Annotated in this window: 51 protein-coding genes, 2 rRNA genes and 2 pseudogenes (2 of these 55 only partly in view); 25 read left to right on the top strand and 30 right to left on the bottom strand. The window is 69.2% G+C overall.

Annotation, left to right across the window (positions count from 1 at the left end; translation table 11 throughout):
- The 3 genes from M4V62_RS32565 to M4V62_RS32555 form a co-directional block, all read right to left on the bottom strand.
- Positions 1-2745: ribosomal RNA gene (locus M4V62_RS32565) — 23S ribosomal RNA — on the bottom strand (it extends 378 nt beyond the left edge of the window).
- Between the two features lie 297 nt (positions 2746-3042).
- Positions 3043-4568, bottom strand: a 16S ribosomal RNA gene (locus M4V62_RS32560).
- Together the 16S and 23S rRNA genes form the textbook arrangement of a ribosomal RNA operon.
- Positions 4569-5099: 531 nt before the next feature.
- The gene (locus M4V62_RS32555) at positions 5100-5741 is read right to left on the bottom strand and encodes a DNA-3-methyladenine glycosylase (RefSeq protein WP_249590772.1); all 642 of its coding nucleotides are present in this window, start codon (positions 5739-5741) and stop codon (positions 5100-5102) included.
- A gap of 165 nt (positions 5742-5906) precedes the next feature.
- Between M4V62_RS32555 and M4V62_RS32550 the strand changes: the two genes are divergently transcribed.
- The 3 genes from M4V62_RS32550 to M4V62_RS32540 all read left to right on the top strand — a co-directional run bounded on the left by M4V62_RS32550 (position 5907) and on the right by M4V62_RS32540 (position 7943).
- Complete coding sequence (locus tag M4V62_RS32550; RefSeq protein ID WP_249590771.1) at positions 5907-6689, top strand: sporulation protein; 783 nt, start codon at positions 5907-5909, stop codon at positions 6687-6689.
- Positions 6690-6749: 60 nt separating this feature from the next.
- Positions 6750-7289: a YbhB/YbcL family Raf kinase inhibitor-like protein gene (locus M4V62_RS32545; protein ID WP_249590770.1), complete on the top strand. Its 540-nt coding sequence runs from the start codon at positions 6750-6752 to the stop codon at positions 7287-7289.
- A gap of 147 nt (positions 7290-7436) precedes the next feature.
- Positions 7437-7943 (top strand): HNH endonuclease, encoded by a 507-nt coding sequence (locus M4V62_RS32540; protein WP_249590769.1) that lies wholly within the window; start codon positions 7437-7439, stop codon positions 7941-7943.
- 55 nt (positions 7944-7998) lie between these two features.
- On the opposite strand, the gene M4V62_RS32535 is transcribed toward M4V62_RS32540, so the two are convergent.
- From M4V62_RS32535 to M4V62_RS32525, 3 genes and pseudogenes are all read right to left on the bottom strand, one after another.
- Positions 7999-8931 carry an SPFH domain-containing protein gene (locus M4V62_RS32535; RefSeq protein ID WP_249590768.1) on the bottom strand — a complete coding sequence of 311 codons (933 nt, stop codon included), beginning with the start codon at positions 8929-8931 and terminating at the stop codon, positions 7999-8001.
- 135 nt (positions 8932-9066) lie between these two features.
- On the bottom strand, positions 9067-9495 hold the full coding sequence (locus M4V62_RS32530) for an NfeD family protein (protein WP_249590767.1): 429 nt from the start codon (positions 9493-9495) through the stop codon (positions 9067-9069).
- 350 nt (positions 9496-9845) lie between these two features.
- Positions 9846-10376: pseudogene (locus M4V62_RS32525) on the bottom strand (ABC transporter ATP-binding protein); the annotation flags it as partial.
- Positions 10377-10499: 123 nt separating this feature from the next.
- On the opposite strand from M4V62_RS32525, the gene M4V62_RS32520 reads away from it, so the two are divergent.
- Positions 10500-11282, top strand: coding sequence for a hypothetical protein (locus M4V62_RS32520; RefSeq protein WP_249590765.1), 783 nt, complete (start codon positions 10500-10502; stop codon positions 11280-11282).
- Between the two features lie 208 nt (positions 11283-11490).
- On the opposite strand, the gene M4V62_RS32515 is transcribed toward M4V62_RS32520, so the two are convergent.
- The 3 genes from M4V62_RS32515 to M4V62_RS32505 form a co-directional block, all read right to left on the bottom strand.
- Positions 11491-11736, bottom strand: a complete 246-nt coding sequence (locus M4V62_RS32515; protein WP_249590764.1) for a chaplin — start codon at positions 11734-11736, stop codon at positions 11491-11493.
- A gap of 170 nt (positions 11737-11906) precedes the next feature.
- On the bottom strand, positions 11907-12569 hold the full coding sequence (locus tag M4V62_RS32510) for a response regulator (protein ID WP_283779120.1): 663 nt from the start codon (positions 12567-12569) through the stop codon (positions 11907-11909).
- Positions 12562-13743, bottom strand: a complete 1182-nt coding sequence (locus M4V62_RS32505; protein WP_249590763.1) for a GAF domain-containing sensor histidine kinase — start codon at positions 13741-13743, stop codon at positions 12562-12564. The genes M4V62_RS32510 and M4V62_RS32505 overlap by 8 nt, the downstream gene beginning before the upstream one ends.
- A gap of 193 nt (positions 13744-13936) precedes the next feature.
- Here M4V62_RS32505 and M4V62_RS32500 point away from each other — a divergent pair, with 193 nt between their 5' ends.
- From M4V62_RS32500 to M4V62_RS32490, 3 genes are all read left to right on the top strand, one after another.
- Positions 13937-14647: an SDR family NAD(P)-dependent oxidoreductase gene (locus M4V62_RS32500; RefSeq protein WP_249590762.1), complete on the top strand. Its 711-nt coding sequence runs from the start codon at positions 13937-13939 to the stop codon at positions 14645-14647.
- A complete protein-coding gene (locus tag M4V62_RS32495) occupies positions 14644-15726 on the top strand; it encodes an S-adenosylmethionine:tRNA ribosyltransferase-isomerase (RefSeq protein ID WP_249590761.1) in 1083 nt (360 codons plus the stop codon). Before M4V62_RS32500 ends, M4V62_RS32495 begins: the two co-directional genes overlap by 4 nt.
- Before the next feature lie 295 nt (positions 15727-16021).
- Positions 16022-16741 (top strand): transglycosylase SLT domain-containing protein, encoded by a 720-nt coding sequence (locus M4V62_RS32490; protein ID WP_249590760.1) that lies wholly within the window; start codon positions 16022-16024, stop codon positions 16739-16741.
- Between the two features lie 118 nt (positions 16742-16859).
- Here the strand turns inward: M4V62_RS32490 and M4V62_RS32485 are convergent, their stop codons facing one another.
- Positions 16860-19478: an ABC transporter ATP-binding protein/permease gene (locus M4V62_RS32485; protein WP_249590759.1), complete on the bottom strand. Its 2619-nt coding sequence runs from the start codon at positions 19476-19478 to the stop codon at positions 16860-16862.
- Between the two features lie 263 nt (positions 19479-19741).
- Between M4V62_RS32485 and M4V62_RS32480 the strand changes: the two are divergent.
- Positions 19742-21441: pseudogene (locus M4V62_RS32480) on the top strand (streptophobe family protein).
- A gap of 705 nt (positions 21442-22146) precedes the next feature.
- On the top strand, positions 22147-23361 hold the full coding sequence (gene serB, locus M4V62_RS32475; protein ID WP_249590758.1) for a phosphoserine phosphatase SerB: 1215 nt from the start codon (positions 22147-22149) through the stop codon (positions 23359-23361).
- An 88-nt stretch (positions 23362-23449) separates the two neighbouring features.
- Here serB and M4V62_RS32470 read toward each other — a convergent pair whose 3' ends face one another.
- The 4 genes from M4V62_RS32470 to M4V62_RS32460 all read right to left on the bottom strand — a co-directional run bounded on the left by M4V62_RS32470 (position 23450) and on the right by M4V62_RS32460 (position 26005).
- Positions 23450-23968, bottom strand: coding sequence for a SixA phosphatase family protein (locus tag M4V62_RS32470; protein WP_249590757.1), 519 nt, complete (start codon positions 23966-23968; stop codon positions 23450-23452).
- 88 nt (positions 23969-24056) lie between these two features.
- Positions 24057-24281, bottom strand: a complete 225-nt coding sequence (locus tag M4V62_RS32465) for a hypothetical protein (protein WP_249590756.1) — start codon at positions 24279-24281, stop codon at positions 24057-24059.
- A 168-nt stretch (positions 24282-24449) separates the two neighbouring features.
- Positions 24450-24566 (bottom strand): SGM_5486 family transporter-associated protein, encoded by a 117-nt coding sequence (locus M4V62_RS43635; protein WP_283779119.1) that lies wholly within the window; start codon positions 24564-24566, stop codon positions 24450-24452.
- Positions 24567-24700: 134 nt separating this feature from the next.
- Positions 24701-26005, bottom strand: a complete 1305-nt coding sequence (locus M4V62_RS32460) for a CynX/NimT family MFS transporter (protein WP_249590755.1) — start codon at positions 26003-26005, stop codon at positions 24701-24703.
- Between the two features lie 136 nt (positions 26006-26141).
- Here M4V62_RS32460 and M4V62_RS32455 point away from each other — a divergent pair, with 136 nt between their 5' ends.
- Complete coding sequence (locus M4V62_RS32455; protein WP_249590754.1) at positions 26142-26828, top strand: FadR/GntR family transcriptional regulator; 687 nt, start codon at positions 26142-26144, stop codon at positions 26826-26828.
- Here M4V62_RS32455 and M4V62_RS32450 read toward each other — a convergent pair.
- The 3 genes from M4V62_RS32450 to fabG all read right to left on the bottom strand — a co-directional run bounded on the left by M4V62_RS32450 (position 26812) and on the right by fabG (position 28769).
- A complete protein-coding gene (locus tag M4V62_RS32450) occupies positions 26812-27147 on the bottom strand; it encodes a hypothetical protein (RefSeq protein WP_249590753.1) in 336 nt (111 codons plus the stop codon). The two genes, M4V62_RS32455 and M4V62_RS32450, sit on opposite strands and share 17 nt — an antisense overlap.
- A 135-nt stretch (positions 27148-27282) precedes the next feature.
- Entirely contained in the window at positions 27283-28044 is a 762-nt protein-coding gene (gene fabI / locus M4V62_RS32445) for an enoyl-ACP reductase FabI (RefSeq protein ID WP_249590752.1), read from the bottom strand.
- A 5-nt stretch (positions 28045-28049) separates the two neighbouring features.
- Positions 28050-28769, bottom strand: a complete 720-nt coding sequence (gene fabG / locus M4V62_RS32440) for a 3-oxoacyl-[acyl-carrier-protein] reductase (protein ID WP_249590751.1) — start codon at positions 28767-28769, stop codon at positions 28050-28052.
- 185 nt (positions 28770-28954) lie between these two features.
- On the opposite strand from fabG, the gene M4V62_RS32435 reads away from it, so the two are divergent.
- A complete protein-coding gene (locus M4V62_RS32435) occupies positions 28955-30481 on the top strand; it encodes a TldD/PmbA family protein (RefSeq protein ID WP_249590750.1) in 1527 nt (508 codons plus the stop codon).
- Positions 30482-30535: 54 nt separating this feature from the next.
- Here M4V62_RS32435 and M4V62_RS32430 read toward each other — a convergent pair whose 3' ends face one another.
- Both M4V62_RS32430 and M4V62_RS32425 read right to left on the bottom strand, forming a co-directional pair.
- A complete protein-coding gene (locus tag M4V62_RS32430) occupies positions 30536-31264 on the bottom strand; it encodes an ANTAR domain-containing protein (protein WP_249590749.1) in 729 nt (242 codons plus the stop codon).
- A gap of 73 nt (positions 31265-31337) precedes the next feature.
- Complete coding sequence (locus M4V62_RS32425) at positions 31338-32072, bottom strand: ANTAR domain-containing protein (RefSeq protein ID WP_425575103.1); 735 nt, start codon at positions 32070-32072, stop codon at positions 31338-31340.
- A gap of 606 nt (positions 32073-32678) precedes the next feature.
- Between M4V62_RS32425 and M4V62_RS32420 the strand changes: the two genes are divergently transcribed.
- Both M4V62_RS32420 and tyrS read left to right on the top strand, forming a co-directional pair.
- A complete protein-coding gene (locus M4V62_RS32420) occupies positions 32679-34091 on the top strand; it encodes a metallopeptidase TldD-related protein (RefSeq protein ID WP_249590747.1) in 1413 nt (470 codons plus the stop codon).
- A 75-nt stretch (positions 34092-34166) separates the two neighbouring features.
- A complete protein-coding gene (gene tyrS, locus M4V62_RS32415; protein WP_249590746.1) occupies positions 34167-35435 on the top strand; it encodes a tyrosine--tRNA ligase in 1269 nt (422 codons plus the stop codon).
- Between the two features lie 75 nt (positions 35436-35510).
- Here the strand turns inward: tyrS and M4V62_RS32410 are convergent, their stop codons facing one another.
- Positions 35511-35786: a GlsB/YeaQ/YmgE family stress response membrane protein gene (locus M4V62_RS32410; RefSeq protein ID WP_249590745.1), complete on the bottom strand. Its 276-nt coding sequence runs from the start codon at positions 35784-35786 to the stop codon at positions 35511-35513.
- A gap of 215 nt (positions 35787-36001) precedes the next feature.
- Between M4V62_RS32410 and M4V62_RS32405 the strand changes: the two genes are divergently transcribed.
- Together M4V62_RS32405 and M4V62_RS32400 are read left to right on the top strand one after the other, a co-directional pair.
- Positions 36002-36391, top strand: a complete 390-nt coding sequence (locus tag M4V62_RS32405) for a DUF3099 domain-containing protein (RefSeq protein WP_249590744.1) — start codon at positions 36002-36004, stop codon at positions 36389-36391.
- Between the two features lie 189 nt (positions 36392-36580).
- Complete coding sequence (locus tag M4V62_RS32400; protein ID WP_249590743.1) at positions 36581-36796, top strand: hypothetical protein; 216 nt, start codon at positions 36581-36583, stop codon at positions 36794-36796.
- Here the strand turns inward: M4V62_RS32400 and moaA are convergent.
- The 3 genes from moaA to M4V62_RS32385 all read right to left on the bottom strand — a co-directional run bounded on the left by moaA (position 36793) and on the right by M4V62_RS32385 (position 39970).
- Positions 36793-37800, bottom strand: a complete 1008-nt coding sequence (gene moaA, locus M4V62_RS32395) for a GTP 3',8-cyclase MoaA (RefSeq protein ID WP_249590742.1) — start codon at positions 37798-37800, stop codon at positions 36793-36795. The two genes, M4V62_RS32400 and moaA, sit on opposite strands and share 4 nt — an antisense overlap.
- 170 nt (positions 37801-37970) lie before the next feature.
- Entirely contained in the window at positions 37971-39605 is a 1635-nt protein-coding gene (locus M4V62_RS32390; protein ID WP_249590741.1) for a solute symporter family protein, read from the bottom strand.
- The gene (locus tag M4V62_RS32385; RefSeq protein WP_249590740.1) at positions 39602-39970 is read right to left on the bottom strand and encodes a DUF485 domain-containing protein; all 369 of its coding nucleotides are present in this window, start codon (positions 39968-39970) and stop codon (positions 39602-39604) included. Before M4V62_RS32385 ends, M4V62_RS32390 begins: the two co-directional genes overlap by 4 nt.
- Before the next feature lie 328 nt (positions 39971-40298).
- Between M4V62_RS32385 and M4V62_RS32380 the strand changes: the two genes are divergently transcribed.
- The 5 genes from M4V62_RS32380 (at position 40299) to M4V62_RS32360 (ending at position 46613) form a co-directional block, all read left to right on the top strand.
- Positions 40299-41831 (top strand): S8 family serine peptidase, encoded by a 1533-nt coding sequence (locus M4V62_RS32380; RefSeq protein ID WP_249590739.1) that lies wholly within the window; start codon positions 40299-40301, stop codon positions 41829-41831.
- Between the two features lie 14 nt (positions 41832-41845).
- On the top strand, positions 41846-43432 hold the full coding sequence (locus tag M4V62_RS32375) for a S8 family peptidase (RefSeq protein ID WP_249590738.1): 1587 nt from the start codon (positions 41846-41848) through the stop codon (positions 43430-43432).
- An 83-nt stretch (positions 43433-43515) separates the two neighbouring features.
- The gene (locus M4V62_RS32370) at positions 43516-44073 is read left to right on the top strand and encodes a hypothetical protein (RefSeq protein ID WP_249590737.1); all 558 of its coding nucleotides are present in this window, start codon (positions 43516-43518) and stop codon (positions 44071-44073) included.
- A 5-nt stretch (positions 44074-44078) separates the two neighbouring features.
- Positions 44079-45470 carry a CoA transferase gene (locus tag M4V62_RS32365; protein ID WP_249590736.1) on the top strand — a complete coding sequence of 464 codons (1392 nt, stop codon included), beginning with the start codon at positions 44079-44081 and terminating at the stop codon, positions 45468-45470.
- Positions 45471-45554: 84 nt separating this feature from the next.
- Positions 45555-46613 (top strand): CopD family protein, encoded by a 1059-nt coding sequence (locus M4V62_RS32360; protein WP_425575094.1) that lies wholly within the window; start codon positions 45555-45557, stop codon positions 46611-46613.
- Here M4V62_RS32360 and M4V62_RS32355 read toward each other — a convergent pair.
- The 7 genes from M4V62_RS32355 to M4V62_RS32325 form a co-directional block, all read right to left on the bottom strand.
- Positions 46543-47268 carry a lysoplasmalogenase gene (locus tag M4V62_RS32355; RefSeq protein ID WP_249590735.1) on the bottom strand — a complete coding sequence of 242 codons (726 nt, stop codon included), beginning with the start codon at positions 47266-47268 and terminating at the stop codon, positions 46543-46545. The genes M4V62_RS32360 and M4V62_RS32355 overlap by 71 nt on opposite strands.
- Entirely contained in the window at positions 47265-48152 is an 888-nt protein-coding gene (locus tag M4V62_RS32350; RefSeq protein WP_249590734.1) for a sterol desaturase family protein, read from the bottom strand. The genes M4V62_RS32355 and M4V62_RS32350 overlap by 4 nt, the downstream gene beginning before the upstream one ends.
- A gap of 161 nt (positions 48153-48313) precedes the next feature.
- On the bottom strand, positions 48314-49030 hold the full coding sequence (locus M4V62_RS32345) for a VIT1/CCC1 transporter family protein (protein ID WP_249590733.1): 717 nt from the start codon (positions 49028-49030) through the stop codon (positions 48314-48316).
- Positions 49031-49079: 49 nt separating this feature from the next.
- On the bottom strand, positions 49080-50333 hold the full coding sequence (locus M4V62_RS32340) for an amidohydrolase family protein (protein WP_425575095.1): 1254 nt from the start codon (positions 50331-50333) through the stop codon (positions 49080-49082).
- Positions 50330-51655: an amidohydrolase family protein gene (locus M4V62_RS32335; protein ID WP_249590732.1), complete on the bottom strand. Its 1326-nt coding sequence runs from the start codon at positions 51653-51655 to the stop codon at positions 50330-50332. Before M4V62_RS32335 ends, M4V62_RS32340 begins: the two co-directional genes overlap by 4 nt.
- Positions 51656-51669: 14 nt before the next feature.
- Positions 51670-52554: an SDR family NAD(P)-dependent oxidoreductase gene (locus tag M4V62_RS32330; protein WP_249590731.1), complete on the bottom strand. Its 885-nt coding sequence runs from the start codon at positions 52552-52554 to the stop codon at positions 51670-51672.
- A gap of 1 nt (position 52555) precedes the next feature.
- The gene (locus tag M4V62_RS32325; RefSeq protein WP_249590730.1) at positions 52556-53353 is read right to left on the bottom strand and encodes an acetoacetate decarboxylase family protein; all 798 of its coding nucleotides are present in this window, start codon (positions 53351-53353) and stop codon (positions 52556-52558) included.
- Positions 53354-53424: 71 nt separating this feature from the next.
- Between M4V62_RS32325 and M4V62_RS32320 the strand changes: the two genes are divergently transcribed.
- The 5 genes from M4V62_RS32320 to M4V62_RS32300 all read left to right on the top strand — a co-directional run.
- Positions 53425-54147 (top strand): TetR/AcrR family transcriptional regulator, encoded by a 723-nt coding sequence (locus M4V62_RS32320; RefSeq protein WP_249590729.1) that lies wholly within the window; start codon positions 53425-53427, stop codon positions 54145-54147.
- A gap of 31 nt (positions 54148-54178) precedes the next feature.
- Positions 54179-55195 (top strand): DEDDh family exonuclease, encoded by a 1017-nt coding sequence (locus M4V62_RS32315; RefSeq protein WP_249590728.1) that lies wholly within the window; start codon positions 54179-54181, stop codon positions 55193-55195.
- Between the two features lie 90 nt (positions 55196-55285).
- Entirely contained in the window at positions 55286-55519 is a 234-nt protein-coding gene (locus M4V62_RS32310; RefSeq protein ID WP_249590727.1) for a hypothetical protein, read from the top strand.
- Between the two features lie 48 nt (positions 55520-55567).
- Positions 55568-56362, top strand: coding sequence for an SURF1 family cytochrome oxidase biogenesis protein (locus M4V62_RS32305; RefSeq protein WP_249590726.1), 795 nt, complete (start codon positions 55568-55570; stop codon positions 56360-56362).
- 42 nt (positions 56363-56404) lie between these two features.
- A protein-coding gene (locus tag M4V62_RS32300) for an SDR family oxidoreductase (protein WP_249590725.1) crosses the window boundary here: on the top strand, positions 56405-56681 show its 5' end (the start). Its footprint extends 479 nt past the window's final position; the window shows 277 of its 756 coding nt (coding positions 1-277); the start codon lies at positions 56405-56407; the stop codon falls past the right edge of the window.

The raw sequence follows: 56681 nt of genomic DNA, 5'->3' as shown, positions 1-56681 counted from the left end.
CAGGATGCGACGAGCCGACATCGAGGTGCCAAACCATCCCGTCGATATGGACTCTTGGGGAAGATCAGCCTGTTATCCCCGGGGTACCTTTTATCCGTTGAGCGACGGCGCTTCCACAAGCCACCGCCGGATCACTAGTCCCGACTTTCGTCCCTGCTCGACCCGTCGGTCTCACAGTCAAGCTCCCTTGTGCACTTACACTCAACACCTGATTACCAACCAGGCTGAGGGAACCTTTGGGCGCCTCCGTTACTCTTTAGGAGGCAACCGCCCCAGTTAAACTACCCATCAGACACTGTCCCTGATCCGGATCACGGACCCAGGTTAGACATCCAGCACGACCAGAGTGGTATTTCAACGTTGACTCCACGAACACTGGCGTGCCCGCTTCAAAGTCTCCCACCTATCCTACACAAGCCGAACCGAACACCAATATCAAACTGTAGTAAAGGTCCCGGGGTCTTTCCGTCCTGCTGCGCGAAACGAGCATCTTTACTCGTAGTGCAATTTCACCGGGCCTATGGTTGAGACAGTCGAGAAGTCGTTACGCCATTCGTGCAGGTCGGAACTTACCCGACAAGGAATTTCGCTACCTTAGGATGGTTATAGTTACCACCGCCGTTTACTGGCGCTTAAGTTCTCAGCTTCGCACACCCGAAAGTGCACTAACCGGTCCCCTTAACGTTCCAGCACCGGGCAGGCGTCAGTCCGTATACATCGCCTTACGGCTTCGCACGGACCTGTGTTTTTAGTAAACAGTCGCTTCTCGCTGGTCTCTGCGGCCACCCCCAGCTCACGGAGTAAATCCGATCACCAAAGATGGCCCCCCTTCTCCCGAAGTTACGGGGGCATTTTGCCGAGTTCCTTAACCATAGTTCACCCGAACGCCTCGGTATTCTCTACCTGACCACCTGAGTCGGTTTAGGGTACGGGCCGCCATGAAACTCGCTAGAGGCTTTTCTCGACAGCATAGGATCATCCACTTCACCACAATCGGCTCGGCATCAGGTCTCACCCACATGTCATCCGGATTTACCTAGATGACGGGCTACACCCTTACCCCGGGACTACCACCGCCCGGGCTGGACTACCTTCCTGCGTCACCCCATCACTCACCTACTACCACCTTGGGTCGGCGGCTCCACCACTTCCCTTTGCCCGAAGGCTCCAGGACGGCTTCACGGCCTTAGCATTAATGGGCTCGATGTTTGACGCTTCACAGCGGGTACCGGAATATCAACCGGTTATCCATCGACTACGCCTGTCGGCCTCGCCTTAGGTCCCGACTTACCCTGGGCAGATCAGCTTGACCCAGGAACCCTTAGTCAATCGGCGCACACGTTTCTCACGTATGTATCGCTACTCATGCCTGCATTCTCACTCGTGAACCGTCCACCACTAGCTTCCGCTGCAGCTTCACCCGGCACACGACGCTCCCTACCCATCCCAGCAGGCGTTGGCCCTATACGCTGGAATGACACGACTTCGGCGGTACGCTTGAGCCCCGCTACATTGTCGGCGCGGAATCACTTGACCAGTGAGCTATTACGCACTCTTTCAAGGGTGGCTGCTTCTAAGCCAACCTCCTGGTTGTCTCTGCGACTCCACATCCTTTCCCACTTAGCGTACGCTTAGGGGCCTTAGTCGATGCTCTGGGCTGTTTCCCTCTCGACCATGGAGCTTATCCCCCACAGTCTCACTGCCGCGCTCTCACTTACCGGCATTCGGAGTTTGGCTAAGGTCAGTAACCCGGTAGGGCCCATCGCCTATCCAGTGCTCTACCTCCGGCAAGAAACACACGACGCTGCACCTAAATGCATTTCGGGGAGAACCAGCTATCACGGAGTTTGATTGGCCTTTCACCCCTAACCACAGGTCATCCCCCAGGTTTTCAACCCTGGTGGGTTCGGTCCTCCACGACCTCTTACAGCCGCTTCAACCTGCCCATGGCTAGATCACTCCGCTTCGGGTCTTGAGCGCGCTACTAAATCGCCCTATTCGGACTCGCTTTCGCTACGGCTTCCCCACACGGGTTAACCTCGCAACGCACCGCAAACTCGCAGGCTCATTCTTCAAAAGGCACGCAGTCACGACGCATTGAGTAAACTCAATGCGCGACGCTCCCACGGCTTGTAGGCACACGGTTTCAGGTACTATTTCACTCCGCTCCCGCGGTACTTTTCACCATTCCCTCACGGTACTATCCGCTATCGGTCACCAGGGAATATTTAGGCTTAACGGGTGGTCCCGCCAGATTCACACGGGATTTCTCGGGCCCCGTGCTACTTGGGTGTCTCTCAAACGAGCCGTTGATGTTTCGACTACGGGGGTCTTACCCTCTACGCCGGACCTTTCGCATGTCCTTCGCCTACACCAACGGTTTCTGACTCGTCTCACAGCCGGCAGACTGTGAAAGAGAGATCCCACAACCCTGCACACGCAACCCCTGCCGGGTCTCACACGTATACGGTTTGGCCTCATCCGGTTTCGCTCGCCACTACTCCCGGAATCACGGTTGTTTTCTCTTCCTGCGGGTACTGAGATGTTTCACTTCCCCGCGTTCCCTCCACACTGCCTATGTGTTCAGCAGCGGGTGACAGCCCATGACGACTGCCGGGTTTCCCCATTCGGAAACCCCCGGATCAAAGCCTGGTTGACGACTCCCCGGGGACTATCGTGGCCTCCCACGTCCTTCATCGGTTCCTGGTGCCAAGGCATCCACCGTGCGCCCTTAAAAACTTGGCCACAGATGCTCGCGTCCACTGTGCAGTTCTCAAACAACGACCAACCACCCGTCACCCCACTGGGAACCAGTGAGTACACCGGGGTCGGCAGTGAAGGCAGCCTTACGGCCATACCTTCAGATACCCAACAGCGTGCCCGGCCCGACCAATCAAGAATCTGTTTTCCACGCCGAAGCAGTACTTACAGTCCCTCACCGATCGTGCCGAATAGTCAACGTTCCACCCATGAGCTAACCACCGTCGAACATTTGCCGACGTAGTGGCTCTGGATTCCTTGCGGAATCTAGATGCTCCTTAGAAAGGAGGTGATCCAGCCGCACCTTCCGGTACGGCTACCTTGTTACGACTTCGTCCCAATCGCCAGTCCCACCTTCGACAGCTCCCTCCCACAAGGGGTTGGGCCACCGGCTTCGGGTGTTACCGACTTTCGTGACGTGACGGGCGGTGTGTACAAGGCCCGGGAACGTATTCACCGCAGCAATGCTGATCTGCGATTACTAGCAACTCCGACTTCATGGGGTCGAGTTGCAGACCCCAATCCGAACTGAGACAGGCTTTTTGAGATTCGCTCCGCCTCGCGGCTTCGCAGCTCATTGTACCTGCCATTGTAGCACGTGTGCAGCCCAAGACATAAGGGGCATGATGACTTGACGTCGTCCCCACCTTCCTCCGAGTTGACCCCGGCAGTCTCCTGTGAGTCCCCATCACCCCGAAGGGCATGCTGGCAACACAGAACAAGGGTTGCGCTCGTTGCGGGACTTAACCCAACATCTCACGACACGAGCTGACGACAGCCATGCACCACCTGTATACCGACCACAAGGGGGGCACCATCTCTGATGCTTTCCGGTATATGTCAAGCCTTGGTAAGGTTCTTCGCGTTGCGTCGAATTAAGCCACATGCTCCGCTGCTTGTGCGGGCCCCCGTCAATTCCTTTGAGTTTTAGCCTTGCGGCCGTACTCCCCAGGCGGGGAACTTAATGCGTTAGCTGCGGCACCGACGACGTGGAATGTCGCCAACACCTAGTTCCCACCGTTTACGGCGTGGACTACCAGGGTATCTAATCCTGTTCGCTCCCCACGCTTTCGCTCCTCAGCGTCAGTAATGGCCCAGAGATCCGCCTTCGCCACCGGTGTTCCTCCTGATATCTGCGCATTTCACCGCTACACCAGGAATTCCGATCTCCCCTACCACACTCTAGCCTGCCCGTATCGACTGCAGACCCGGGGTTAAGCCCCGGGCTTTCACAACCGACGTGACAAGCCGCCTACGAGCTCTTTACGCCCAATAATTCCGGACAACGCTTGCGCCCTACGTATTACCGCGGCTGCTGGCACGTAGTTAGCCGGCGCTTCTTCTGCAGGTACCGTCACTTTCGCTTCTTCCCTGCTGAAAGAGGTTTACAACCCGAAGGCCGTCATCCCTCACGCGGCGTCGCTGCATCAGGCTTTCGCCCATTGTGCAATATTCCCCACTGCTGCCTCCCGTAGGAGTCTGGGCCGTGTCTCAGTCCCAGTGTGGCCGGTCGCCCTCTCAGGCCGGCTACCCGTCGTCGCCTTGGTGAGCTTCTACCTCACCAACTAGCTGATAGGCCGCGGGCTCATCCTGCACCGCCGGAGCTTTCAACCCCCTCCCATGCGAGAGGGGATATCATCCGGTATTAGACCCCGTTTCCAGGGCTTGTCCCAGAGTGCAGGGCAGATTGCCCACGTGTTACTCACCCGTTCGCCACTAATCCACCCCGAAGGGCTTCATCGTTCGACTTGCATGTGTTAAGCACGCCGCCAGCGTTCGTCCTGAGCCAGGATCAAACTCTCCGTGAATGTTTACCCGTAATCGGGTGCACATCCGCGTTGAGCGGAACCAGGAAGAGGAATAATCTTCCGGTTCACAGCGTCCTCGCTGATGTTTTCTTCAAAGGAACCTCGTCCCGACCATGACGGCCGGAGACGGGGTATCAACATATCTGGCGTTGACTTTTGGCACGCTGTTGAGTTCTCAAGGAACGGACGCTTCCTTTGTACTCACCCTCTCGGGCTTTCCTCCGGGCGCTTCCCTTCGGTATTTCGTGTTTCCAACCTTACCAGATCCGTTTTCCGTTCCGTTTCCGGTTCGGATTTCATTTCCGGTGGCCGTTGGAGGGCCTTTGCCTTTCGGCGTGTTCACTACGTTAGCGGATTCCCTCGGCAACTCATAATCGAGTTCCGCGAGTTCGAATTCAGGCATGCGAGCACGCCAAATTCGCCCCCGCTGAGGGGAAGTCGTAGGTAGTGGTTGGCCGCTTCCGGCTGCTGGCAGATTGCCGTACCCGGGTCAAGCGGCTCGGGCCACATTACGGTCCGCCATGGGCCGCGTCAAGTTCGGCGGCGTCGGGGCGTATGGGCCCGATAAGGGCTCACCGTCGGGTCGTTGGGGGTCCAGAAGCGCCAGGGGTGGACGGCTCCGTCGCCGCCGACTCCCGTGCGGGGACCGTTGCTGACCTGGTCGGAGCGGACGGGGGTGCCCGTAAGGAGGGTGAGAGGAGCGTCCTGGCCCGCGCAGAGGTCGGTGCCGTTCAGGCTTCGGTCCACGTCAAGGGCTGTGGCCAGGCGGGCCGGGCCTTTGGCCAGTTCCCTGTCGTTGCGGGCCGAGAGTCGACGTTTGCGGGCGATCTCGGCGCCGGTCGTGATCTCACCGGCCCTCAGCAGGACTCCGCTCGCCTTGCCCTCCGGGCCGCACACCACGTTGAGGCAGTGCCACATGCCGTAGGTGAAGTAGACGTACGCGTGTCCGGGCGGACCGAACATCACGCTGTTGCGGGCGGTGGGGCCGCGATAGGCATGTGATCCGGGATCGGCCTCGCCCGCGTACGCCTCCACCTCTGTCAGGCGCAGCTCGATCGGACCGTCCGGTGAGGTGCGGACGAGAACGCGGCCCAACAGATCCGGGGCCACGTCGAGGACAGGGCGCTCGAAGAAGTCACGTGTGAGGGGCGTACGGTCAAGGGCCTCGATCATGGCGTCCGAGCCTAATGGAGACGCTCTGTACGGGTGGGTGGTCACCGGCCGTACCGATTGCCAGGGTGAGGACGCGGAACCGGACGTGGGTTCACCGCGTTTGTATGGATCAAGGATTCAAGTCGAGTCGAGTCGAACCACAGGCGGGGCCTGGGGAGGAGAGTCATGGGGTTCAAGAAGCTGCTTGCGAGTCTGGGGGCCGGCGGTGCCTCGGTGGAGACGGTGCTGACCGAGGTCAATGTCGTACCCGGTGGTGTCGTCCAGGGTGAGGTGCGGATCCAGGGCGGATCCGTGGACCAGGAGATCGAGGGTCTGTCCGTCGGTCTTCAGGCGCGGGTCGAGGTCGAGGGCAACGACCAGGAGACGAAGCAGGACATCGAGTTCACGAAGCTGCGCCTCGGTGGGGCCTTCACGCTCCAGGCGGGCCAGGTGCACGCGGTGCCGTTCGGCCTCGAGATCCCCTGGGAGACGCCGATCACCTCCATCGACGGGCAGCAGCTGCGCGGGATGAACATCGGTGTGACCACCGAGCTCGAGATCGCGCGGGCCGTGGACTCCGGTGACCTGGACCCGGTCAACGTGCACCCGCTGCCGGCGCAGCAGGCCATCCTGGACGCCTTCATCCAGCTGGGCTTCCGCTTCAAGAGCGCCGACATGGAGCGCGGGCACATCCGCGGCACGCGTCAGAAGCTGCCGTTCTACCAGGAGATCGAGTTCTTCCCGCCGCAGCAGTACCGCGGCCTGAACCAGGTCGAGTTGAGCTTCGTGGCCGACGACCGCGAGATGGACGTCATCCTGGAGATGGACAAGAAGCCGGGTCTCTTCAGTGAGGGCAGCGACTCGTTCCGGTCGTTCAAGGTCGGGCTCAATGACTTCCAGGGCACTGACTGGGCGGCTTACCTCAACGAGTGGCTGTCCCAGGTCGGCAGCAAGCGCAACTGGTTCTAGGCTCGGTACGGAAGAGCTGCAGAGCTACCGCCGATCAGGAACCAACCAGGAGGTGCCGACGTGACCGAGCTCAAGAGGCCGCCGCTTCCCCATGACTTCCATCCGCCCGTGGCGTCGTTCACGGTCGTGAGCGAGGACTTCGAGCCGGGGGCGGTCCTTAAGGACGCTCAGGTCCATGCGGCCGGGAACACCTCGCCGCACCTGCGGTGGGAGGGCTTCCCGCCGGAGACCAAGAGCTTCGCCGTGACCTGCTTCGACCCGGACGCGCCCACGGGCAGCGGGTTCTGGCACTGGTCCGTCATCGACATCCCGGTGTCGGTGACCGAGCTGCCCACCGGTGCGGGCAGCGGCAAGTTCGAGGGACTGCCCGAGGGCGCGGTGCAGGTGCGGAACGACTACGGGACGAAGGAGTTCGGGGGCGCGGCGCCGCCGCCCGGCGACCCGGCGCACCGTTATGTGTTCACCGTGTACGCGGTGGACCAGGAGAAGCTCGGGCCGGACTCCGACGCTTCGCCCGCCGTCATCGGATTCAATCTCCGGTTCCACACGCTCGGGCGCGCGCAGGTGCTCGCCGAGTACGCGGCTCCCGCCGGTAGCTGAGCGTTCACTGAACGTTTGCCCGCCCCTGGTCATGGAAGTGATCAGGGGCGGGCATTTTTTATTGCGTTGTCCATCTCGGCGTGCCCGGCCAGAGTTGATCCCAGCCCGCCAGGGGGTGGGTCGGTGTGCATACGGGAGGTGGGCGAAATGCGGGACACGCTGGTGCTGAACGCGAGCTTCGAGCCGCTGTCGACGGTGACGCTGAACCGTGCCGTCGTGCTGGTCCTCAGCGACAAGGCCGTCGTGGAGCAGGCCCACCCCGGACTCCGTGTGCGCGCGGCGGCGGTCGACATACCGGTGCCGCGGGTGATCAGGCTCTCCAGGTATGTACGGGTGCCGTTCCGAAGACAGGCTCCGTGGTCGCGGCGCGGTGTTCTCGTGAGGGACCAGCACCGGTGCGCGTACTGCGGGAGGCGGGCGACGACCGTGGACCACGTGGTGCCGCGAGCGCAGGGCGGCAGGGACTCCTGGCTGAACACGGTCGCTTCGTGCGCGGCGGACAATCACCGCAAGGCTGACCGCACCCCCGAGGAGGCCGGGATGCCGTTGTTGCGGCAGCCCTTTGAGCCGACTCCCGCGGATGCGATGTTGCTGGCGCTCGGCCGGGACGGGTTGGCGACGCTGCCGGGTTGGCTGGCGACGTCTGCCGCGTAGCCGCGTGCGGGTTGTTCTTGGCTGAGCGCGCAGTTCCCGCGCCCCTTCGGGGCTCTCAGTCGATCGGCGGTTGTTCGCGGCGCTCCTTGGGGGCGCCGCCCGAGCCGCCGCCCATGGGATTGAAGTTGCCGAGCGCGCCGCCGAGGCCCTTGAGGGCGTCGCCGATCTCGCTGGGGACGATCCAGAGCTTGTTCGCGTCGCCCTCGGCGATCTTCGGGAGCATCTGGAGGTACTGGTAGGAGAGGAGCTTCTGGTCCGGGTCTCCCGCGTGGATGGACTCGAAGACCGTGCGGATCGCCTGGGCCTCGCCCTCGGCGCGCAGGGCCGCGGCCTTGGCCTCACCTTCGGCGCGCAGGATCGCGGACTGCTTCTCACCTTCGGCGCGCAGGATCTCCGACTGCCGGACACCTTCTGCCTGGAGGATCGCGGCGCGCTTGTCTCGGTCGGCGCGCATCTGCTTCTCCATCGAGTCCTGGATGGAGGTCGGCGGCTCGATCGCCTTGAGCTCGACGCGGTTGACGCGGATGCCCCACTTGCCGGTGGCCTCGTCGAGGACACCGCGCAGCGCCGCGTTGATCTCCTCACGGGAGGTCAGGGTCCGCTCCAGGTCCATGCCACCGATGATGTTGCGCAGGGTGGTGACGGTGAGCTGCTCGATCGCCTGGATGTAGCTGGCGACTTCGTACGTCGCGGCGCGGGCGTCGGTCACCTGGTAGTAGATGACGGTGTCGATGTTCACCACGAGGTTGTCCTGGGTGATCACCGGCTGGGGCGGGAAGGGGACGACCTGTTCACGGAGGTCGATGCGGTTGCGGATCGAGTCGATGAACGGGACGACGATGTTCAGGCCCGCGTTCAGTGTGCGTGTGTAGCGGCCGAAGCGCTCGACGATCGCCGCGCTGGCCTGCGGGATCACCTGGATCGTCTTGATCAGGGCGATGAATACCAGCACCACCAGAATGATCAGGACGATGATGATTGGTTGCATCGTTGTTCCCCGTACCCCTCTTGCTCGGTGTTCCCGGAAGATCCGCGGAGCCTGCACCCGCCCCCGTGAAGATCTTGCTGGTCGAGTCTGTCAGACCGTCGCACACCCCGTGGTGCATTCACCTGACGACGGCCGTCACATGACGACGGCGGTCGCTCCGTCGATCTCGACGACATCCACCTCGCGTCCCGCCTCGTAGCTCTGCGAGGTGTCGAGCGAGCGGGCCGACCAGATCTCGCCGGCGAGCTTGATCCGGCCCCCTGAGGCGTCGACCCGTTCCAGGACGACGGCCGTCCTGCCCCTCAACGCGTCCACTCCCGTGGCCAGTTCGGGCCGTTGGGAGCGGTGGCGCGCCGCCACGGGGCGTACGACCGCGATGAGCGCGACCGACACCGCGGCGAAGACGATGACTTGGAGTACGGTGCCGCCGCCGAGGCCCGCGGTCACGGCGCCCGCGACGGCGCCCACGGAGAGCATGCCGAACTCCGGCATCGCGGTCAGTACGAGCGGGATTCCGAGCGCGGCGGCGCCGATCAGCCACCACACCCATGCGTCGATGTCCACATGGTCATGGTAGGACCGCGGGACCTTCCCGCACAGGGCACGTGATCCATCGGCCGGAGCGGGCCCGGCCGTTCGCGCCGGTGTCAGCCGAGCGGGAGACCCTGCGCACTCCAGCGCTCGCCCCGCTCCTCGACCACCAGGGGCAGTCCGAAGCAGAGGGAGAGATTGCGGGAGGTCAGTTCGAGCTCCAGCGGGCCCGCGGCCATGATCTTGCCCTGGCGGATCATGAGGACGTGGGTGAAGCCGGGGGCGATCTCCTCGACGTGGTGCGTGACCATGATCATCGAGGGGGCGATCGGGTCGCGGGCGAGGCGGCCGAGGCGGCGTACGAGGTCTTCGCGGCCGCCGAGGTCGAGGCCCGCGGCGGGCTCGTCGAGGAGGAGCAGCTCGGGGTCCGTCATCAGGGCGCGCGCGATCAGGGTGCGCTTGCGCTCGCCCTCGGAGAGGGTGCCGAACTTGCGGTCCAGGTAGTCGGTCATGCCGAGGCGGTCGAGGAAGGCGCGGGCGCGCTGCTCGTCGACGTCCTCGTAGTCCTCGTGCCAGCCGGCCGTCATGCCGTACGCCGCCGTGAGCACCGTCTGGAGCACGGTCTGGCCCTTGGGTAGCTTCTCGGCCATCGCGATGCCGGCGACGCCGATGCGCGGGCGGAGCTCGAAGACGTCCGTGCCGGGCTTCCCGAGGGTCTCGCCGAGGATGGTGGCGGTGCCGGTGCTCGGGTAGAGGTAGCTGGACGCGACGTTCAGGAGGGTGGTCTTGCCCGCGCCGTTCGGCCCGAGGATGACCCATCGCTCACCCTCCTTGACCGACCAGGAGACCTGGTCCACCAGAGCCCGGCCCTCGCGGACCACGGATACGTCCTCCAGCTCCAGTACATCGCTCATGAGCGCGTTGTCTCCCATTGCAGTCTCGGCTGTCGCTTGCGTCTGTGGACGCAGTCCCCTGGGAGAAAACCTACGCCACCGGCCGAGCGCTCCAGCCCTTAGCCCGGTCCTTAGGCTGTACGCATGCTCTCGGAACCACGCTCAGGACGCTTGGCAGCATGGGGAAATGCCCTTCTTGCCGGACTTGTCTCGCCGGACGACGCGGTGCTCGCGATGGTCGGCGACGACGCCGTGCACCGGGTCGAAGGTCTCCCCGGCGAGTCGGGGCCCGTCGGTCTCACGCTCGCCCTCGGACGATTGCGCACGCTGGGGGTGACCGGGCTGCGGCTCGCGCTGCCCGCGCCGGGCCATCCGCTCGGCCTGAGCGGGCCGCCCGCCTTCAACGCGCGAGCCCTTGAGGCGGAGGAGGCCGTCGTCGCCTACGGGGCGCCGTACGGTTTCGTGCCCGAGGTGTCCGAGGCGGGGCCCGCCGGTGATGTGCACGTGGAGGTCCTCTGGCACTGCCTGCCGGTACGGGAGGCGCCGCCCGCCGATGTGCCCTCGCTGGGCGAGGCGGAGCGTGAGCTCGCCGAGGCGCTGCGGGAGGCGACGGAGGTGCTCTCGAAGCTCGACGTCGCGGGCTCGGGTCCGGTCGCCGAAGCGGCGGTGGACGCGTACCGGGCGCGGGCCGAGCGGGGACGTGAGGCTCTCGCGCCGGGATACCCGCCGCGTGCGGTACGGGTGTTGGAGCTGGCCCAGCGGGTCGGCCTGCTGGTCTCGGTTGCGTTCGAGAACGGCCATGGCGGGGCCGTGAGCGCCTCGGAGATGGCTGCGCGGGGGGCGGCGCTCCGTCCGGTCGAACGGACGGCTCGGCGGGCCCAGGTGGCCGCCTATAACGCTTACGTGGAGGAGCAGACGCGGGGCTGAGCCCCGCTGCCCGGGGTCGGCCGGAGCTCCGGGGCCGTGTGCTCTGGAGAGACTGTCGACTGCGGGAGCGTCGTGGCTTGTCGCGCTCACGCGGCGGAGCCGCACATCGATACAGCCCCGCGCCCCTTACGGGGCACAGCCACAGCAGACCGGCCCCCCGGGGAAGCACCCGGGAGGCCGGTAGTCACTGCTGCGCCTGGGGCGTGCCTCAGGTGTTGAGGCCGTTGTTCGCGAAGGCCGGGTTGAGGGCACCGATGACCGACACGGTGTTGCCCACGGCGTTCACGGGGATGTGCACCGGCGCCTGGACGAGGTTGCCCGAGCCGACGCCCGGCGACTTCACGGCCTTGCCGTCCGCGTGCGCGCCGCCCGTGGCGGAGGCGAGACCGGCACCGGCGACGACGAGGCCACCCGCCACCATCGTGACAGCAGCGGCCTTCTTCAGGTTCTTCACTTCTGGACCCTCCTTGCGATCGCTGCGGCCAGCCGCCGCAGCACGCACTGGAGAACGGCCGGGCGGCTCACAGGTTGCGCCAAACGAGGGACATCCACACGACGGTATGAATCTCAGCCCGGAACACGACGTTCCGTTCTGCCGGTTGACGGTGTGCGCCGGAGCGTGGATCAGCCGGTCACACCATGTCGTACGGCCCACAGGGCGGCCTGGGTGCGGTCGGCGAGGTCCAGCTTCATCAGGATGTTCGAGACGTGGGTCTTGACGGTCTTCTCGGAGAGCACGAGCGCACGCGCGATCTCGCGGTTCGAGCGGCCGTCGGCGATCAGCCCCAGGACCTCGCGCTCCCGCTCGGTGAGCGAACCGCCCCTCCCCTGCCCGGTGCTGGCCTCCTCCTGGGACAGCAGCGCTCCCGCCACCTCGGGCTGGAGCAGCACATGCCCCGCGTGCACGGAGCGGATGGCGCCCGCCAGGGCCTCCGGGTCGACGTCCTTGTAGACATACCCTGCGGCGCCCGCGCGCAGGGCCGGGACGACCGTGCGCTGCTCGGTGAAGCTGGTGACGATGAGCACGCGCGCGGGGTTGGCCAGTTCGCGGAGCTTGCGCAGCGCCTCGACGCCGTCCATGCCCGGCATCTTGACGTCCATGAGGACGACGTCCGGTTTCAACTTCTCGGCCTGCTCGACTCCTTCGGCGCCGTCCGACGCCTCGCCCACGACCTCGATGTCGTCCTGCACCTCCAAGAACGTACGCAGACCGCGGCGGACCACCTGGTGGTCGTCGACCAGCAGCACCCGGATCCCTGTCTTCGGATTGAGCACAGCGTCAGCCACCGGGAACCTCCATCTCGATCGTCGTGCCCTTCCCGGGCTCCGATTCCACGGTCAGCTGTCCGCCGACCCCACCGGCCCGGTCCCGCATGGAGACCAGGCCCAAGTGCCGCCCCGCGCGGCGGATCGCGCGCGGGTCGAAGCCGCTGCCGTCGTCGGTGACGCGCAGCACGGCTCCCGCTCCGCGACGCACCAGGGTCACGCAGACGCGTTCCGCGCCGGAGTGGCGCAAGGCATTGTGCAGGGCCTCCTGGGCGACCCGCAGCATCGCCTCCTCCTGGGATGCCGGCAGGGCGCGGATGCCGCCGCTCTCGAAGGTGACTTCGGCCGAGTGCGCGCGGTCCAGGACCTGTGTGTGCGTGCGCAAGGTGGCGACCAGGCCGTCCTCGTCCAGGGCCGCGGGGCGCAACTCCACGACGGCAGCGCGCAGTTCGTCGGCGGCCTCGGCCGCGAGCACGGCCACCTGCTGGAGTTCGCCCTTGGCGCGCGAGGGATCCCGGTCCACCAGGGCCGCGGCGGCCTGGGCCGTCAGGCGCAGCGAGAACAGCTTCTGGCTGACGGCATCGTGCAGTTCGTGCGCGAGGCGTGAGCGCTCCTCGGCGATGGTCAGCTCGCGGCTGCGTTCGTAGAGCCGGGCGTTCGTGAGGGCGATCGCGGCGTGCTGGGCGAGGAGCGAGAGAAGCTCCTCGTCCTCTGCGGTGAAGCCGCAACCGCCATTCGGTTTTGCGGGCCTTCGGGGGTCTGGGGGTCGCCCCCCAGAAGATCGCAGCTTGTTGGCGAGGAAGAGCGCGCCGAGTGTCTCGTCCCCGTACCGGATCGGCAGGCCCAGGAAGTCGGACATGTCCGGGTGCGCGGACGGCCAGCCCTCGAAGCGCGGGTCCGTGCGCACGTCGGCGAGGCGCTCGGGCTCGGCCTTGTGCAGCATCGCGGCGAGGATGCCGTGCTGACGGGGCAGCGGGCCGATGGCGCGCCACTGCTCGTCGCTGACGCCGTCGACGACGAACTGGGCGAACCCTCCGTGGTCGTCCGGGACACCGAGCGCCGCATACTCCGCGTCGAGCAGTTCGCGGGCCGAGGCGACGATCGTCTTGAGGACGTCACGCACCTCCAGCTGCCTGCTCATGGCGAGAAGCGCGGAGCTCACCGCGTTCAGGCCGGACCGGTGACCTTGACTCATGGCCTCACCGTACCGGCGGGGTGTGACAGCGCGTATCGGACCTGTGGCGGCCGGAGCCTAGGGCCGTGGGCGTAGGCCGAAGGGCCCTGAGCCGATGCGGCCCGCGCACGAGGCGCCGGGGACGGGTCCGTTCCTACCGTGGGGTCATCCGCTGGAGAAGCGGCTGCCAGGGCGACCCGAGGGGACGGATGTCATGCCGGTAGCGATCATCACGGGGGCTTCGAAGGGACTGGGGCGTGCGCTGGGGGCGGCGCTCGCCGGGCGGGGCTGGGATCTGGTGCTCGACGCGAGAACGGCCGCCGCGCTCGATGACTCCGCGGCGTCCGCACGGGACCTGGCGGGACGCGGCACGCGCGTGGAGGCCGTCGCGGGGGATGTCACGGATGCCGGGCACCGGGCGGATCTGCTGGCCGCCGCGCACCAGCTGGGCGGTCTCGATCTGCTGGTGAACAACGCGAGCGCGCTGGGTGCGGAGCCGCTCGTGCGCCTTGAGGAGCTCACGCTCGACGGGCTGCGGCAGGCGCTGGAGACCAATGTGGTGGCGGCCCTGGGGCTGATCCAGGAGGCGCTGCCCTTGCTGCGGGCCTCGGGGGCGGGGGCGGTGGTCGACGTCAGCTCCGACGCGGCCGTCGAGGCGTACGAGACGTGGGGCGGGTACGGAGCGTCCAAGGCCGCGCTCGATCATCTGTCGGCGGTCCTTGCCGTGGAGGAGCCGGGGATCAGGGTGTGGGCGGTCGATCCCGGTGACATGCGGACCGATCTCTACGAGGCTGCCGTTCCGGACGACGAGGACGCCTCGGGCCGCCCGTCGCCCGAGACGGTGGTGCCCTCCTTCCTGCGGCTGCTCGACGAGCGCCCGCCGAGCGGTCGCTACGCCGCTCCCTCTCTTCTGGACGCGCGATGACGCTGGCCGTGCGGGTGCCCGACGAGCTGTCGGCCCGTGTGCCCGCCGAGCAGCGGGGTCAGGGGCTCAGCAGGGACGCGGTGCGGCTGCTCGTGTCGCGCGGGACGGAGGTCTCGCACCACGCGTTCGCCGACCTGCCCGAGCTGCTGCGGGCCGGGGACCTGCTGATCGTGAACACCTCACGGACTCTGCCCGCGGCGGTCGACGGAACCGTCGGGCACGCGCGCGTGGTGGTGCATTTCTCGACCCGGGGCGACGACGGACGGTGGGCCGTCGAGTTGCGGGATCCGGACGGCCGGGGCACCACGCGGGCGCGCGCGGGCGGGCCCGCGAATTCAGTCGTGCGGCTCCCCGGGGACGTACGCCTGGTCCTCGACGAGCCGCTGGCCCCGGGGAGCGGGCGGTTGTGGTGGGCCCGGGTGTCGGCCGATGTGCCCTCGCTGCTGCGGCGGCACGGGCGTCCCATCCGTTACGCCTATACGGAGAGGGACCAGCCGCTCTCCGCCCACCAGACCGTGTTCGCGCTGCCGTCGGCCGACGGGACGGGCAGCGCGGAGATGCCGAGTGCGGCGCGGCCGTTCACCGCGGGCCTCGTGGCACGCCTGGTGAGCCGGGGTGTGCAGTTCGCGCCGGTCGTCCTGCATACGGGGGTGGCGTCGCCCGAGGCGCACGAGCCGCCGTATCCCGAGCTCTTCGAGGTGCCGGAGACGTCGGCACGGCTGGTCAATGCGGCGAGGGCGGGCGGCGGGCGGGTCATCGCGGTGGGTACGACGGCCGTGCGCGCCGTCGAGTCCGCCACGGGGCCCGACGGGGTGGTGCGGGCAGCGGCGGGCCGTACGGAGCTCGTGGTGACGCCCGAGCGGGGTGTGCGTGTGGTGGACGGGCTGCTCACGGGGCTGCACGAGCCGCAGGCCTCGCATCTGCTGATGCTGGAGGCGGTCGCGGGCCGGGCCGCCGTGGACCGGGGTTATGCCGAGGCGGTACGCCGTCTCTACCTGTGGCACGAGTTCGGCGACGTGCATCTCCTCCTTCCGGAGGAGTTTCCTCACGCAGAGAATTGCAGCGGCAACTGTTGGTGAGGTTGTTACGTGGTCGATGTGAGCCCGCGCATAGGACCCACGTCACGTACGAAGTCCCCTAGTGGATGAGATATCCCTTTATCCGCAGGGAGCGCAATGCCGTCAAAGCGTACGCCGCACCCCCTGATCCACTATCCGGCTTCGTACGTCACTGCTTTGCCACAGAATTTTGCGCCCGCTAAGAATTGCTCCCGTCGCTCGGCGCCGCGGTCTCGCACCGCGGCGTTTGTGCCGGAGAAGCAAATGTCCCCCACCGGCCAGAGCGACCTCCGCGATTCGAAGAGGTCCATCAGCCATGTCCCAGCACAGCACCCCTGGTCATAGTCGCCCCGCGCCGACCAAGACCCAGAAGTTCACGATCGCCGGTGTCGCCACGCTCGGCGCCGCCGCCCTCGCGTTCTCCCTCGTGCCGGGCAGCGCCGATGCGGGAACGCAGACGCAGAGCCTCGAAGCCGCCCCGGTGGCCTTCAAGCAGAACGTCGACGCCCAGCAGGCCGTCCACGCCGGTGTCATCAAGCAGCAGAACACCGCCGACAAGCAGGCCAAGGACGCAGCCGCCGCGAAGGCGAAGGCCGAGGCCGACGCCGCCGCGAAGAAGCGGGCCGACGAGGAGGCCGCGGCCAAGAAGAAGGCCGAGGACGAGCGCAAGGCCAAGGAAGCCGCGAGCCGTGCCGCCGCGCGCAAGCCGGTCTACGCCAACAACCTCGACGGCTGGATCCGCCAGTCCCTGGACATCATGAAGGCCAAGGGCATCCCCGGCTCCTACGAGGGCCTGCACCGCAACATCATCCGTGAGTCCGCGGGCGACCCGAACGCCAAGAACGGCTGGGACATCAACGCCATCAACGGCACCCCGTCGGTCGGCCTGCTCCAGGTCATCCAGCCCACGTTCAACGCGTACCACGTCGAGGGCACGTCCACGAACATCTACGACCCGGTCGCCAACATCACGGCCGCGGCCAACTACGCGGCCGACAGGTACGGCTCGATGGACAACGTGAACGGCGCCTACTGAGCCTGATCTCCTGATCAACGGACCTCTTCGCCGAGGCTCCTCAGACGCCGAAGGGCGGCACCCCACAGGGGGTGCCGCCCTTCTCGTCTGCCCTGCCCGTGTCCATGGGCGGACATGACTACTTGCGCATGACCTCCGGCTCGTGGCGGCGCAGCAGTCGCGCGACCGCGAAGCCGCAGATGACGCCGATCGCGAGCAGGATCGTGATGTTCATGCCCCACTGTCCTGCCGAGTGCTCCCACAGCGGGTCGAGGTCGCCCGGCTTCTTCGGGTCCCACGGCGGCATGAGGTGCGCCAGGTCCAGCGTGGCGCCGGCGCCGGCGATGGCCCAGCGCGAGGGCATCAGCCAGGCGAACTGCTCAAGGCCGGGCGAGCCGTAGACCTGGAAGAGCACACCGGTGAAGACGACCTGGACGATCGCGAACATCACCAGGAGCGGCATGGTCTTCTCGGAGGTCTTCACCAGCGAGGAGATGACAAGGCCGAACATCATCGAGGTGAAGCCCAGGGCGATGATGACCAGGCAGATCTCGACGGCCGGGGGCATGATCAGGCCCTCTTCCGGCATGTCGCGGGTCGCGAAGCCGATGCCGCAGATGATGACGCCCTGGAAGGCCGTGATCACGCCGAGGACGATGACCTTGGACATCAGGTACGCCGAGCGGGAAAGGCCGGTGGCCCGCTCCCGTTCGTAGATGACCCGTTCCTTGATCAGCTCACGTACGGAGTTGGCCGCGCCCGAGAAGCACATGCCGACCGCGAGGATCAGCATGATCGTGCCCGCGTCGCCGTTGAACTTCGACGGCGGCTTGGGCGGGCCGAGCCCGAAGTCGGCCGGGATGACGACGCTGACGATGCCGAGGACCGCGGGCAGGATCACCATCAGGCCAAGGAAGCCCTTGTCCGAGGCGATCACCGAGGTGTAGCGGCGGATCAGGGTCCACAGCTGCGAGCCCCAGCCCTGCGGCTTGGGCGGCCTGATCGACTGCGGCGGCGGCATGTGGACCGACTGCGCGGCCACGGCGTCGATGTCGGCGGCGTACATCTGGTAGTGCTGCGAGCCCTTCCAGCGGCCCGCCCAGTCGTAGTCGCGGTAGTTCTCGAACGCCGAGAAGACATCCGCCCACGTCTGGTAGCCGAAGAAGTTGAGCGCTTCCTCCGGCGGACCGAAGTACGCGACCGAGCCGCCCGGCGCCATCACCAGGAGCTTGTCGCAGATCGCCAGCTCGGCGACCGAGTGCGTGACGACCAGGACCGTACGGCCGTCGTCGGCGAGGCCGCGCAGGAGCTGCATGACGTCGCGGTCCATGCCCGGGTCGAGGCCGGAGGTCGGCTCGTCCAGGAAGATCAGCGACGGCTTGGTGAGCAGCTCGAGGGCCACCGACACACGCTTGCGCTGGCCACCGGAGAGGGAGGTGACCTTCTTCTCCTTGTGGATGTCCAGCTTGAGCTCGCGCAGGACCTCGTCGATGCGCTGCTCGCGCTCCTGCTCGCTGGTGTCCGAGGGGAAGCGCAGCTTGGCGGCGTATTTGAGGGCCTTCTTGACGGTCAGTTCCTTGTGCAGGATGTCGTCCTGCGGGACCAGACCGATGCGCTGGCGCAGCTCGGCGAACTGCTTGTAGAGGTTCCGGTTGTCGTAGAGGACGTCACCCTTGTTGGCGGGCCGGTAGCCGGTGAGCGCCTTGAGCAGGGTGGACTTTCCGGAGCCCGAGGGGCCGATGACCGCGATGAGCGACTTCTCCGGGACGCCGAAGGAGACGTCCTTGAGGATGTCCTTGCCGCCGTCGACCGTCACCGTGAGGTGGCGGGCGGAGAAGGAGATCTCACCGGTGTCGACGAACTCCTCGAGCCGGTCGCCGACGAGCCGGAACGTCGAGTGGCCGACGCTGACGATGTCGTTCGGGCCGATGAGGGCCGTGCCCGACTTCGCGACCGGCTGACCGTTGATGTACGTGCCGTTGTGCGAGCCGAGATCGTGGATCTCGAAGCGGCCGTCCGGGGTGGCCGTGAACTCGGCGTGGTGCCGCGAGACCTGGAGGTCGGAGACGACCAGTTCGTTCTCCAGGGCACGGCCGATGCGCATCTTGCGGCCGAGCGAGAGCTGGTGGAACGTCGTCGGGCTGCGGTCTCCGTAGACCGGCGGGGCCCCCGCGACACCGCCGGAACCCGCACCGGGGCCCTGCTGCTGCGGGACCTGAGGCTGCTGAGGCTGCTGAGGCTGCTGGTGATGAGCTTGCTGCTGGGGCTGCTGCTGCCAGCCCTGCTGCTGGGGCATCTGCTGCTGCGCCGGGTACTGCGGCGCCTGCTGCTGGGATGCCTTGGCGGCCCAGCCGGGTCCGCCCTGCTGCTGCGCGTGGTGCTGCGGTGCCTGGTGTTGCGGCGCCTGCTGGGCCGGTGCCTGCTGAGCGGCCTGCTGCGGCGCGGACACGGCGGCGGCGCCCGCCGCGCTGCCGGACACATTCAGCCGCGGACCGTCGGTCGCGTTGCCAAGGTTCACGGCCGAGCCGGGGCCGATTTCCATCTGGTGGATCCGCTGGCCCTGCACAAAGGTGCCGTTGGTGCTGCCGTGGTCCTCGATGACCCAACTGCGGCCGCTCCAGCTGATCGTGGCGTGACGCCAGGACACCCTGGCGTCGTCAAGCGCGAGATCTCCCTGCGGATCACGTCCGAGGGTGTATGACCTGGACGGATCGAGCGTCCAGGTCCTTCCATTCAATTCCAGTACGAGTTCCGGCACTCCAGCCCCACTGAGTTGTCCCCCGAGCTAGCCCCCATATGGGGAGTCTAGGGATGTCGAACATCGGGAGGAACTATTTCAGGCGGAGGCCTCTGACCGAAAGTCGGGCCTTGTGAAGACTGCGTACGGGCCTCCGCGACCGCCCCGTTGACGGGGCAGAAACCGCCCCGGAGAGTAGTAACCGCCCACGAGTGCATACGGATCATGCGCATTGCGCACATCTCGCATGAATAGGGCGACGCGGCGGAAGTCGGGGGGTCCTCATGGAGACCGGCGGGAAACAGGCCGAAGGCCGGGGCGTGCGGTGGGGCGATGTGCTGCTCTCCGCGATCGCCGCCGTGAGCTGGGCTCTTGTCGGCATGGCCGGTACGGCCGCGCTCGGCCTGCATCTGCTCGGCGCGGACGCGGTGGGGTCACTGGGGCCGATGACGGCGGCTGTGGTGGCGCTCGGCGTGGGCGGCTCGGTCACCCCGTCCGGTGACGTCTCGGCGTTCGGGCTCGAAGGGGCCGAGGCGACCACCGCCATCGACATCGCGCCGCTGGGCGTCGGGCTCGCGGGGGCGGTACTGCTGGCGTATTTCTTCCTACGTTCCTTGCGCGCGGCGGGAGTTGTGATCACACCCGCCGAACTGGCCGCGCGCGCGGGCGCGGTGATCGTCCTCTTTGTGGCGATGCTCGGCGGGTTGGCATGGGCGGGTCACGACATCATCACGATCGACGGCGACCAGCTGGGGATCGACAAGGGCATCGGCGAGGGGATCGACCAGCTCCCGGACGACATCACGGACAAACTCCCCGACGGGCTCGGTGACGTCGGCGGCCTGCTGCCCGACCGGCTCGGCGACCTCGCACAGGCGAAGGCGGCGGTCGGCTTCACCGTGGACACGGGTCCGACGCTGCTCGGGGGCGCGGTGTGGGTCATCGGCGTCCTGCTGATCGCGCTGCTCGCCTCACGCCGTACGCCGCTGCCGCGGGGGTGGGACGCCGTGCACCGCGTGGTGCGGCCCGCCGCCTCCGGTCTCGTCGCGGTGGCGCTCGTGGCGGTGCTCGCCGGGCTCGCGGCGGCGCTGTACGCGATGATCGGCGACGCCCATCCCCAGCGCATCGCGGGGGCCGCGCTGCTCGGGGCGCCGAACGGGGTGTGGCTCGGGGTGCCGATCGGGCTCTTCGTGCCGTGGGACGGCGAGGCGACGGGGGAGCTGGCGAAGCTGCTCCCGGATCCGCTGGACGACCTCCTGACGGGGGCGGGCGGCTCGGGGAACGAGGCGGTGACGCTGGGGCGGCTCGCGGAACTCGACAGCCGGGTCTGGCTCCTCGGCGTCGCGGCGGCGCTGATGATCCTGTTCGCCGGGGTGCTCACCGCTGTCCGCACTCCCTACTTACGTGGCCGGACGGGGGCCCTGAAGTTCGCGGGGCAGTGCGCGGTGATGCTCGGTGCGGTGACCGCGCTCGCGCTGCCGTTGATGGTGTGGCTGACGGGGGTGTCCGCGGACGCCTCGCTCTCGGTGCTCGGCTTCGACGCGTTCGGGGCGGGGATCGAGCTGCACGGTCAGCTGGGGATGGCGTTCCTGCTTGGTGCGGCGTGGGGTGCCGGTGCGGGGGCGGTGGGGGCGTTGCTCGCGGTGGCGAGTGGGGCCGCGGGGGCCGGGTTGCGCCGCTTGCCCTTGGCGAGGGGGCGCATGGGGTGGCGCCGCCTGCCGGTGGGACGGCGGGTGGGTCGCGGGCTCCCGTTCCGGGGCCGTACAGCCCCGGCGATCCGTACCGGCCCGCGAACCCCGACACCAACCCGTACCTCCGGCCGCCGCGGGACGTCTCCGGGGCGCCGACGGTGGTGGGGCCGGTTGCTCCGCCCCCGCCCTCGCGGCCGAAGCCGCGCCCCCCTCGCTCCTCGGGCAACGGCGACTGGCCGCCGCCACCGCCTCCTCCGCCACCGCCACCGCCTCCGGGCGGCAGGGGGCGGTGACTTCGCGTTCCCCTCCGGGGAGGGTGGGGTGTGCCTGTGCCGCCGCGCCGCCGCCCCCTCCGGGGGCGGGGTGTGCCTGTGCCGCCGCTTCGCGGCGGATCCTTTCCCGCCCACCCACCCGAGCACCCCGCGGTGGATAGGGGGGTGGGCGTCGCTGGGTAAAGGGTGGGCGGGCGGGGGAAAGTCCGCCGGGGGCAAACGGATGGGCGGGCGGAGAAGAACCGCTGCGGGCCAGACGGCGGGTGGGTGGGAGAGGAACCACCGCAGGGCAACGGGTAGGCGGGCGGGGGGACCGCTGCGGGGAAATCGGGCGGGCGGGTGGGAAAAGAACCGTCGCAAGACAAACACGCAGGCCAGCGGGAGAAGGCCACCGCAGGGCAAGCAGGCGGGCGGGCGAAAGACCACCGCAGGGTAATCGGGCGGGCGGGTGGGAAAAGAACCGTCGCAGGACAAACACGCAGGCCAGCGGGAGAAGGCCACCGCAGGGCAAACGGGCGGGTGGGCGAAAGACCACCGCAGGGTAATCGGGCGGGCGGGTGGGAGAAGAACCGTCGCGGGACAAACACGCAGGCCAGCGGGAGAGGGCCGCGGCGGTCGAAGGTGCCCCGCCTGTCGGCGGGTGAAGACGCGGCCCAGCCCACGCCGTGTCCGGCACGCGGACCACCCCGGCGGCCGAGCCGCGCCGCCGGATACGGTGGGATCACCATGAGCGCTTCGCAGCCCCCGCAGCCCGCCGACGTCCCCACGCTCCTCGTCAAGATCTTCGGCAAGGACCGCCCCGGAATCACCGCAGGCCTCTTCGACACCCTCGCCGCCTACTCCGTCGACGTGGTCGACATCGAGCAGGTCGTCACCCGTGGCCGCATAGTGCTGTGCGCGCTCGTGACCGCGCCGCCGGCCGGCCTGGAGGGCGACCTGCGGTCCACCGTGCACAGCTGGGCCGATTCCCTGAGGATGCAGGCCGAGATCATCTCGGGCATCGGTGACAACCGCCCCCGCGGCCTCGGCCGTTCCCACGTCACCGTGCTCGGCCACCCCCTGACCGCCGAGTCGACGGCCGCGATCGCCGCCCGCATCACCGATACCGGCGGCAACATCGACCGCATCTTCCGCCTCGCCAAGTACCCGGTCACCGCAGTCGAGTTCGCCGTCTCCGGCACGGAGACCGAGCCGCTGCGCACCGCTCTCGCCCTGGAGGCCGCGAGGCTCGGCGTGGACGTCGCCGTCGTCGCCGCGGGCCTGCACCGACGCGCCCAGCGGCTCATCGTGATGGACGTCGACTCGACCCTGATCCAGGACGAGGTGATCGAACTCTTCGCGGCGCACGCCGGCTGCGAGGACAAGGTCGCCGAGGTGACCGCCGCCGCGATGGCCGGAGAGCTGGACTTCGAGCAGTCGCTGCACGCCCGCGTGCAGCTGCTCGCCGGGCTCGACGCCTCGGTCGTCGACAAGGTCCGTTCCGAGGTCCGCCTCACCCCCGGCGCCCGCACCCTCATCCGCACCCTCAAGCGCCTCGGCTACCAAGTGGGCGTCGTGTCGGGCGGATTCACTCAGGTCACCGATGATCTGAAGGAACGTCTCGGCCTCGACTTCGCGCAGGCCAACACCCTGGAGATCGTCGACGGCAAGCTCACCGGCAAGGTGACCGGCGAGATCGTGGACCGCGCGGGCAAGGCCCGCCTCCTTCGCCGCTTCGCCGATGAGGCCGGGGTCCCGCTGGAGCAGACCGTCGCGATCGGCGACGGCGCCAACGACCTCGACATGCTGAACGCGGCCGGTCTCGGTGTCGCCTTCAACGCCAAGCCCGTCGTCCGCGAGGCCGCGCACACCGCGGTGAACGTCCCCTTCCTCGACACCGTCCTCTACCTCCTCGGCGTCACCCGCGAAGAGGTCGAGGCGGCGGACACGCACACCGACTGACGTCGGACCCACTCCCCCATCACGCCGTACGCCGATGGGCCCCGGAACCGCTGCGGTTCCGGGGCCCATCGGCGTACGCGCATCGGGGCTACTCGGACGGCGCCCAGTAGTCGGCGAGCGTGCCGACTCCCGGCTCAAGGGCCTTCCACGATCCGGAGTACGTCAGGACGGCGAAGGCCGAGGTCGGGAAGCCGCGGCGGTCCATCCGAGTACGGGCGTCGCCCTCGGCGTCGCCCGCGAGGATGTCGGCGAGCCCCTGCACTCCGGGGTTGTGGCCGATCAGTACGACGTTCTGCACGTCGTCCTGGGTTTCGTTGAGCACGGCGATCAGCTCGCCCGGAGAGGCCTCGTACAGCCGCTCCTCGTAGACGGTCTTGGGCCTGTGCGGCAGCTCATGGACGGCGAGCTTCCATGTCTCGCGGGTCCTGGCGGCGGTCGAACACAGGGCCAGGTCGAAGGGGATGCCGCTGTCGGCCAGCTTGCGCCCGGCGACGGGGGCATCCTTGCGGCCGCGCTCCGCGAGCGGGCGCTCGTGGTCGGACACCTGCGGCCAGTCGGCCTTCGCATGCCGGAAAAGGACAATCCTGCGGGGTTCTGCGACGCTCATGCGTCCCAGCTTCGCATGAAAGGCGCCAGCAGGCGCAAGGAGTTGGCGTGCTCCCCCGGCACGGGTGACGGCGTCCACCCGGGGCAGGTCACGGGGCCGTACGGAACACCGTCTCCTGGATGCGCTCGAGCACGTGCGTGACGACCGGCTCGCCGCTCGCCGCGTGTGCGTCGGCAGGGTTCAGTATCAGCAGGAGCAGGGCCGCGAAGGCGATGGCGGGAAGGGCGATCGCCCACCACGGAAGCTGGATCTCGACGCTCGCAGAGTCCTTGGGGGCTCCCGGGTCGCGAAGGATGTGCGAACGGGCCGACATGCCGCCTCCGTGGTCTTCGAGTCCTCCGTGCCGCGTCCTCGCGGCCACATCTCGAAGGTACGGATCCGGCGACCCTCAGCACATCCGGTGATCCACCCACTTGACCCTGACACTGGCCCCCTAGGGGATGGTGGTGCTAGCCCCACCATCCGCCCGGCCGGGGGCAGTTCACGGCGAGGCGATGGAGGCGATGACGCCGATGATCACGGTGATGGCCAGCATCGTGCCGAGCACGATGAGCAGCTTCTTCTGGCCGTTCTGGGGGTTCGGGTCGAGCACTGGCATGGGGTGAGTCTCGCACCCTTTGTCCGAGGGGTCGCCGCCGGGGTCACGCGAACGGCTCCCCTCAGGCTGCGGAACGGCCGCCCCCAGGCCGCGGAACGGCCGCCCCCGGGTTGCGGGAGCGGCCGGCGCCTACGTCAGGCAGCCGCGGCGACCTCGTCCTCGACGGTGCGGTTGCGGCCCGCCAGGATGCCCACCACGATCTGCGGCACCATCAGCCCCGCCATGAGCGCGATCGGCAGCCCCCAGCCGCCACTGTGCTGATAGAGCACGCCCACCAGGAGCGGCCCCGGGATCGAGATCAGGTAGCCCGTGCTCTGCGCGAAGGCCGAGAGCTTGGCGACACCCACACTGCTCTTGGCCCGCATGCCGACCATGGTCAGGGCCAGCGGGAAGGCGCAGTTGGAGACGCCGAGCAGCAGGGCCCACGCCCAGGCGCCGCCCTCAGGGGCGAGGTAAAGGCCCGCGTATCCGGCGAGGCCGCAGGCGCCGAGCACGACCACCACGGGGCCCTGGTTCGGCAGCCGTGTGGCGACCCGCGGGATGACGAAGGCCAGCGGCACACCCATCGCCATGGTGACGGCGAGCAGCACACCGGCCTCCCCCGCCGGGACTCCCGCGTCACGGAAGATCTGCGGCATCCAGCCCATGGTGATGTACGCGGCGGTGGCCTGGAGCCCGAAGAAGCAGGCCAGCGCCCATGCCGTACGGCTGCGCGTGATGCGCAGCCCGGCGTCTTCCTTGCGCACCTCGGAGCTGACGTGCTCCGGGGCCGCGGACGCCGCGCTCTTGTCCCGCACGAGCGGCACCCACGGCACGACGGCGACGACGGCGAGCGCCGCCCACACCGCGAGCCCGGACTGCCAACTGCCGCCCATGGCGTCGGTCATGGGCACCGTGATGGCGGCCGCCATCGACGTGCCGAGCGCGAGCGCCATCGAGTAGAGACCGGTCATCGAGCCGACCCGGTCCGGGAACCAGCGCTTGACGATCACCGGCATCAGGACGTTGCTGACCGCGATGCCCATGAGGGCGAGCGCGCTCGCGGCGAGGAAGCCCGCGGTGCCGCCCAGGAAGGGGCGGATCACCAGGCCCGTGGCGATCGCGACCATGCCCGCGCAGACCACGGCGCTGGGGCCGAACCGGCGGGCGAGCCGCGGCGCCATGACCCCGAAGAGCGCGAAGCACAGCGGCGGGACGGAGGTGAGAAGACCGGCGAGCGTGCCGCTCATGCCGAGCCCGTCGCGCACCTCTTCGAGGAGGGAGCCGAGGCTGGTGATGGCCGGGCGGAGGTTGAGGGCGGCGAGGACGATGCCGACCATGACCAGACGCGTCGTCCACGCGCGCGTGGGGGGCTGTTTCTCCGCTGCCCCGTCCGCCGCGGCGGTACGTATCGGTGTCGTCTGTGCCGGTGTCATCGTCGAGGTTTCCTCACTAGCCATGGGGCCATCATAGAATCATGGGATGATTGGCTGTCCAATCTATAGTCTCTGTTCTCGTCACAGTGCTCGCTCAGTTCTCGTCACACCGCTGGCACTGTTGCCTCTGTCTCCGTCACATCGCGCACGAAGGAACGTCATGCCGCTGACCACCCCTCACCGCTCGGCGCTCTCCGAACAGGTCATCGCCGAGCTGCGTAACCAGATCTCCTCGGGAGAGTGGCCGGTCGGCTCCCGCATTCCCACCGAGCCCGAGCTGGTCGAGCAGCTGGGCGTGGCGCGCAACACCGTCCGGGAGGCGGTCCGCGCCCTCGCGCACAACGGCCTCCTCGACATCCGCCAGGGCTCCGGCACGTATGTCGTCGCGGAGAGCGAACTGGCCGGCGTGATGCAGCGCAGGTTCGCCGACGCGGATCCGCGGCACATCGCGGAGCTGCGCAGCGCCCTGGAGTCGAGCGCGGCGAAGCTGGCCGCGCAGCGGCGCACCGAGCGCGACCTCAAGCAGCTCGACGCCCTGCTGGAGCGCCGCGAGGAGGCCTGGGCCACCGGTGACGCCGAGGCCTTCGTGGCGGCCGACGCGACCTTCCACCTGGCCGTCGTGGCCGCGTCCCACAACGACGTGATGACGGCGATGTACGCGGACCTCGGCGAGGTCATGCGCGACTGGCTGCGCGAGGACGTCGGCGAGAAACTGACCCCCGAGAGCCACATGGACCACGCCCGGCTCGTCGACGCGATCCGCGAGAACGACGCGGAGGCGGCCGCCAAGGAAGCCGCCGCCTACCCGTTCATGTGCCGCCCGGAGCTGTTCACTTCTGGTGGCTGACCCACACCGACCGGATCTCCTTCCAGCACCGTCCGGCGAGCCGCACGGTCTCGGCGGGCCCGGCCTCCACAAAGACTCCGTCGCTGTCGATGTCCCACCACTGCTCGCACTCCACGTGCAGCCGGACCCGGTCGGTCTCGGGGTACGGGTTGTGGCAGTAAACGACCGCTTCCGACCCCTCGACGGCGGTGCGGCACTCCGAGCCGAACGGCCGCGGTTCGACGGCCTCCACGCGCGTGCGTGGAGGCTTCGCCTCTCCGACGGCATGCGACGCGGCGCCGTACGGCAGGGCGATCAGCAGGGTGAGAGCGGCGAGCACCGCAGGAGGTGACGGGCGCACACCTCAGGGTGCGCGCCTGTGCCCCGGCCCCGCCTGGCCGGTGGACCGAACGGGTGACGCCCCGCCGCCCGCTCATCGCGGGGACGGGGCGTCAGAAACGTACGTAATGCCTGCTCAGGCACCCATCATGTGCACGCCGCCGTCGACGTGGATGATCTCGCCCGTGGTCTTCGGGAAGAAGTCCGAGAGCAGCGCGACGATGCCGCGGCCCGCGGGCTCCGGGTCGGCCATGTCCCAGTCCAGCGGGGAACGGGTGTTCCACACGTCGGCAAGGTCGGCGAAGCCCGGGATGGACTTGGCCGCCATGGAGCCGATCGGGCCCGCGGAGATCATGTTGCAGCGGATGTTCTCCTTGCCCAGGTCGCGGGCGAGGTAGCGCGAGGTGGCCTCGAGGGCGGCCTTGGCCGGGCCCATCCAGTCGTACTTCGGCCAGGCGAACTGCGCGTCGAAGGTCAGCCCCACGACGGAGCCGCCGTTCGGCATCAGCGGGCGGCAGGCCATGGTGAGCGACTTCAGGGAGAACGCCGAGACGTGCATCGCCGTCGCGACGTCCTCGAAGGTCGCCTCGAGGAAGTTGAAGGCACCCTGCGGAGCGAAGCCGATGGAGTGCACGATGCCGTCGAGGCCGCCGAGCTCGTCCTTGACCAGGCCCGCGAGCCGGTCCAGGTGCTCCTGGTTGGTCACGTCGAGCTCGATGACCTTGGCGGGCTTGGGCAGCTTCCTGGCGATGCGCTCGGTGAGCGTGGGGCGCGGGAAGGCGGTGAGGATGATCTCGGCGCCCTGCTCCTGCGCGACCTTGGCCGCGTGGAACGCGATGGAGGACTCCATCAGAACGCCCGTGATCAAAATCTTCTTGCCGTCGAGAATTCCGCTCATGGTGATCAGTGACCCATGCCCAATCCGCCGTCAACCGGGATGACGGCTCCAGTGATGTACGAGGCGTCGTCCGAGGCGAGGAACTTCACCGCGGCAGCGATCTCCTCGGGCTGCGCGTAACGGCCGAGCGGCACCTGCGCCATGATGTTCGACCGCTGGTCGTCGGTGAGCGCCTTGGTCATGTCGGTGTCGACGAAACCGGGCGCCACGACGTTGAAGGTGAGATTGCGCGACCCGAGTTCCCGGGCGAGCGAGCGCGCGAAGCCGACCAGGCCCGCCTTGGAGGCGGCGTAGTTCGCCTGCCCCGGGCCGCCCATCAGGCCGACGACGGAGGAGATCAGCACGACGCGGCCCTTCTTGGCGCGCAGCATGCCGCGGTTGGCGCGCTTCACGACACGGAAGGTGCCGGTGAGGTTGGTGTCGAGGACGGACGTGAAGTCCTCCTCGGACATCCGCATGAGGAGCTGGTCCTTGGTGATCCCGGCGTTTGCCACCAGGACCTCCACCGGACCGTGCTTCTCCTCGATCTCCTTGTAGGCCTGCTCCACCTGCTCGGTGTCGGTGATGTCGCACTTGACGGCGAGGACTCCGAGGTCGGTGAGGGCCTGGGGCGGTTCACCCGAGCGGTAGGTGATCGCGACCTTGTCGCCGGCGTCGGCGAAGACGTGGGCGATGGCGAGGCCGATGCCCCGGTTTCCTCCGGTGACGAGAACCGAGCGGCTCAACGGATCACCCTTTCGATAGCGGTCTGGTACCTCGAAAACCTATCGGTACGGTGCTCCATACGGAGAATCGGCGACCGACAGTGGCTTACCGGACTCGCTGTCGGGTCCCTACAGAAAACTCTGGCCGCCGGGCCCTCACGCGCGACATGATCTGACCGACCGGTGCCGACAGCAGGGAGACATCCGTGCCTCATTCCATCGATGAAGCCTTCACGGCGCTGCCGCTCAGGGCTCTCGCCGACGCCGCGCTGGCCCGCGCGCGTGCCCTGGGCGCCGACCACGCGGACTTCCGCTTCGAGCGCGTGCGCAGCGCGTCCTGGCGGCTGCGGGACGCCAAGCCGTCCGGTACGTCGGACACCACGGACCTCGGCTACGCGGTCCGTGTCGTGCACGGCGGGACCTGGGGGTTCGCATCGGGCGTGGATCTGACGATGGACGCGGCGGCGAAGGTCGCGTCCCAGGCCGTGGCGATGGCGAAGCTCTCGGCCAAGGTCATCAAGGCGGCGGGGTCGAAGGAGCGGGTCGAGCTCGCCGATGAGCCCGTGCACGCGGACAAGACGTGGATCTCCTCGTACGAGATCGACCCCTTCTCCGTGCCGGACGAGGAGAAGAGCGGGCTGCTCGCCGAGTGGAGCTCCCGTCTCCTGGCCGCCGACGGCGTCTCGCACGTCGACGCCTCACTGCTGACCGTGCACGAGAACAAGTTCTACGCGGACACGGCGGGGACGGTGACCACGCAGCAGCGGGTCCGGCTCCACCCGCAGCTCACCGCGGTCGCGGTCGACGAGACGAGCGGTGAGTTCGACTCGATGCGGACGATCGCGCCGCCGGTCGGGCGCGGCTGGGAGTACCTCACCGGCACCGGCTGGGACTGGGACGCCGAGCTGGCCCGTATCCCCGAGCACCTCGCCGAGAAGATGCGGGCGCCGAGCGTGCAGGCCGGTTCGTACGACCTGGTCGTCGACCCCTCGAACCTCTGGCTGACCATCCACGAGTCCATCGGCCACGCCACCGAGCTCGACCGCGCGCTCGGTTACGAAGCGGCGTACGCGGGGACGTCGTTCGCCACCTTCGACCAGCTCGGCAAGCTCGCGTACGGCTCGTCGATCATGAATGTGACGGGCGACAGGACGGCCGAGCACGGCCTGTCGACCATCGGGTACGACGACGAGGGCGTGGCCGCGCAGTCCTGGGACCTGGTGAAGGACGGCACCCTCGTCGGCTACCAGCTGGACCGGCGGATCGCGAGGCTCACCGGCTTCGAGCGCTCCAACGGCTGCGCGTACGCGGACTCCCCCGGGCACGTGCCGGTGCAGCGGATGGCGAACGTGTCGCTCCAGCCGGACCCCGGCGGGCTCTCCACGGAGGACCTGATCGGGGGCGTGGACCGCGGCATCTATGTGGTGGGCGACCGGTCCTGGTCGATCGACATGCAGAGGTACAACTTCCAGTTCACACAGCAGAGGGCATACCTCATCCGGAACGGCCGCCTTGCAGGGCAGCTCCGGGATGTTGCCTATCAGGGAATCACCCCTGAGTTCTGGGGCTCCATGGAGAAGGTCGGCGGACCCCAGACGTACGTACTGGGAGGGGCTTTCAACTGCGGAAAGGCTCAACCAGGACAGGTTGCCGCTGTGTCCCACGGATGCCCGTCCGCACTGTTTCGGGGTGTGAACATCCTGAACGCGTCGGCCGAGTCCGGGCGCCCCTGACCCAGGGTCCGAGGTGGCCGCTCAAGGACAGCGGTCCAGCCGGAAGCCTCGGGGCTACGCGGGGCGGCCGGGAGTGCCGTTGCCGTCCAGGCAAAGACGCAGGGCCAGTACCTCGCGCGCGACCTCCAGCAGGGGCAGGTCGTGGCTGAAGGCATGGCCACGCAGCCGGATGAGTGCTTGGTCGACGCCGATCTCCAGCTGCGCGGCGACCATGCCGGTGGCCTGGTGCACTTCCGCGAAGTGGAGACCGGGCTCGTCAAGGAGCGGGACGTTCTGCGACAGCTCGGTCTGGGCGGCCGTGGCGATCGTGATCTGGGAGACGATGTCGGCCAGGCCGAAAGCGTTGGTGAGCTGATCGGTGCTCATGGGACCGGGTCCGGTGCGGTGGCCCGTGAGGGCGCCGAGCGCGATGACCCCGATGCGCAGAGGGAAGGAGAACACCGCGCGGACGTTCAACGCTTCGATGGAGCCGGGCAGGCCGGGCCAGCGGCGACCGCCGAACGCGAGGTCGTCGGCCACGTCGGGCAGCAGCAGCAGGGTTCCGAACCGTGCGGCGTCCAGGCTGGGCCCCTGGCCCTGAACCTGTTGCAGATCCTCCAGCGCGCCGGTGCGCTCACCGTAGGACTGCACCAGCTCGGCGGGTCCGCCGACCGGATTCAGGAGCAGCGCCAGGCCGTCCAGTCCCAGCATGTCGGCGCACGCTTCGAGCGGCAGCGATGCCACGCCTTGCCCGGTGTGAGAGCTGAGAGCACGAAGGTAGTCCGCCATCACGGGATGGGTCACCGTCGCTCCCTTCGATGCCGTGTGCGGGGCAGCGGGCAGCGGATGCACCAAGGGGTGTCGATGGGAAGCCGCTTCACCGACCGTGTCGCTTGAGCAGCGCTGCGTCGGCCTTGCCTCGCAGTACCTGAATCGCGACGTCCGTGAGTCGCATCTGATGGCTGCGTGCGTAGCCACGCATGGCATGGAACGCTTCTTCGACACCGGTGCCGCGCCGATGCGCCAGGTAGCCCTTGGCCTGTTCGATGGTCACGCGGCTGTCGAGCGCCGCCTGCAACTGGGCACTCACGATCATCTGTTCACTCACCGCCCGCTGTTGCAGGACACCGATGGTTGCGGTGTCGGCCAGGGCCTGCCCCAGTCGCACCTGAGATCCATCCAGTGGGCCCGGGTGGTCGCGGAGGAGATTCAGGGCCCCGATCACCTGGTCGTGCAGTCGCAACGGAGCGGCGACGACGGAGGTGAAGCCTGCTTCCAGGGCGCGCGGCGCGAAGCGCGGCCATCGCGCGAGGGCCTCATCCGTACCGAGCCGAACATCCGGAACCTGCGTCTTGGTCCGATAGCAGTCCCGGCAGGGGCCCTCGTCCCACTCGATGCTCGCCAGTTCCAGCAACCGGGTGCGCTCGTCCGAGGCCGCCGCATCCACCAGCTGCCCGCTGGGAGTCGCCAGCATCACCCCTGCCGCCGCCACGTCCAGCAAGGCCACGCAATGATCGGCGAGCGTATGCAGGAAGGCGATCACATCGAAGTTCTGCACCAAGGTGTCGGCGAGTTCGACGAACGCGGCAGCCAGCTGGTCATCACGAGCCATATCAGCCACGCCCCGCTCACCTCCAGTGATACAGGGACACCTTCCCACGGGCGGTTGTCCGCTGCGTCCCAGTCTCGTCCTGCGCTCACGTCAGCACCAGAGCGCGTGGGGACGGGCTCCGTCGCCAGATGGCGGCGGTCTCCTCTCCGGAAGGCTCCTCTCCGGAAGGTACGCAGAGGCTCCACGCCATCTACCGATCACGTCACAAGCCGGGCTACGTTGGTGCAGAAGGCAACGAGGTCAGCGCTGCGATTCCGGCGGCGCGACCGCCTTGACCATGTCTGGTCTCCCGGTCCCTGAGGCTGACGCCCATGCGCGTCCGATACCCGTTGGGGCCGCGTCGCCGACTTCAGCAGCCCCAGCCTCCGTCCTCCGGCCCGCCGCGGCGCAACTTCCGCGACCCGCCGCGCGGTTGGAGGGCACCCGCGCGAGAAGCCGAGGGGGAGCCTGGCTTCTCGCGCCCCGACGGCCGCCGCCACACCCACTGGCGGCGGCCGTCGCTACGCTCCCGCTCCGCGGGTTCCCATCGGGGCGGGCTCCATCCCTCGCGCGCGACGCCCGGTGGGTAGTCTCTGACAGTCTCAACACGACGCAGGAGGCAGGGCGATGACCTCTCGTACGAACCGGACGAACCGGACGAACAAGCCGCACGAGATCGTCGAGCGCGCACTGGAACTGTCCACCGCCGACGGCTGCGTCGTCATCGCCGACGAGCACTCGACCGCGAACCTGCGCTGGGCGGGCAACGCCCTGACCACGAACGGCGTCACCCGCGGCCGCACCCTCACCGTCGTCGCGACCGTCGACGGCAAGGAAGGCACCGCATCCGGCGTCGTCTCGCGCTCGGCCGTGACCGCCGCCGAGCTGGAGCCCCTGGTCCGCGCCGCCGAGCACGCCGCGCGCGGGGCGGCTCCCGCCGAGGACGCGCAGCCGCTGGTGGCCGGGGCCGAGGAGTCCGCGGGCTTCAGGGACTCCCCCGCCGAGACGTCGTCCGCGGTCTTCGCGGACTTCGCCCCGGCGCTCGGCGAGGCTTTCGCCACGGCGCGCGCGGGCGGGCGTGAGCTGTACGGCTTCGCGAACCACGAGCTCGTGTCGAGCTACCTCGGTACGTCGACGGGGCTGCGCCTGCGGCACGACCAGCCGAACGGCACCCTTGAGCTGAACGCCAAGTCCCCGGACCGCACGAAGTCGGCGTGGGCGGGGCGTGCCACCCGGGACTTCGAGGACGTCGACCCGGGGGCGCTCGACGCCGAGCTCGCCAAGCGCCTGGGGTGGGCACAGCGGCGCATCGATCTGCCGGCCGGGCGGTACGAGACGATCCTGCCGCCGACGGCCGTCGCGGACCTGCTGATCTACCAGCTGTGGTCGGCGTCGGCCCGGGACGCGGCCGAGGGCCGGACGGTGTTCTCCAGGCCCGGCGGCGGCACCCGCGTCGGCGACCGGCTCGCCGAGCTGCCCCTGACGCTGCGCAGCGACCCGGACGAGCCGGGCCTGGAGTCCGCCCCGTTCGTCCTCGCGCACGCCTCCGGCGGCGACTCGTCCGTCTTCGACAACGGGCTGCCGCTGACCGCCACCGAGTGGATGCGCGCCGGCGAGCTCTCGCACCTGACCAGCACCCGGCACAGCGCGGCCTTGACCGGCCTGCCGGTGGCCCCGGCCATCGACAACCTCGTCCTGGACGGCGGCACGGACCGCTCCCTCGACGAGATGGCGGCGAGCACGGAGAGAGGGCTGCTCCTGACCTGCCTCTGGTACATCCGCGAGGTCGACCCGGCCACCCTGCTGCTCACCGGACTCACCCGGGACGGCGTCTACCTCGTCGAGAACGGCGAGGTCGTGGGCGAGGTGAACAACTTCCGCTTCAACGAGTCGCCCGTCGACCTGCTCTCGCGGGCCGCCGAGGCCGGGCGCACGGAGAAGACGCTGCCCCGGGAGTGGGGCGACTGGTTCACCAGGGCCGCGATGCCCGCCCTGCGCATCCCCGACTTCAACATGAGCTCGGTCAGCCAAGGCGTGTGACGCCCATAGACTGGCCGGTACCAACCGGTACCGGCCAGAGCTTTTCCCAGAAGCCTTTCAAGGAGACACAAGACCGTGACGGACATCGTCGACGAGCTGAAGTGGCGCGGGCTTTTCGCCCTGTCCACGGACGAAGATGCACTGCGCAAGGCGCTCGCGGACGGCCCCGTCACGTTCTATTGCGGCTTCGACCCCACCGCGGCCAGCCTGCACGTCGGACACCTGGTGCAGGTCCTCACGGTCCGCCGCCTCCAGCAGGCCGGGCACCGCCCGCTCGCGCTGGTCGGCGGCGCCACGGGCCAGATCGGTGACCCGCGGCCGACGGCCGAGCGCACCCTGAACGACCCGGAGACGATCGCGAACTGGGTGGCCCGGCTTCGCTCGCAGATCGAGCCGTTCCTGTCCTTCGAGGGCGAGAACGCCGCGCTGATGGTCAACAACCTGGACTGGACCGCGGGGATGTCCGCGATCGAGTTCCTGCGGGACATCGGCAAGCACTTCCGCGTGAACAAGATGCTGACCAAGGACTCCGTGGCCCGGCGCCTGGAGTCCCAGGAGGGCATCTCGTACACGGAGTTCAGCTACCAGCTGCTGCAGGGCATGGACTTCCTGGAGCTCTACCGGCGCTACGGCTGCACGCTGCAGTCCGGCGGCAGCGACCAGTGGGGCAACCTCACGGCGGGCATCGACCTGATCCACCGCCTGGAGCCGGACGCCACGGTGCACGCCGTCGGCACGCCGCTGATGGTCAAGGCGGACGGCACCAAGTTCGGCAAGTCCGAGAGCGGCGCCGTCTGGCTCGACCCGGAGATGACCACGCCGTACGCCTTCTACCAGTTCTGGCTGAACGTGGACGACCGGGACGTCTCGACGTACTCGCGCATCCTCAGCTTCAAGTCCCGCGAGGAGCTCGAAGAGCTCGAGAAGCTCACCGAGGAGCGTCCGCAGGCCCGTGCGGCCCAGCGCGCGCTCGCCGAGGAGCTGACGACGCTGGTGCACGGCGCCGACCAGTGCGCCGCGGTCATCGCCGCGTCCAAGGCGCTGTTCGGCCAGGGGGAGCTCGGCGACCTCGACGAGGCGACGCTGAGCGCGGCCCTCTCCGAGCTGCCGCGCGTCCAGGTCGCCGAGCTCGGCCCGGTGGTGGACCTCCTCGCGGAGGTCGGCCTGGTGGCCAGCAAGTCCGCGGCCCGGCGCACGGTCAAGGAGGGCGGTGCCTACGTGAACAACGCGAAGGTCGCCTCCGAGGACGCCGTACCGTCCCGCGACGAGCTCCTGCACGGCCGCTGGCTGGTGCTCCGCCGGGGCAAGAAGAACCTGGCGGCGGTCGAGGTCACCGCGGGCTGACCCGCGTTCCCGCAGACGCGTCAGAGGGGCCGGCCCACCCGGACCGGCCCCTCTCGCATGCCGCGTACTCGCAGGTCAGGCCTGCTGTTTGTTGCCCTTGATCATCTTGTACGCCATGTCTCCGACGCCCACGACGACGAGGGCCGCCACCAGCTGGAGGGCGTGCCGGCCCCAGTCGATGCCCTTGGTGTCATCGATGCCGAATCCAGAGGCAAGCGAGTTGCCGATGATCGCACCGATGATGCCGAAGATCGTGGTCAGCCAGAGCGGACTGTGCTGCTTTCCGGGCAGGATCGCCTTGGCGATAAGCCCCAGCACGAATCCGACGACGATGGCCCACAACCAGCTCATAGCTGCCTCCTCATCCGGCTCAACATGAGCATTACGGTCAGTGTCGGCCGATCCTCCATACGGCGCATGTCGGGCACCCCCATACGTGGCATGACGCAGTCAGGACACCGAGAAGCAACCTGCCCCGGTCTCGAAGGCTGCGCAGCCCCGGCGTAACGTGGAGCGGGTCCGGGCCGGGGAGTGCCCGGCTTCTTGTGAGCAGGCGGTGGAATGTGATGCGGAAGCAGAGCGGCGCCCAGGTCTTCCGGATCACAGGGGCCCGGCAGGGACTCGAGGACGACGTGCGCGGCCGGCAGCGACGGTACGTGATCTCGATGTCGATCCGTACGCTTTCGGTCATTGCCGCGGCGGTGCTGTGGAACGTCGAGCGGCACGTTGCTTTCGTCGCACTGGTGCTCGGCATCCTCCTGCCGTACGTCTCCGTGGTGATCGCCAACGCCGGCAGGGAGAACACTCCTTCACTGCCGTCGACCTTCGTACCGGCGCCGTCCCGGCCGATGCTCGCGCCGCCCGTCGCGCGCGACGAGTCCGCGGAACCCGTCCCGGAAGCCGGCACGGGCCCCGCGCGGGGCGAGCCCAACGCTCCGTCGGGCCACCAGAACTGACCGTCGACGTTGCGCCAAGCTCAAGAAAAGCTCAGATCAATCATGTAGTTCCGGTGCCAGGCAGCGGGTCCCCCATGACATACTTCGTACGCGCTCCGCATCCCCCGTCGGAGCGACAGACCGACGCCGGGCAGCTCCCCCCGTGGCTGCTCGGCGTCGCCTTGTTTTGAACGCACTTGGACGTTATCTGTGAGTGACGAAACACCGATCTGTTCCGCCAAGGGCTGCCGCGCCGACGCCGTGTGGGTGCTCGCGTGGAACAACCCGAAGATCCACACTCCGGAGCGCCGCAAGACGTGGCTCGCATGTGAGGAACACCGCGAGCACCTCTCCCAATTCCTCGGTGTGCGCGGCATGTTGAAGGACACCGTGCCGCTGGCCGACTGGGAAGCCCCGGAGGGCTAGCCGCCGATCGCCGACATCGGGCGCTCGGGCTGCAGGAACGTCGGGTCGTCGAGGCCCGAGCCCGCCTTCTTGCCCCACATCGCGAGCTTCCATATGCGCGCGATCTCCTCGTCCGAACCGGCCTCGCTGCCCTCCCCATTGGCCCGCAGAGCCGCCCGCAGGTCGGTCTCCTCGGTGGCGAACAGGCAGGTGCGGACCTGGCCGTCGGCCGTGAGCCGGGTGCGGTCGCAGGCCGAGCAGAACGGGCGGGTGACGGAGGCGATGACGCCGACGCGATGCGGCCCGCCGTCCACGACCCAGCGCTCGGCCGGCGCGGAGCCGCGCTCGCCGGAGCCCTCTTCGGTGAGCTCGAAGCGCGTACGCAAAGACTTCAGGATGTCACCGGCAGTGATCATTCCGTCGCGCTTCCAGCCGTGCTGGGCGTCCAGGGGCATCTGCTCGATGAAACGCAGTTCGTAGTCGTTCTCGACGGCCCAGGCGAGGAGGTCCGGGGCCTCGTCGTCGTTCAGGCCCGGCATCAGGACCGTGTTCACCTTGACCGGGGTCAGGCCCGCGTCACGGGCCGCCTCGAGACCGTCCAGGACGTCCTTGTGGCGGTCACGGCGGGTGAGGGTCTTGAAGACGTCGGGGCGCAGCGTGTCCAGGGAGACGTTGACCCGGTCGAGGCCCGCGGCCTTGAGGGCGGCGGCGGTGCGCTTGAGACCGATGCCGTTCGTCGTCAGGGACATCTTGGGGCGCGGCTCCAGCTGGGCGCAGCGCTCGACGATGCCCACCAGACCGGGGCGCAGGAGCGGCTCGCCGCCGGTGAAGCGGACCTCGGTGATGCCGAGCTGCGTCACGGCGATCCGGACGAGACGCACGATCTCGTCGTCGCTGAGCAACTCGGACTTGGACAGCCACTGCAGGCCTTCCTCAGGCATGCAGTACGTGCACCGCAGGTTGCACTTGTCGGTCAGCGAAACCCGCAGATCGGTGGCCACTCGGCCATAAGTGTCGATGAGCACGTGGGCCCCCTCCCTGATCCTGATTCAGCCTGTCCGGTTCAGATACCACGAGCCTACGTGACGGGACTGACATCGACGGGGGCCCGATCCCACGAGGAGCGGTGCGGCCGCGTCGTAGAGATCTACCAACGATCTACGACGCGGCCGCTGACCTGCACATTCAGAGGGGATCAGTGGGCTCCGGTACCCGTGAGGGACCGTACCTCCAGCTCCGCGTACTTGCCCTTGTCGGGCTCCTCCTTCGACAGCACCGTGCCGAGCCAGCCGAGCAGGAAGCCCAGCGGGATGGAGATCAGGCCCGGGTTCTCCAGCGGGAAGAAGTCGAAGTTCGCGTCGGGGAACATCGAGGTGGGCTTGCCCGAGACGACCGGCGAGAACAGCACCAGGCCGACCGCGGCCACGAGTCCGCCGTAGATGGACCAGAGCGCGCCCTGCGTGGTGAACCGCTTCCAGAAGAGGCTGTAGAGGATCGTCGGCAGGTTCGCGGAGGCCGCGACGGCGAAGGCGAGGGCGACCAGGCCCGCCACGTTGAGGTCACGGGCCAGGGCGCCGAGCGCGATGGAGACGATGCCGATGAAGACGGTCGACCAGCGAGCGGCCTTCATCTCCTCCTTCTCGGTGGCCTTGCCCTTCTTGATGACGTTGGCGTAGATGTCGTGCGCGAACGACGAGGACGAGGCGAGGGTCAGACCGGCGACGACCGCGAGGATCGTGGCGAAGGCGACCGCCGAGATCACGGCGAGCAGGAGCGCGCCGCCGGTGGAGTCGCCACCGCCGCCGATCTCCAGGGCGGCGAGCGGCGCCGCGGTGTTGCCCGCCTTGTTCGAGGCGATGATGTCGCCGGGCTTGAGCAGGGCGGCGGCGCCGAAGCCGAGGACGATCGTCATCAGGTAGAAGGAGCCGATGATGCCGATCGCCCAGTTCACGGACTTACGCGCGGCCTTGGAGGTCGGCACCGTGTAGAAGCGGATCAGGATGTGCGGCAGTCCCGCCGTGCCGAGCACCAAGGCGATGCCGAGCGAGATGAAGTCCAGCTTCGAGGTGCCGCTCGCGCCGTACTTGAGACCGGGCTCCAGGAAGGCCGAGCCCTTGCCGCTGTTGGAGGCGGCGGTGCCGAGCAGGTCGGAGACGTTGAAGTTGAACTTCAGGAGGATCAGGAAGGTGATCAGCACGGTGCCCGCGATGAGCAGCACGGCCTTGACCATCTGCACCCACGTGGTGCCCTTCATGCCGCCGATGGTGACGTAGACGATCATCAGGACGCCGACGAGGGCGACGATCAGAATCTTGCCCGCGTCGCTGGTGATGCCGAGCAGCAGCGAGACCAGGACACCGGCGCCCGCCATCTGCGCGAGCAGGTAGAAGATCGAGACGACGATCGTGGAGGTGCCCGCGGCCGTGCGCACCGGACGCTGGCGCATGCGATAGGCCAGGACGTCGCCCATCGTGTAGCGGCCTGAGTTGCGCAGCGGCTCGGCGACCAGGAGGAGCGCCACCAGCCAGGCGACCAGGAAGCCGATGGAGTAGAGGAAGCCGTCGTACCCGAAGAGCGCGATGGCGCCCGCGATGCCGAGGAAGGACGCGGCGGACATGTAGTCGCCGGAGATCGCCAGGCCGTTCTGGAAGCCGGTGAACTGGCGGCCGCCCGCGTAGAAGTCGGCGGCGCTCTTGGTCTGGCGCCCCGCCCAGACGGTGATGAAGAGGGTCGCGACGACGAAGGCCGCGAAGAGGCTGATGATCAGCGCCCGGTGCTCGGAGGCGTCGGACGTCGCGGCCAGGACTGTGGTGTTCAGCGCGGGGCTCATGCGCCGCCCTCCATACGGGACTTGATGGCCTCGGCCTTGGGGTCGAGCTTCGCAGCCGCGTGGCGCGAGTAGAACCAGGCGATGAGGAACGTGGTCAGGAACTGTGCGAGACCGAGGACCAGGGCGACATTGATGTTGCCGAACAGCTTGGTGCCCATGAAGTCGCCCGCGTAGTTCGAGAGCAGCACGTACGCCAGGTACCAGACGATGAAGGCGACGGTCAGCGGGAAGGCGAAGGAGCGGTGCGCCTTGCGGAGTTCACCGAACTCGGGGCTCGCTTGCTCCTGGAGGAATTCTTCCGTGGACGGCGCATGGGGAGCGGGGGCTTCTCCGTCCTTGGACGGTGGGGATGCATCGGGGGCCACGGAGTCTTCTCCTCGTGGTGCGGGTGCGGTGGGGACGGACAGCTGATCCATGGGCTCTCTCTGGTCCGGCAGTGACGCGGATCACGTGAGCCACGGATGGCGATGCTAAGGCCACAGGACGTGATCCGACAGGGGTCGATGTTGCTTCCGTTACTTGTTCAACGTCACGGCGGCACGCCCGGCGCGGCGAGACGTACTGCTTTCTTCCGGAATCCATTGCTGGCCTGGGAGTTCTGGGGATAGCTTCACCCTGCACGCCCCGTCATGTACCTGCCCGATCACTAGATGTGTTCGGGCAGTTCACGTATCCGGATGATGTGGAGACCCCATGGCTCATCTGCGTTCCAGACGTCGCATCGCGCTCACCGTGCCCCTCGGCATCGCGCTCGCGGCGTCGGTCGGCTTCGCTCCCGGTGTCGCGACCGCGGCCCCCGACGCCCCCGCCACCGCGTCGGCGAAGGCCGAGGCCCCGAAGCTCGCGTATGTCGTCAACACCCGTACGGACTCCAAGACGATCGCGTACGTCAAGAAGGCGATCGCCAGGGCGGACGGCTCCGTCGTCGTCGCGTACCCGAAGATCGGCGTCATCGTCGCGCACTCGGCCAACCCCGACTTCGGCAAGCAGCTGCGCAAGGTCAAGGGGGTCCAGTCCGCGGGCGCGACCCGCACCTCGCCCCTGACCGCGGCCGGCACGACGGAGGAGGGCGCCCCGACCCTCCTGTCGAAGTCCGAGGCCAAGTCGCTCAAGGCGCAGGCCGATGTGGGCGCCGAGCCGCTCGAGGCCGACCAGTGGGATCTGCGCGCGATAGGCGCCGACAAGGCAGCGAAGATCAACCCGGGCAGCGAGAAGGTCACCGTCGGCGTCATCGACACCGGAGTCGACGACACCCACCCGGACCTCGCGCCCAGCTTCTCGGCATCGCAGTCGGCGAGCTGCGTCGGCGGCAAGGCGGACACCTCTCCCGGCGCCTGGCGCCCGGAGAAGCCGGACCACTACCACGGCACGCACGTCGCGGGCGAGATAGCCGCCGCGCGCAACGGCGTGGGCGTCGCGGGTGTCGCTCCCGGCGTCAAGGTCGCGGGCATCAAGGTGGCCGACCCGGTCAGCGAGCTGTTCTACCCGGAGAGCGTCGTCTGCGCCTTCGTGTTCGCCGCCGACAAGGGCATCGAGGTCACGAACAACAGCTACTACGTGGACCCGTGGCTCTACAACTGCATGGACGACCCGGACCAGCGGGCCATCGTCGACGCGGTCAACCGCGCCCAGCTGTACGCCCAGAAGAAGGGCACCCTGAACCTCGCCTCGGCGGGCAACTCCAACCACGACCTCGCCTCCGACGAGATCCTGGACGACTCGAGCCCCGACGACTCGACCCCGGTGCCGCGCACCATCGACCCGTCCGAGTGCTTCGACCTCCCGACGCAGCTTCCCGGCGTGGTCACGGTCAGCGCGACGGGCGTCAAGGACCTCAAGTCGTACTACTCCACGTACGGCAAGGGCGTCATCGACATCGCGGCCCCCGGCGGCGACAAGTACCAGATCCCGGCCGACACCCCGTCGAAGAACGGCCGCATCCTCTCCACGATGCCGGGCAACCAGTACGGCTGGCTGCAGGGCACCTCGATGGCATCGCCGCACGCCGCGGGCGTGGCCGCGCTCCTGAAGTCGACGCACCCCAAGGCGAGCCCCGCCGAGATCCAGCGGCTGCTCAAGAAGCAGGCCGACAACCCGGGTTGCCCGACGGAGCCGTACGACCCGGACGGTGACGGCAAGGTCGACGCGGTCTGCGAGGGCGGCAAGAACAAGAACGGCTTCTACGGCAGCGGGATCGTCGACGCGCTCGACGCCGTGAAGAAGTGATGGGGATCCACACCATGACCGCACCCTTCACGCGCTCCCGGCGCGTGCTCGCACTCCCGCTCGGCATGGCGGTGGCCTCGGCCGTCGCCTTCCTGCCGGGCACGGCGTCGGCCCAGCCCGACGCCGCGTCCCGGCCGGGCGGCCCGGTGTCGTCCGTCGGGTCCGCCCTGGACGCGACGCTCGCGGACGGCACGTCGATGAGCTATGTCGTCAACGTCCGCTCCGGGCACGGCGGTTCACCGTCCGCCAAGACGTCGGCGTACGTGAAGAAGGCCATCGCCAAGGCGGGCGGCAAGGTCGTCATCGCGTACGACAGGATCGGCGTGATCGTCGTCCACTCGTCGGACGCGGACTTCGCCAAGAAGATCCGCAAGGCGAAGGGCGTCGCGTCGGCGGGGGCCACCCGCACGGCGCCGCTGTCCGCACAGTCCGACAACGCCCTTGAGGCCGACCGGCCGCTGACCGCCGCCGAGGCCGAGAAGGCCGCCGGGCAGGCGGGCGCCGGCCAGGACGAGCTTGAGCCGCTCCAGTGGGACCTGCCGGCCATCAAGGCGGACAAAGCCCACAAGGAGTCGCTCGGCAGCTCCAAGGTCACCGTCGGCGTCCTGGACTCGGGCGTGGACGACACGCACCCGGACATCGCGCCGAACTTCGACGCCAAGGCGTCCGCGAGCTGTCTGGGCGGCGTGCCCGTGCAGAAGGACGACGCATGGCGTCCGGTGTCCGGGGAGAGCGACCACGGCATGCACGTGGCGGGCACGATCGCCGCCGCGAAGAACGGCACCGGCGTCACCGGTGTCGCTCCGGGCGTGAAGGTGGCGAGCCTGAAGGTGGCCGAGCCGGCGACCGGCATGTACTACACGGAGGCCGTGGTCTGCGGCTTCATGTGGGCGGCCGACCACGGCGTGGACGTCACCAACTCCAGCTACTACACCGACCCGTGGCTGTTCAACTGCAAGACGGACGCCGACCAGAAGGCCCTGGTCGACGCCGTCGGGCGGGCCACCCGGTACGCGGAGCGCAAGGGCGCGGTGAACGTCGCGGCGGCCGGCAACGCCGAGACGGACCTCGCGCAGGACGAGATCGTCGACGACTCCAGCCCGGACGACACGACGCCCACGTCGCGCACCATCAAGACGGCGGACTGCCTGGACCTGCCGTCGCAGCTTCCGGGTGTCGTGACCGTCTCGGCCACGGGCGCGAAGGGCATCAAGTCCTCGTACTCGAACTATGGCCAGGGCGTCGTCGACATCGCGGCGCCGGGCGGCGACTCCACCAAGTTCCAGACGCCGGACGCACCGGCCACGGACGGCCGCATCCTGTCGACGCTCCCGGGCGGCAAGTTCGGCTACAAGGCGGGTACGTCGATGGCGTCACCGCACGCCGCGGGCGTGGCCGCACTCGTCAAGTCGGCCCATCCGCACGCGTCTTCGGCCGCGGTGAAGGCGCTGCTCTACGGCGAGGCCGACGCCATGAAGTGCACCGATCCGTACGACATCGACGGCGACGGCAAGGTCGACGCGGTGTGCGCGGGCGGCAAGAACAAGAACGGCTTCTACGGCGTGGGCATGATCGACGCGCTCGACGCCGTACGGAAGTAGCGGGTCCGAAGTAGCGGGTTCGCAAGGCGAGCCGGGCCGGGCGGTTGCGTGCCGCCCGGCCCTTCGCGAGAGGATCTCGTCCCATGTATGAGTATCGGAACCCCGCACTCGGCTCCGTCGACACGGAGAGCTGGGTGCCCCGGCCCGCCCGGCCCACCTGGCAGCTGACGCTCCAGTTCATCGCCACCGTGATCGTGCTGCCCGTGTGGTGGGTGCTGTGGCTGGCGTTCGCGATCGTCCTCATCGGCATCGCGATGATCACCGAGATCTTCACGTACATCATTCCCGGCTACGAGCGCGGCTTCGAGAAGGTCATGGACGCGACCCTCGGCCGCATGGAGCTGTGGCCGCTGTGGGCCGTGACCTGGCCTGAGCTGCGGCACGAAGGGGACGCCGACTTCTACCGCGCGCGGGTCGACAAGCACCTCGACAAGTGGACGAAGAAGCTGTCGGCCCCGAAGGACCCCAAGACCCCGGAGCTGCCCAAGGAGTGCGTGGTTCCGCTGCGGTTCTACCGCGGCGTCGGCGGCTCCTACGTGGTGCGGACCGCGACCCCGCTCGGCTGGGACCTGCAGCCCTCCGAGCCGGAGAAGGAGATCAAGCTGGGGTGGGTGGCCGCAGCCGCCGAACCGTCGGCGTGACGCGCATGACGCACTCGCCGATGGCCGGTACGCGGGCGGCCTGGGCCGCGCTCGGCGGCGACCCCGCTCTCCTCTCCCGTGTCACGCCCCTCGTACGGGACGGCGCGCTGCCCGCGAGGCTTCCCGTGCGCGAGCTGGCCCGCGGCTGCGTCGGAGCCTGCGCGCTGGCCGCCGCCGAGCTGGCCGCGGCCCGCACCGGGCAGGCCGTTCCCGGGGTGCGGGTCGACGACGGGGCGGTGGCCACGGCGTTCACCAGTGAGCGGCACCTTCTCGTGGACGGGCGCGCGCCCGTCTCGTTCGCGCCCCTGTCCCGCTTCTGGCGCACCGCGGACGGCTGGGTGCGGACGCACGCCAACTACCCCCACCACCGGCAGGCGCTGCTGGCCGCGCTGAACCTCCCGGACCCCTCCGTGGACGCGGTGGCCGCGCGGCTCGCGGAACGGTCCTCCCTGGACGTCGAGGACGCCGTGTACGCCGCCGGGGGCCTCGCGGTGGCGCTGCGTACGCCCCAGGAGTGGGCCGCGCACCCGCAGGGCGTCGCGGTGGCCGAGCGGCCGCTGGTGGGCCGCGAGCGGGTCGGTGACGGGCCCGCACGGGCCCTTCCCGCGCTCACCGGCTCCCCCGTGCTGCCCGCCGCGGGGCTCCGCGTCCTCGATCTCACCCGGGTCATCGCCGGCCCGGTCGCGACCCGCACGCTCGCGCTGCTCGGCGCGGACGTCCTGCGGGTCGACCCGCCCCGGCTGCCCGAACTCCCCGACCAGCACGCCGACACCGGCTTCGGCAAGCGGTCGGCGACGCTCGACCTGGCGGAGCGCACCGGCCGGCGCACGTTCGACGAGCTGCTCGCGCGGGCCGACGTGGTCGTCACCGGCTACCGGCCCGGCGCCCTCGACCGCTTCGGGCTCACACCCCGGGCGCTGGCCGAGCGCAGACCCGGGGTCGTGGTGGCGCAGCTTTCGGCGTGGGGCGAGTACGGGCCGTGGGCGGGGCGGCGCGGGTTCGACAGTCTGGTGCAGGTCGCCACGGGGATCGCGGCCGTCGAGGGGTCGGCGGACCGGCCGGGCGCGCTGCCCGCGCAGGCCCTGGACCACGGCACGGGCTATCTGCTGGCGGCGGCCGTCCTGCGCTCGCTCACCGAGCAGGTGGCGGACGGGGGCGGGGCCCGGTGCGTGCGGCTCGCTCTCGCGCGGACGGCGGGGTGGCTGCTGGCGGGGGACGAGGCGGACGCCCCGGGCGCAGGGACCGCTTCGTACGATCCCGGTGCCTGGCTGACCGAGATGGAGGGCCCCCTGGGTCGGCTGCGGTACGCGCTGCCGCCGGTGACCTTCGCGGGTGGGCCGGTGAACTGGGCGCGTCCGAGCGGCCGTTGGGGTGCGGATGCGCCCGAATGGCACTGAGAGTGGCCCGGCGGGCGGAATGGCATTCCGCCAGTTGTTTGCCAGGACTTGCCCGTTAAGGGGACACCTGGTGAAGATCATGTGGTGAGCTCCATACAACCGTCCGCCGACCCCGGCGGCGAGGCCACGGCGGACGCGGTCGCCGCCACACCCATCGCCTCCCCTCGCGCACCGCGCCGCCGCCCCTCGACGGGCCGTGCCGTCGCCGTGCTCGTCCTGGTGACCGTCGCCGCGCTCGTCCCGCTGCTCGGCCCGTCGGCGGCGCTGAGCGGCACCGGAGAGGCCGAAGCGCCCGGCACGGCCGGGATCACGTTCCTGCGGACGGTCATGTTCGCCGCGCTGTGCGTGCAGTTGGGCGAGGTGTACGCGACGCGTCTGGCCCGCCGGGTGCCGGGCGCGCCGCTCGACCACGCGCCGCGGAGCTGGGCCGCGTACGCGGCGGGCGCGGGCCTCGTCGCCGCGCTCGGCCTCGCTTCGGTGGTGGCCACCGGCAATCTGGTGCCGCATCAGCTCTCCGACATGGACATCGGCGGCCTCTACGCGTCGCGGGACGGCAGGCTGGCGCTCCTGGAGGTCAACGCCTTCATCGTGGCCCTGCTGTGCGCGCGCTCGCGCCGCCCGTCCAGTGCCGCGCTTCCGCTGGCCGCGGTGATCGTGGCGGAGGCCCTGCGGGCGCACCCGCCGGCGGAGGACACCCCGCTCATCGGCACCGGTCTGACGCTGGTGCATCTGACCTGCGGGGTGCTGTGGGCGGGCGGCCTGCTTCAGGTGCTGCGCATGCTGCGGCTGTGGCGGACGACGGCTCCGGAGGCGGGCGCGGCCGTACTGGGGCTCTACGCGCGCGTGGCGGCCGTCCTGTTCGCCGCGATCACGGTGACGGGGGTGTGCAGCACCCTGCGCCGGATGCCGGCGAGCACGGTGCTCGACCAGCTGACGGACACGGCCTACGGACGCACGCTGCTCGCCAAGGTGCTCCTCGTGGTGGCCGTGGCCGTCCTCGCGCTGCTCGCGCGCCGACGGCTGCGCAGGGCCGCCGACCCTGTGTCCGCGTACTCCCCCGCGCGGGGGGAGGTCATCGTGCTGGGTGTCGTGGTGGCGGTGTCGGCTCTCCTGACGGCGTTGCCTCTGCCGATTCGCTGGTGAACTGTGGCGCCTGCGCGGGCCTGGCTGCCAGTACGCCGCTGACCAGCAGGAACTGTGCGGCGATATAAGTGAGCATGATCCAGAAGTCGGGGCGCGGGGCCTGCGGCCATGCGGCGACGCCGGTCGCGATGAGGGTGTCCGACAGGAGGAAGAGCGCACCGCCGGCCGCCGCGGTGAGGCCCAGCCTCGTGGCGGCGAACGCCATGGCGGTGAGCAGGAGGCTGTAGCCCGCCACCGGGCCGCGCATGTCCGCGGGGAGGTCCGGCCAGAGGAGGGCGACCGTCGCGAGGAGGGCGGTGGCGTACCCGGCCACCAGCCAGGCGCCACGCGCGCGCGGCGTGCCGTGGCGCTTGAAGAGGACGAGGTAGCAGACGTGCCCCGCCGCGAAGGAGCCCATCCCCGCCAGGAACGCGGGGTCGGCGTCGAAGAGGAGGAGGGTGTCGCCTCCCCAGCCGAAGAGGAGCGCCGCGGTCAGGAGGCGCGGGCCTTTGACCGTGAGTACGTACCCCGCAAGGAGCGGCATGAGGAGGGGCTTGAAGATCGTGTGCCCCGTGTCCGAGCCCGCAAGGAGCGCTGCCAGGTCGCCGAGCGCGGCGATGCCGAACGCCACGAGGAGCAGCTTGGCCCTGGTGGACCCGACGGGAACGGGACTCACGCCGCGCTCTCCGTCACCGGCTCCGGCGCCGCCTGCGGCGGTGTCACGGGGGCCTGTGGCTGCCAGCCGGGCCCACGGAACAGCCTTCCGCCCCGTTCGCGCCAGCTGGTCGCCGTCCGGAGGTCCTTGGCTATCGCCGCGTACTCGTGCGTGGCCACCCGCAGCGGGTTGTACGTGGTGATGTTCTTCGTGAGGCCGTAGACCGGGCGGTCCGTCTCCGCGACCCAGGAGCCGAACATGCGATCCCAGACGATCAGGATGCCGCCGAAGTTGCGGTCCAGATAGCCGCCCTGCGACGCGTGGTGGACGCGGTGGTGCGAGGGCGTGTTGAAGACGAACTCGAAGGGGCGCGGGAGCTTGCCGATCCGTTCGGTGTGGATCCAGAACTGGTAGACGAGGTTCGCCGACGAGCAGAACGCGAGCGCCGCGGGATGCACGCCAAGGGCGATCAGCGGGAGGTAGAACGGCCAGACCGTCAGGCTCGTCCAGGGCTGGCGCAGCGCCGTCGTGAGGTTGAACTTCTCGCTGGAGTGGTGCACGACGTGGCAGGCCCACAGGATGCGGATGACGTGGTGCCCGCGGTGCGACCAGTAGTAGAAGAAGTCCTGCCCGAGCAGCATCAGGGGGATCGTCCACCACAGGACGGGGATGTGCAGCGGCGTCAGGGCGTAGACCGCCGTGTAGATCGCGACGATGGGGATCTTCCACAAGAAGTCGAAGACGAGGCTGCCGAGCCCCATGGTGACGGAGGTGGCGGCGTCCTTCGTCTCGTACCCGGCTTCGTCCTCGTCCGGATGGATCCGGTGGCTCACGATCTCCACGACGGTGAGCAGCACGAAGGCAGGTATGGACCACAGCACGACATCGGGCAGGTTCGGCGGCATGCGTGCACCGTAAAGGCCCCCGACCGGCCGCCGCTAGACGTAGTTACCGACAAGTATTACCAGCGGTAAGAAGACGGATGTTGGTGATCCCCGCCAAAAGCGGACGCTCAGACAATCGCGGACGCACGGACATCCACGGGCGCCCGGACATCCGCGCAGCCTCAGACACCCACCGCCCCGAGCAGCGTCCCCGCCCCGTACGTCACCGCCATCGCGAGCGCCCCTCCCGCCATGTTGCGCACCACGGCGGGCCGCACCTCCGCCGAGCCGAGGCGTGCGCTGCTCCAGCCCGTGAGGGCGAGCGCGCCGAGGACCGAGGCGACGGTGACCGCCAGGCGCCAGTCGGCGGGCGGCAGGACGATCGCCAGGAGCGGGAGCAGCGCGCCCACCGTGAAGGCCACGAAGCTGGCCCAGGCCGCGTGCCACGGGTTGGTGAGGTCATCGGGGTCGATACCGAGCTCCACGCGCGCGTGCGCCCGCAGCGCGTCCCGCTCGGTGAGCTGCTCCGCCGCCTCCCTGGCCACGTCCCGGCTCAGGCCGCGGTCCTCCAGGAGGTCCGTCAGCTCGGCCAGTTCGGCCTCGGGCTGCTCCCGCAGCTCGCGCCTCTCCATGGCCAGCGCGGCCTTCTCGGAGTCGCGCTGGGTGGACACCGAGACGTACTCGCCCGCGGCCATGGACATCGACCCGGCGAGCAGCCCGGCGAGACCGGCCGTGAGCAGCGTGCTGCGGTCGCTCGTGGCGCCCGCGACGCCGACGACGAGACCCGCCGTGGAGACGATGCCGTCGTTGGCCCCGAGCACGGCCGCCCGCAGCCAGTTGAGGCGGGAGGCGAGAGCGCCGCCGTGTGCTTCGTCGTGTTCAGCTGCCTGATCGCTCACCCGGGGAGGGTCTCACCCCCGGGTGAGCGGGGCAGGCAGGGGCACGCCGTCACCAGACGCGCACCGACCCTCCCGGAGCGAACACGGGGCTCGTCGCGCCGGCGGGCGTCTCCTTGAGGGGTTCGTCCAGTTCCTGGACGGTCGGTCCGACCTTCGCGGCGATCGCGTCGAGGCGCTCCAGGTCGAAGCCGTAGACCCGGGCCGCGTTGCCGCCGACCATGGCCGCTATCTCGTCCTTCGGGAGGCCCGCGTAGGCGATGCGGAGACCTTCGCGCGAGAACGGGTGCGTGCCTTCGTCGTGCGGGTAGTCGCTCCCCCACATGATCTTGTCGAGGCCGATCCTGTCCCGCATCTGCGCCTCGTGCGGCCGCATGAAGCTCGCACCGACGAAGCAGTTCTCGCGCCAGACCTCGGACGGACCCTTGCCCATCGCTTCGGCGAGGCCCGCACCGAACTTCGACTCCGCCGTCCCGCCGGTGTCCGCCTTCGAGGCCGCCGCGACCAGGCGCCCGTGGTAGTAGTCCAGCATGTCGAGCACGCCCGGGATCCAGCCCGACCCCTGCTCGGTGAGCACGAGCCGCAGCTCCGGGTGGCGGCGGAAGGCTCCGCCGAACACCAGGTGCCACAGCGCCCGGTGCGAGAACCACGTCGTCTCCACCATGAAGACGGCCCGCGCGGCCGGTTCCTCGCCCAGCGGCGGCGACGCCGATCCCGCGTGGTGGTTGACCGGCACACCGCGCTCGGCGCAGGCGGCCCAGATCGGGTCGTACGTCGCGGAGTAGAGCTCGGCGAGTCCGCTGCCCGGCGGTGTGCCGGGCAGCAGCAGACCGCCGTTCAGGCCCGCGTCGGCCGCCCAGTGGATCTCCTTGACGGCTTCGTCCACGTCGTTCAGGAGGATCTGGAAGACGCCCGCCCTGCGCCCTTCGGCGGCGGCGCAGAAGTCGGCGAGCCAGCGGTTGTGCGCCCGCAGGCCCGCCCAGCGCTGCTCGAACTCCTCTCGTGTGGGCGCCGGTGCCATCAGGGAGGCGGTCGGGAAGAAGGGCGGGATGGTGTTCGGGAAGACGACCTCGGCGACGATCCCGTCCTGTTCGAGCTCGGCCAGACGGCGGTCCGAGTTCCAGTTGCGGTCGGCGGTGTCGGCGAGCAGGTCCTCGTACGGATTGACGTAGGTGGCCGCCCACGCGTCGAACGCGTCGTGGTGGCGGGAGGCCAAGTAGGGCTTGTAGTCGAGGAGATCGGCGCCCGCGTGGCAGTCCGCCGAGATGACGGTGTAGCGCTCTTCGGTCATGCGTCGTGCACTCATGCGTCCGCCCCCAGTACCGGGAAGTCGTGGTCCGTCAGCCAGTGGCGGCCCACGTCGCGCGAGCGCGCCCAGGAGGCCTCGACGGCCGACTGGTCCGTTTCCTGGCCGAGTTCGGCGGGCGTCGGGCCGATCCTGTGGGCCAGCGGCGCCAGCTTCCCGGTGTCGAAGCCGAAGACCTCCGCCGCCGCGAGACCCAGCATCCGGCGGGTCTCCCCCACCGGGATGTCGTGGAACGTCTTCTTCAGCCACGCGCGCGTGTCGGGCCAGGTCCCTTCGGGGTGCGGGAAATCGCTGCCCCAGAGGATGTTGTCCACGCCGATCTCGTAGCGCTGGGCGAGTTCGCGGCGCTTGGTGTTGGTGGCGCAGATGAAAAGCTGCCGGTCCAGGTACTCGTGCGGAGGCCGCTTGAGCTCTGCGAACGGGGAGAGCTTCTTGCCGCCGTGCGCGCCCAGGTAGAGGCGGTCCATGAACCACAGGAGGTTCGGCAGCCACCAGCAGCCGGACTCCGCGACGCCGAACTTCAGCCCCGGATGGCGTTCGAAGACGCCCGACCAGAGCATGAACCACAGCGGCCGCGCGGGCCACCAGGTCACTTCGGAGACGTAGATCCCCAGGTGGTCGCCGTACTCATGGCGGGGCGCCGCCCCGGAGTGGGTCACCACCGGCATGGCGCACTCGGCCGCCGCCGCCCACACGGGGTCGTAACGGCGGTCGTGGTAGGGCGCCTTGTCGACCCACATGGAGGGGATCATCAGCGCGCCGAGCCCGGACTCCTTGGCCCGGTGCACCTCGGCGACCACCCGGTCGACCTCGCCGGTGATGGGCAACAGGGCGACACCGCAGTGCCGTTCGGGGTGCTCGGACACGAAGTCGGCGAGCCAGCGGTTGTGCGCCTGCGCGCCCGCCATGCCGAGCTCCGGGTCCTGGTCCCCCGAGAGGCCGAGTCCCACCCCGAAGGGCGCCGCCGTCTGGCTGTCCACGGCGTCCGCGTCGGGGAAGACGACCTCGGCGGCCACCCCGTCGCCGTCGAGCTCCTTGAGGCGCTGAGCGGTCTCCCAGCCGCCGCGCAGGCCCTCCTCGTTGTCCTGGAACCACTTGGCGGCGAACGCGTCGTTGCGGATGCCGAGCCGCGTCGCCTCCGCGCGGCGGGCGTCGCGCTCCCCGAGGAACTGGTCGAAGTCCCGGTGGAAGCGGCTGTCCAGATAGGGCCGGTACTCCTCGGTGGGCAGCCCGGCGTGGCAGTCGGAGGAGATGATCAGGTACGGGTCGTTCTGCTGAGCGCCTTGCCGAGCGCTTTCCTGAGCGCCTTGCTGAGCCGTCATCACACGTCCCTCAGTCAGTCGAGGATGAAGCTTTCCAGGTACGCCGGGTTGGCGCGGTCGAGCATCGACCGCGACCTGGCGTTGATCTGCCGGTCGCTGTGCTCGCTCCGGGGCAGCAGCCAGAAGCGGTCGGCCGCGATCCCCTCCGCCACGAAGTCCGCGACCTCCTCGACCGGGGTGAACGCCACCTCCTGGCCCGCGTCCTTCATCGCGGACTCCCACTGGTCGAGGCTGCGGTAAGGGGTCTTGCGGGGGCGGGACTTGGCGTACCGGTCGGGGCGGTTGCGGTGCGACTCCCACAGGCCCGTGCGCAGCATGTGCGGCCCCGGGAAGAGCACGGAGGCGCCCACGCGCGCGTGCTCCGCCCTCAGATGCGCGTACAGGGACTCCGTCATCGTCACGACGGCCGCCTTGGTCACCGCGTACACGGACGCCGTCGGCAGCGGTGCGATGCCGCCGTCGCCGGAGGACGTGTTGACGACATGGCCCGGCTCGCCGCCCGCGATCATCCGGGGCACGAACGCCTGGATGCCGTGGAAGACGCCCCACACATTGACCTCGAAGGCCCACTTCCAGTCGTTTGGCTCGTGCTCCCACATGCGCCCCTCGGCGCCCGAGCCGACCCCCGCGTTGTTGCACAGCACATGGACGGCGCCGAACGCCTCGTACGCCGCTTCGGCGAGCGCGAAGACCTGCTCCCGGGAGCCGACGTCGACCACGCGCGCGTGCACGCTCGCCCCGTCCTCGCGCAGCCCGGCCGCCGCCTTCTCCAGAGCGCCCTCCTCGACGTCCGCGAGGACCACCTTCAGGCCGTCCGCCGCGAAGCGCCGTGCCATGGCGAGGCCGATGCCGCTCGCCGCGCCCGTGACGACGGCGACCTGGCCTTCCCGCAGCTCCATCTCAGACGCTCCCCTCGGGCGGGCCGTCGAGGATCTGCTGGGGGTCGTCGTAGCGCTGGTGGATGTAGGGAAGCAGCGCCTGGGCGCTGACCCGTTCGGCCACCCGGCCCTTCTGGTCGGTGGTCTTCTCGCCGATCGTGATCTCGACGAGCGCGCGTACGGGAAGGTCGGCGACCGGGTCGTACATCGACTCGCGCAGCACGACGTCCCCGGTGATCCCCTCCAGCTTGCGGACCTTCTCGTTGCGTACGCAGTGCACGAGCACCGGATCCGCGTCGAAGCCCGAACCGTCCACCGCCGGAAGGAACTTGAAGTAGAAGTCCGTCTTCTGGACCGGCTCGGGAAGGGGCAGGGCGCCGCTGACCGCGCCGCGCACCTCCACGAACGCGATGCCGTGCCGGGCCAGCGAGGCGCGGACGACCAGGCCGTCGCGCTCCACCTCGACCTCGCCCAGCTTCTTCGGCTCCCCGAAGACCTCGCGCCCGCCGATCAGGGCCCGCTCGTGGGTCATCGGCATGACCAGCGGATACCAGCCCTCCACCCCGCCGTGCTCGGCGGCGACGGCCACCGAGCCCGCGCCCAGCGGATATCCGGGCAGGTCGACCTTGCTGATGTTGGCCCGCACCAGGGGGCGCGCCGTCGGCTTGAGCGGGGGCGGCAGGACGGCCGCCACCGCGTCCGGATCGCTCTCCCAGACGGCCACCACACCGGTGGACCAGATGTCGGGCAGCTTCGAACTCGCGGTGCGCGCGGCGGCGATCTCCGCCTCGGTGCGCGCTCCGTAACGTACGCGTGCCATGTCGTACCACCCTTCGTCAGGACTACAAGAGGTCTTGCGGGCGGTTCTGTAACACAGTTACAACAGGAGGCGTGAAGAGTGAAGAGACGCGTACGCATCCGGTCCGGGAACGCGGCCATCTCGACCGGGAACAGGTCCTCGCCGCCGCCACGGCCCTCGTGAAGCAGCACGGCCCGCAGGCCCTGACGATGCGCAGGCTCGCCGCCGAGCTCGGCACCGCCGTCACCTCGATCTACTGGCACGTCGGCAACCGCGAGTCGCTCCTGGACGCCCTCGTCGAGCGCACCCTCGCCGACCTCGGCGCGATCCACCCCACGGGCCGCACCCCCGGCCGGCGCATCGTCTCCGTGGCGCGCGCCCTGCGCCGGCAGCTGCGCGACCATCCGCACCTCGTCGCGATGGTGCACGAACGCGGCCTCACCGAGCGGATGTTCCTGCCCGCCCAGCAGGTCCTCGTCCACGAGGTGCACGCGGCGGGCCTGCGTGGCGCGCGCGCCGCCGACGCCGTGCGCGCGGTCCAGGTGCACGTCGTCGGCCACCTCCTGGTCGAGCGCAACCGCGAACGCGCGCCCGTGCAGCGGCCGGGCGAGGAAGAACTGTGGGGCGCGCGGACCGCCGAACAGGACCCGGCACTCGCCCGCGCACTCGCCCGGCCCGTCGACCCCGAGGCGCTGTTCACCCTGTCGGTCAAGGCACTGGTGTCCGGGCTGCTCGGCGCCGGAGCGGACGGAACCGCACCCGCCGGCGACGGAATCGGCCACGCGGCCGACCCGCGCACCGGACCGGGGACCTGACTGTCAGTCGCGGCCCGTATCCTCATGGACCATGCTCGAAGACCAGACGACCGCAGCGTCCGCAGCCACCTGGCCGGCCGCGTACCCAACGGGGTACGCGGTCGTCGACGTCGAGACCACAGGCCTCGCCCGCGACGACCGCATAGTGTCGGCTGCCGTCTACCGCGTGGACGCCCGGGGCGAGGTGGAGGACCACTGGTACACGCTGGTCAACCCCCAGCGCGACCCCGGACCCGTATGGATCCACGGCCTCACCAGTGAGCTCCTCGCGGACGCGCCGCTCTTCAAGGACATCGCCGAGGAGTTCGCCGCGCGCCTCGCCGACCGCGTACTGGTCGCACACAACGCCGTCTTCGACTGGTCGATGATCGCCAGGGAGTACGCACGCGCGGAGCTCACCGCCCCCGTGCGCCAGCGCCTGTGCACCATCGCCCTCTCCAAGGAGCTGCGCCTCCCGCTGCCCAACCACAAGCTGGAGTCGCTCGCCGCGCACTTCGGCGTGGAACAGCGCAACGCGCACAACGCCCTCGACGACGCGCGCGTGCTCGCCGAGGCGTTCCGCCCCAGCCTCAAGGCCGCGGCGAGCGGCGGGGTGCGGCTGCCGCTCCTGGAGTGCCGTCCGCTCACCGAGTGGTCCGACGGCGCGGCCCGGATCGTCCGCCAGCCGACCGGACCGGGCTCCGCCCCCTCCTCGTACTCGTCGTACGGCCCGGGGAGTTGGCGGCCCTCGCGCAAGCGGCCCGCCTGCCCCTACCCCAACCCGGGACGGTACGAAACGGGCAAACCGCTCCAACAGGGCATGCGTGTCGCGTTCTCCGGTGACACCTCCATCGAGCGCGAGCTGCTCGAGGACCGCGCGGTCGAGGCCGGGCTCCACATCGCGACGAGCGTGTCGCGCCTGACCAGCCTCCTCGTCACGAACGACCCGGACTCGGGCACCTCGAAGACCGTGAAGGCGCGGTCCTTCGGCACGCCCGTCATCGACGAGGCCGCGTTCGGCCAGCTCCTCCAGGACGTCGCTCCGGCGGCTCCCGCGACGGGGGCCTGAACCGCCCTGCGGGCGGCAGACGGGTGATTGTCGGACCGGTCCCCGCCTGCTTGCTCGCATGCGGGCGCCGCGCGTCCCACCCTGTGGCGCATGGCACGTTGCGAGGTCTGCGGAAACGACTACGGCATGTCGTTCGAGGTGCACGCGCAAGGCGCGGTGCACGTCTTCGACTGCTTCTCCTGCGCCATTCACCGCATGGCGCCCATCTGTGAGCACTGCCGCTGCCGGATCATCGGCCAGGGCGTGGAGGTCGAGGGGCAGTGGTACTGCGGTGCGCACTGCTCCCGGGCGGAGGGGCAGGTGGGCATCGTCGACAGGGTGTGACCCGACCCCACCACCAGGCACCCCACGACCGAGTTGTACCGTCGTGGGGTGTACCGCTTCCTGTTGTCCCGGCAGTGGGTGATCCTCACCCTCATCGGCCTCGTCCTCATCCCCACGATGATCGAGCTGGGCTTCTGGCAGTTGCACCGCCATGAGCACCGCGTCGCGCAGAACGCCGAGATCTCCAAGGCGCTCGCCGCGAAGCCCGTACCGGCCGAGCAGCTGACCTCGCCCGGACACTCCGTGGCGGACTCCGAGCGCTACCGCCGGGTGAGCGCCAAGGGGACGTACGACTCGAAGCACGAGGTCGTCGTGCGGCGGCGCACGAACTCCGACGAGGAGATCGGCTTCCACGTCCTGACCCCGTTCGTCCTCGACGACGGCAAGGTCCTGCTGGTCAACCGGGGCTGGATCCCCGCCAACGGACCGCAGACGGTGTTCCCGAAGATTCCCGCGGCGCCCAAGGGCGAGATCACCGTCACCGGCCGCCTGATGGCCGACGAGACGTCCGCGCAGAGCGGCATCAAGGACCTCCAGGGGCTGCCGGACCGTCAGATCATGCTGATCAGCAGCGGCCAGCAGGCGCACAGCCTCGGCAAGGAGGTGCTCGGCGGCTACGTCGAGCTGACCTCGCCGGAGTCCCCCGGAAACTCCCCCCAGCTGATCGGCGAGCCCGAGCACGGCGACATCGGCCCGCACATGGCGTACGCCGTCCAGTGGTGGCTGTTCTGCTCGGGCGTCCCCATCGGCTGGGTGGTCCTGGTGCGCCGCGAGGTGAAGGACCGCCGCGCGGCCGCCGCGGAGGCGGTGCCCGCGACGGAGTCGACGCCGGCCGCCGTCTGACGCGCCTCGCGTTCCGTGGCCGGGACGCGGCAGGATAGGGCCATGGATCTTGGACTGAAGGACCGCGTCTACGTCATCACCGGCGCCACCCGTGGCCTGGGCAACGCCGCCGCGCGTGCGCTGGTCGCGGACGGCGCGAAGGTACTGATCACCGGCCGGGACGAGAAGACGGTCGCCGAGGCGGCGGCCGAGCTCGGCGACAACGCCCGCGGCCTCGCGGCGGACAACGCCGACCCGGCCGTCGCCGGTCGGCTGATCGCCGCCGCACGCGAGCACTTCGGGCGCTTCGACGGTGTGCTGATCAGCGTCGGGGGCCCGG

The organism is Streptomyces durmitorensis, assembly GCF_023498005.1.
GTDB classification, from domain to species: domain Bacteria; phylum Actinomycetota; class Actinomycetes; order Streptomycetales; family Streptomycetaceae; genus Streptomyces; species Streptomyces durmitorensis.
The sequence above is the reverse complement of the archived record's forward strand: the minus strand, read 5'-3'. Positions and strand labels throughout refer to the sequence as shown.

Excerpts from the sequence above, each read along its gene's own strand:
- M4V62_RS32420 (WP_249590747.1), top strand. The coding sequence starts at position 32,679 with ATGACCTCTCGTACGAACCGGACGAACCGGACGAACAAGCCGCACGAG.
- M4V62_RS32315 (WP_249590728.1), top strand. The coding sequence starts at position 54,179 with ATGCTCGAAGACCAGACGACCGCAGCGTCCGCAGCCACCTGGCCGGCC.
- M4V62_RS32310 (WP_249590727.1), top strand. The coding sequence starts at position 55,286 with ATGGCACGTTGCGAGGTCTGCGGAAACGACTACGGCATGTCGTTCGAG.
- fabI (WP_249590752.1), bottom strand. The coding sequence starts at position 28,044 with ATGAGCGGAATTCTCGACGGCAAGAAGATTTTGATCACGGGCGTTCTG.
- M4V62_RS32340 (WP_425575095.1), bottom strand. The coding sequence starts at position 50,333 with ATGAGTGCACGACGCATGACCGAAGAGCGCTACACCGTCATCTCGGCG.
- M4V62_RS32405 (WP_249590744.1), top strand. The coding sequence starts at position 36,002 with ATGCGGAAGCAGAGCGGCGCCCAGGTCTTCCGGATCACAGGGGCCCGG.
- M4V62_RS32370 (WP_249590737.1), top strand. The coding sequence starts at position 43,516 with ATGTATGAGTATCGGAACCCCGCACTCGGCTCCGTCGACACGGAGAGC.
- M4V62_RS32490 (WP_249590760.1), top strand. The coding sequence starts at position 16,022 with ATGTCCCAGCACAGCACCCCTGGTCATAGTCGCCCCGCGCCGACCAAG.
- M4V62_RS32550 (WP_249590771.1), top strand. The coding sequence starts at position 5,907 with ATGGGGTTCAAGAAGCTGCTTGCGAGTCTGGGGGCCGGCGGTGCCTCG.
- M4V62_RS32460 (WP_249590755.1), bottom strand. The coding sequence starts at position 26,005 with ATGGCTAGTGAGGAAACCTCGACGATGACACCGGCACAGACGACACCG.
- M4V62_RS32500 (WP_249590762.1), top strand. The coding sequence starts at position 13,937 with ATGCCGGTAGCGATCATCACGGGGGCTTCGAAGGGACTGGGGCGTGCG.
- M4V62_RS32410 (WP_249590745.1), bottom strand. The coding sequence starts at position 35,786 with ATGAGCTGGTTGTGGGCCATCGTCGTCGGATTCGTGCTGGGGCTTATC.
- M4V62_RS32555 (WP_249590772.1), bottom strand. The coding sequence starts at position 5,741 with ATGATCGAGGCCCTTGACCGTACGCCCCTCACACGTGACTTCTTCGAG.
- M4V62_RS32335 (WP_249590732.1), bottom strand. The coding sequence starts at position 51,655 with ATGACGGCTCAGCAAGGCGCTCAGGAAAGCGCTCGGCAAGGCGCTCAG.
- M4V62_RS32425 (WP_425575103.1), bottom strand. The coding sequence starts at position 32,072 with ATGGCTCGTGATGACCAGCTGGCTGCCGCGTTCGTCGAACTCGCCGAC.
- M4V62_RS32465 (WP_249590756.1), bottom strand. The coding sequence starts at position 24,281 with ATGTCGGCCCGTTCGCACATCCTTCGCGACCCGGGAGCCCCCAAGGAC.
- M4V62_RS32350 (WP_249590734.1), bottom strand. The coding sequence starts at position 48,152 with ATGCCGCCGAACCTGCCCGATGTCGTGCTGTGGTCCATACCTGCCTTC.
- M4V62_RS32535 (WP_249590768.1), bottom strand. The coding sequence starts at position 8,931 with ATGCAACCAATCATCATCGTCCTGATCATTCTGGTGGTGCTGGTATTC.
- M4V62_RS43635 (WP_283779119.1), bottom strand. The coding sequence starts at position 24,566 with ATGCCAGTGCTCGACCCGAACCCCCAGAACGGCCAGAAGAAGCTGCTC.
- M4V62_RS32455 (WP_249590754.1), top strand. The coding sequence starts at position 26,142 with ATGCCGCTGACCACCCCTCACCGCTCGGCGCTCTCCGAACAGGTCATC.
- M4V62_RS32365 (WP_249590736.1), top strand. The coding sequence starts at position 44,079 with ATGACGCACTCGCCGATGGCCGGTACGCGGGCGGCCTGGGCCGCGCTC.
- M4V62_RS32375 (WP_249590738.1), top strand. The coding sequence starts at position 41,846 with ATGACCGCACCCTTCACGCGCTCCCGGCGCGTGCTCGCACTCCCGCTC.
- serB (WP_249590758.1), top strand. The coding sequence starts at position 22,147 with ATGAGCGCTTCGCAGCCCCCGCAGCCCGCCGACGTCCCCACGCTCCTC.
- M4V62_RS32330 (WP_249590731.1), bottom strand. The coding sequence starts at position 52,554 with ATGGAGCTGCGGGAAGGCCAGGTCGCCGTCGTCACGGGCGCGGCGAGC.
- M4V62_RS32540 (WP_249590769.1), top strand. The coding sequence starts at position 7,437 with ATGCGGGACACGCTGGTGCTGAACGCGAGCTTCGAGCCGCTGTCGACG.
- M4V62_RS32390 (WP_249590741.1), bottom strand. The coding sequence starts at position 39,605 with ATGAGCCCCGCGCTGAACACCACAGTCCTGGCCGCGACGTCCGACGCC.
- M4V62_RS32325 (WP_249590730.1), bottom strand. The coding sequence starts at position 53,353 with ATGGCACGCGTACGTTACGGAGCGCGCACCGAGGCGGAGATCGCCGCC.
- M4V62_RS32520 (WP_249590765.1), top strand. The coding sequence starts at position 10,500 with ATGCTCTCGGAACCACGCTCAGGACGCTTGGCAGCATGGGGAAATGCC.
- M4V62_RS32470 (WP_249590757.1), bottom strand. The coding sequence starts at position 23,968 with ATGAGCGTCGCAGAACCCCGCAGGATTGTCCTTTTCCGGCATGCGAAG.
- M4V62_RS32380 (WP_249590739.1), top strand. The coding sequence starts at position 40,299 with ATGGCTCATCTGCGTTCCAGACGTCGCATCGCGCTCACCGTGCCCCTC.
- M4V62_RS32505 (WP_249590763.1), bottom strand. The coding sequence starts at position 13,743 with ATGAGTCAAGGTCACCGGTCCGGCCTGAACGCGGTGAGCTCCGCGCTT.
- M4V62_RS32495 (WP_249590761.1), top strand. The coding sequence starts at position 14,644 with ATGACGCTGGCCGTGCGGGTGCCCGACGAGCTGTCGGCCCGTGTGCCC.